Source organism: Nonomuraea sp. NPDC050790 (assembly GCF_044456745.1).
GTDB lineage: Bacteria > Actinomycetota > Actinomycetes > Streptosporangiales > Streptosporangiaceae > Nonomuraea.
This window is the reverse complement of record NZ_JBITGF010000016.1, coordinates 55,544-107,788: the sequence shown is the minus strand read 5'-3', so window position 1 is coordinate 107,788 and position 52,245 is coordinate 55,544. Positions and strand designations below refer to the sequence as shown.

The 52,245-nt window shown below is 68.5% G+C and carries 75 protein-coding genes (2 of these 75 only partly in view); 63 read left to right on the top strand and 12 right to left on the bottom strand.

Annotated features, from left to right (window positions below; translation table 11 throughout):
• Positions 1–190 carry the final stretch of an HAD family hydrolase gene (locus ACIBEJ_RS48930; RefSeq protein ID WP_397189893.1) on the top strand. The gene continues 452 nt to the left of window position 1, outside the view, so only the last 190 of its 642 coding nucleotides appear in the window; the start codon falls outside the window, past its left edge; its stop codon occupies positions 188–190.
• 21 nt (positions 191–211) lie between these two features.
• Here the strand turns inward: ACIBEJ_RS48930 and ACIBEJ_RS48925 are convergent, their stop codons facing one another.
• Positions 212–739: a DivIVA domain-containing protein gene (locus tag ACIBEJ_RS48925; RefSeq protein WP_397189892.1), complete on the bottom strand. Its 528-nt coding sequence runs from the start codon at positions 737–739 to the stop codon at positions 212–214.
• 112 nt (positions 740–851) lie between these two features.
• Here ACIBEJ_RS48925 and ACIBEJ_RS48920 point away from each other — a divergent pair, with 112 nt between their 5' ends.
• Both ACIBEJ_RS48920 and ACIBEJ_RS48915 read left to right on the top strand, forming a co-directional pair.
• Positions 852–2,039, top strand: coding sequence for an ATP-binding cassette domain-containing protein (locus ACIBEJ_RS48920; protein ID WP_397189891.1), 1,188 nt, complete (start codon positions 852–854; stop codon positions 2,037–2,039).
• 5 nt (positions 2,040–2,044) lie between these two features.
• Positions 2,045–2,707: a hypothetical protein gene (locus tag ACIBEJ_RS48915; RefSeq protein ID WP_397189890.1), complete on the top strand. Its 663-nt coding sequence runs from the start codon at positions 2,045–2,047 to the stop codon at positions 2,705–2,707.
• A 223-nt stretch (positions 2,708–2,930) separates the two neighbouring features.
• Here the strand turns inward: ACIBEJ_RS48915 and rlmN are convergent, their stop codons facing one another.
• Positions 2,931–4,031 (bottom strand): 23S rRNA (adenine(2503)-C(2))-methyltransferase RlmN, encoded by a 1,101-nt coding sequence (rlmN, locus tag ACIBEJ_RS48910; RefSeq protein WP_397189889.1) that lies wholly within the window; start codon positions 4,029–4,031, stop codon positions 2,931–2,933.
• A gap of 111 nt (positions 4,032–4,142) precedes the next feature.
• On the opposite strand from rlmN, the gene ACIBEJ_RS48905 reads away from it, so the two are divergent.
• Positions 4,143–5,174: a suppressor of fused domain protein gene (locus ACIBEJ_RS48905; protein ID WP_397189888.1), complete on the top strand. Its 1,032-nt coding sequence runs from the start codon at positions 4,143–4,145 to the stop codon at positions 5,172–5,174.
• Here the strand turns inward: ACIBEJ_RS48905 and ACIBEJ_RS48900 are convergent.
• The 6 genes from ACIBEJ_RS48900 to ACIBEJ_RS48875 form a co-directional block, all read right to left on the bottom strand.
• Positions 5,154–5,993 (bottom strand): phosphatidate cytidylyltransferase, encoded by an 840-nt coding sequence (locus tag ACIBEJ_RS48900; RefSeq protein ID WP_397189887.1) that lies wholly within the window; start codon positions 5,991–5,993, stop codon positions 5,154–5,156. The genes ACIBEJ_RS48905 and ACIBEJ_RS48900 overlap by 21 nt on opposite strands.
• 94 nt (positions 5,994–6,087) lie before the next feature.
• Entirely contained in the window at positions 6,088–6,645 is a 558-nt protein-coding gene (gene frr, locus ACIBEJ_RS48895; RefSeq protein WP_397189886.1) for a ribosome recycling factor, read from the bottom strand.
• Positions 6,646–6,784: 139 nt separating this feature from the next.
• On the bottom strand, positions 6,785–7,483 hold the full coding sequence (pyrH, locus tag ACIBEJ_RS48890) for a UMP kinase (RefSeq protein ID WP_379620386.1): 699 nt from the start codon (positions 7,481–7,483) through the stop codon (positions 6,785–6,787).
• Between the two features lie 108 nt (positions 7,484–7,591).
• Complete coding sequence (gene tsf, locus ACIBEJ_RS48885) at positions 7,592–8,425, bottom strand: translation elongation factor Ts (RefSeq protein WP_397189885.1); 834 nt, start codon at positions 8,423–8,425, stop codon at positions 7,592–7,594.
• 218 nt (positions 8,426–8,643) lie between these two features.
• Entirely contained in the window at positions 8,644–9,630 is a 987-nt protein-coding gene (rpsB, locus tag ACIBEJ_RS48880) for a 30S ribosomal protein S2 (RefSeq protein ID WP_397189884.1), read from the bottom strand.
• 206 nt (positions 9,631–9,836) lie between these two features.
• Entirely contained in the window at positions 9,837–10,445 is a 609-nt protein-coding gene (locus tag ACIBEJ_RS48875; protein WP_397189883.1) for an ArsR/SmtB family transcription factor, read from the bottom strand.
• Between the two features lie 106 nt (positions 10,446–10,551).
• Between ACIBEJ_RS48875 and ACIBEJ_RS48870 the strand changes: the two genes are divergently transcribed.
• From ACIBEJ_RS48870 to ACIBEJ_RS48850, 5 genes are all read left to right on the top strand, one after another.
• Positions 10,552–11,976 (top strand): MFS transporter, encoded by a 1,425-nt coding sequence (locus ACIBEJ_RS48870; RefSeq protein WP_397189882.1) that lies wholly within the window; start codon positions 10,552–10,554, stop codon positions 11,974–11,976.
• Between the two features lie 97 nt (positions 11,977–12,073).
• The gene (locus ACIBEJ_RS48865) at positions 12,074–12,541 is read left to right on the top strand and encodes a murein hydrolase activator EnvC family protein (protein WP_397189881.1); all 468 of its coding nucleotides are present in this window, start codon (positions 12,074–12,076) and stop codon (positions 12,539–12,541) included.
• Positions 12,542–12,574: 33 nt separating this feature from the next.
• Complete coding sequence (locus ACIBEJ_RS48860; RefSeq protein ID WP_397189880.1) at positions 12,575–13,498, top strand: tyrosine recombinase XerC; 924 nt, start codon at positions 12,575–12,577, stop codon at positions 13,496–13,498.
• An 82-nt stretch (positions 13,499–13,580) separates the two neighbouring features.
• Positions 13,581–13,934 carry a YraN family protein gene (locus ACIBEJ_RS48855; protein ID WP_397189879.1) on the top strand — a complete coding sequence of 118 codons (354 nt, stop codon included), beginning with the start codon at positions 13,581–13,583 and terminating at the stop codon, positions 13,932–13,934.
• Entirely contained in the window at positions 13,935–14,186 is a 252-nt protein-coding gene (locus tag ACIBEJ_RS48850; protein WP_397189878.1) for a magnesium chelatase domain-containing protein, read from the top strand.
• Here the strand turns inward: ACIBEJ_RS48850 and xerC are convergent.
• Together xerC and ACIBEJ_RS48840 are read right to left on the bottom strand one after the other, a co-directional pair.
• A complete protein-coding gene (gene xerC / locus ACIBEJ_RS48845) occupies positions 14,142–15,383 on the bottom strand; it encodes a tyrosine recombinase XerC (RefSeq protein WP_397189877.1) in 1,242 nt (413 codons plus the stop codon). The genes ACIBEJ_RS48850 and xerC overlap by 45 nt on opposite strands.
• Positions 15,384–15,436: 53 nt before the next feature.
• Positions 15,437–16,249 (bottom strand): hypothetical protein, encoded by an 813-nt coding sequence (locus tag ACIBEJ_RS48840; RefSeq protein ID WP_397189876.1) that lies wholly within the window; start codon positions 16,247–16,249, stop codon positions 15,437–15,439.
• Positions 16,250–17,038: 789 nt separating this feature from the next.
• Between ACIBEJ_RS48840 and ACIBEJ_RS48835 the strand changes: the two genes are divergently transcribed.
• From ACIBEJ_RS48835 to ACIBEJ_RS48755, 17 genes are all read left to right on the top strand, one after another.
• Entirely contained in the window at positions 17,039–17,329 is a 291-nt protein-coding gene (locus tag ACIBEJ_RS48835; protein ID WP_397189875.1) for a helix-turn-helix transcriptional regulator, read from the top strand.
• A 9-nt stretch (positions 17,330–17,338) separates the two neighbouring features.
• Complete coding sequence (locus ACIBEJ_RS48830; RefSeq protein WP_397189874.1) at positions 17,339–18,109, top strand: Bro-N domain-containing protein; 771 nt, start codon at positions 17,339–17,341, stop codon at positions 18,107–18,109.
• A gap of 82 nt (positions 18,110–18,191) precedes the next feature.
• On the top strand, positions 18,192–18,536 hold the full coding sequence (locus tag ACIBEJ_RS48825; protein ID WP_397189873.1) for a hypothetical protein: 345 nt from the start codon (positions 18,192–18,194) through the stop codon (positions 18,534–18,536).
• Positions 18,536–19,381: a hypothetical protein gene (locus ACIBEJ_RS48820; RefSeq protein ID WP_397189872.1), complete on the top strand. Its 846-nt coding sequence runs from the start codon at positions 18,536–18,538 to the stop codon at positions 19,379–19,381. The genes ACIBEJ_RS48825 and ACIBEJ_RS48820 overlap by 1 nt, the downstream gene beginning before the upstream one ends.
• Positions 19,378–19,932: an ATP-binding protein gene (locus ACIBEJ_RS48815; protein ID WP_397189871.1), complete on the top strand. Its 555-nt coding sequence runs from the start codon at positions 19,378–19,380 to the stop codon at positions 19,930–19,932. Before ACIBEJ_RS48820 ends, ACIBEJ_RS48815 begins: the two co-directional genes overlap by 4 nt.
• Positions 19,929–21,317: a replicative DNA helicase gene (locus ACIBEJ_RS48810; RefSeq protein WP_397189870.1), complete on the top strand. Its 1,389-nt coding sequence runs from the start codon at positions 19,929–19,931 to the stop codon at positions 21,315–21,317. Before ACIBEJ_RS48815 ends, ACIBEJ_RS48810 begins: the two co-directional genes overlap by 4 nt.
• A 17-nt stretch (positions 21,318–21,334) precedes the next feature.
• On the top strand, positions 21,335–21,676 hold the full coding sequence (locus ACIBEJ_RS48805) for a CHC2 zinc finger domain-containing protein (protein ID WP_397189869.1): 342 nt from the start codon (positions 21,335–21,337) through the stop codon (positions 21,674–21,676).
• Positions 21,673–21,894: a hypothetical protein gene (locus ACIBEJ_RS48800; RefSeq protein ID WP_397189868.1), complete on the top strand. Its 222-nt coding sequence runs from the start codon at positions 21,673–21,675 to the stop codon at positions 21,892–21,894. Before ACIBEJ_RS48805 ends, ACIBEJ_RS48800 begins: the two co-directional genes overlap by 4 nt.
• Entirely contained in the window at positions 21,891–22,304 is a 414-nt protein-coding gene (locus ACIBEJ_RS48795) for a hypothetical protein (RefSeq protein WP_397189867.1), read from the top strand. The genes ACIBEJ_RS48800 and ACIBEJ_RS48795 overlap by 4 nt, the downstream gene beginning before the upstream one ends.
• A gap of 317 nt (positions 22,305–22,621) precedes the next feature.
• Complete coding sequence (locus ACIBEJ_RS48790; protein WP_397189866.1) at positions 22,622–22,963, top strand: hypothetical protein; 342 nt, start codon at positions 22,622–22,624, stop codon at positions 22,961–22,963.
• A 21-nt stretch (positions 22,964–22,984) separates the two neighbouring features.
• Positions 22,985–23,386 (top strand): hypothetical protein, encoded by a 402-nt coding sequence (locus ACIBEJ_RS48785; protein ID WP_397189865.1) that lies wholly within the window; start codon positions 22,985–22,987, stop codon positions 23,384–23,386.
• Positions 23,383–23,796: a hypothetical protein gene (locus tag ACIBEJ_RS48780; protein ID WP_397189864.1), complete on the top strand. Its 414-nt coding sequence runs from the start codon at positions 23,383–23,385 to the stop codon at positions 23,794–23,796. The genes ACIBEJ_RS48785 and ACIBEJ_RS48780 overlap by 4 nt, the downstream gene beginning before the upstream one ends.
• A complete protein-coding gene (locus ACIBEJ_RS48775) occupies positions 23,793–24,203 on the top strand; it encodes a hypothetical protein (RefSeq protein ID WP_397189863.1) in 411 nt (136 codons plus the stop codon). Before ACIBEJ_RS48780 ends, ACIBEJ_RS48775 begins: the two co-directional genes overlap by 4 nt.
• 11 nt (positions 24,204–24,214) lie before the next feature.
• Positions 24,215–24,562 carry a hypothetical protein gene (locus ACIBEJ_RS48770; RefSeq protein ID WP_397189862.1) on the top strand — a complete coding sequence of 116 codons (348 nt, stop codon included), beginning with the start codon at positions 24,215–24,217 and terminating at the stop codon, positions 24,560–24,562.
• A 29-nt stretch (positions 24,563–24,591) separates the two neighbouring features.
• Complete coding sequence (locus ACIBEJ_RS48765; protein ID WP_397189861.1) at positions 24,592–24,741, top strand: hypothetical protein; 150 nt, start codon at positions 24,592–24,594, stop codon at positions 24,739–24,741.
• Between the two features lie 78 nt (positions 24,742–24,819).
• On the top strand, positions 24,820–25,500 hold the full coding sequence (locus tag ACIBEJ_RS48760) for a hypothetical protein (RefSeq protein ID WP_397189860.1): 681 nt from the start codon (positions 24,820–24,822) through the stop codon (positions 25,498–25,500).
• Positions 25,497–25,739 (top strand): helix-turn-helix domain-containing protein, encoded by a 243-nt coding sequence (locus ACIBEJ_RS48755; RefSeq protein ID WP_397189859.1) that lies wholly within the window; start codon positions 25,497–25,499, stop codon positions 25,737–25,739. Before ACIBEJ_RS48760 ends, ACIBEJ_RS48755 begins: the two co-directional genes overlap by 4 nt.
• Before the next feature lie 75 nt (positions 25,740–25,814).
• On the opposite strand, the gene ACIBEJ_RS48750 is transcribed toward ACIBEJ_RS48755, so the two are convergent.
• Positions 25,815–26,216, bottom strand: a complete 402-nt coding sequence (locus ACIBEJ_RS48750; RefSeq protein WP_397189858.1) for a hypothetical protein — start codon at positions 26,214–26,216, stop codon at positions 25,815–25,817.
• Between the two features lie 716 nt (positions 26,217–26,932).
• On the opposite strand from ACIBEJ_RS48750, the gene ACIBEJ_RS48745 reads away from it, so the two are divergent.
• The 33 genes from ACIBEJ_RS48745 (at position 26,933) to ACIBEJ_RS48585 (ending at position 49,453) form a co-directional block, all read left to right on the top strand.
• Entirely contained in the window at positions 26,933–27,343 is a 411-nt protein-coding gene (locus ACIBEJ_RS48745) for a hypothetical protein (protein WP_397189857.1), read from the top strand.
• Between the two features lie 129 nt (positions 27,344–27,472).
• Complete coding sequence (locus tag ACIBEJ_RS48740) at positions 27,473–28,981, top strand: hypothetical protein (protein WP_397189856.1); 1,509 nt, start codon at positions 27,473–27,475, stop codon at positions 28,979–28,981.
• Positions 28,982–28,993: 12 nt separating this feature from the next.
• Positions 28,994–30,415: a phage portal protein gene (locus ACIBEJ_RS48735; protein WP_397189855.1), complete on the top strand. Its 1,422-nt coding sequence runs from the start codon at positions 28,994–28,996 to the stop codon at positions 30,413–30,415.
• A complete protein-coding gene (locus tag ACIBEJ_RS48730) occupies positions 30,415–31,374 on the top strand; it encodes a hypothetical protein (RefSeq protein WP_397189854.1) in 960 nt (319 codons plus the stop codon). Before ACIBEJ_RS48735 ends, ACIBEJ_RS48730 begins: the two co-directional genes overlap by 1 nt.
• 51 nt (positions 31,375–31,425) lie before the next feature.
• Entirely contained in the window at positions 31,426–32,052 is a 627-nt protein-coding gene (locus ACIBEJ_RS48725; protein ID WP_397189853.1) for a hypothetical protein, read from the top strand.
• Positions 32,049–32,237 (top strand): ribosomal-processing cysteine protease Prp, encoded by a 189-nt coding sequence (locus tag ACIBEJ_RS48720; protein WP_350802527.1) that lies wholly within the window; start codon positions 32,049–32,051, stop codon positions 32,235–32,237. The genes ACIBEJ_RS48725 and ACIBEJ_RS48720 overlap by 4 nt, the downstream gene beginning before the upstream one ends.
• A 1-nt stretch (position 32,238) precedes the next feature.
• Positions 32,239–33,537, top strand: a complete 1,299-nt coding sequence (locus ACIBEJ_RS48715; protein ID WP_397189852.1) for a hypothetical protein — start codon at positions 32,239–32,241, stop codon at positions 33,535–33,537.
• An 8-nt stretch (positions 33,538–33,545) separates the two neighbouring features.
• Positions 33,546–33,833, top strand: a complete 288-nt coding sequence (locus tag ACIBEJ_RS48710) for a hypothetical protein (protein WP_397189851.1) — start codon at positions 33,546–33,548, stop codon at positions 33,831–33,833.
• Between the two features lie 12 nt (positions 33,834–33,845).
• The gene (locus ACIBEJ_RS48705) at positions 33,846–34,472 is read left to right on the top strand and encodes a hypothetical protein (protein WP_397189850.1); all 627 of its coding nucleotides are present in this window, start codon (positions 33,846–33,848) and stop codon (positions 34,470–34,472) included.
• The gene (locus tag ACIBEJ_RS48700) at positions 34,469–34,861 is read left to right on the top strand and encodes a DUF6093 family protein (protein WP_397189849.1); all 393 of its coding nucleotides are present in this window, start codon (positions 34,469–34,471) and stop codon (positions 34,859–34,861) included. Before ACIBEJ_RS48705 ends, ACIBEJ_RS48700 begins: the two co-directional genes overlap by 4 nt.
• Position 34,862: 1 nt before the next feature.
• Entirely contained in the window at positions 34,863–35,249 is a 387-nt protein-coding gene (locus tag ACIBEJ_RS48695; RefSeq protein ID WP_397189848.1) for a hypothetical protein, read from the top strand.
• Between the two features lie 29 nt (positions 35,250–35,278).
• Complete coding sequence (locus ACIBEJ_RS48690) at positions 35,279–35,665, top strand: hypothetical protein (protein ID WP_397189847.1); 387 nt, start codon at positions 35,279–35,281, stop codon at positions 35,663–35,665.
• 65 nt (positions 35,666–35,730) lie between these two features.
• On the top strand, positions 35,731–36,060 hold the full coding sequence (locus ACIBEJ_RS48685) for a hypothetical protein (RefSeq protein WP_397189846.1): 330 nt from the start codon (positions 35,731–35,733) through the stop codon (positions 36,058–36,060).
• On the top strand, positions 36,060–36,251 hold the full coding sequence (locus ACIBEJ_RS48680; RefSeq protein WP_397189845.1) for a hypothetical protein: 192 nt from the start codon (positions 36,060–36,062) through the stop codon (positions 36,249–36,251). The genes ACIBEJ_RS48685 and ACIBEJ_RS48680 overlap by 1 nt, the downstream gene beginning before the upstream one ends.
• 6 nt (positions 36,252–36,257) lie before the next feature.
• The gene (locus tag ACIBEJ_RS48675) at positions 36,258–36,743 is read left to right on the top strand and encodes a hypothetical protein (RefSeq protein ID WP_397189844.1); all 486 of its coding nucleotides are present in this window, start codon (positions 36,258–36,260) and stop codon (positions 36,741–36,743) included.
• Positions 36,740–37,276: a hypothetical protein gene (locus ACIBEJ_RS48670; RefSeq protein ID WP_397189843.1), complete on the top strand. Its 537-nt coding sequence runs from the start codon at positions 36,740–36,742 to the stop codon at positions 37,274–37,276. The genes ACIBEJ_RS48675 and ACIBEJ_RS48670 overlap by 4 nt, the downstream gene beginning before the upstream one ends.
• Positions 37,277–37,371: 95 nt before the next feature.
• The gene (locus ACIBEJ_RS48665; protein ID WP_397189842.1) at positions 37,372–37,650 is read left to right on the top strand and encodes a hypothetical protein; all 279 of its coding nucleotides are present in this window, start codon (positions 37,372–37,374) and stop codon (positions 37,648–37,650) included.
• Positions 37,650–40,574, top strand: coding sequence for a hypothetical protein (locus ACIBEJ_RS48660; RefSeq protein WP_397189841.1), 2,925 nt, complete (start codon positions 37,650–37,652; stop codon positions 40,572–40,574). Before ACIBEJ_RS48665 ends, ACIBEJ_RS48660 begins: the two co-directional genes overlap by 1 nt.
• A gap of 43 nt (positions 40,575–40,617) precedes the next feature.
• Positions 40,618–40,869, top strand: coding sequence for a hypothetical protein (locus tag ACIBEJ_RS48655; RefSeq protein ID WP_397189840.1), 252 nt, complete (start codon positions 40,618–40,620; stop codon positions 40,867–40,869).
• A gap of 15 nt (positions 40,870–40,884) precedes the next feature.
• Positions 40,885–41,358, top strand: coding sequence for a hypothetical protein (locus tag ACIBEJ_RS48650; RefSeq protein ID WP_397189839.1), 474 nt, complete (start codon positions 40,885–40,887; stop codon positions 41,356–41,358).
• A 70-nt stretch (positions 41,359–41,428) separates the two neighbouring features.
• Positions 41,429–41,887: a hypothetical protein gene (locus ACIBEJ_RS48645; RefSeq protein ID WP_397189838.1), complete on the top strand. Its 459-nt coding sequence runs from the start codon at positions 41,429–41,431 to the stop codon at positions 41,885–41,887.
• Entirely contained in the window at positions 41,887–42,576 is a 690-nt protein-coding gene (locus ACIBEJ_RS48640; RefSeq protein ID WP_397189837.1) for a hypothetical protein, read from the top strand. The genes ACIBEJ_RS48645 and ACIBEJ_RS48640 overlap by 1 nt, the downstream gene beginning before the upstream one ends.
• Before the next feature lie 20 nt (positions 42,577–42,596).
• Positions 42,597–43,667 carry a hypothetical protein gene (locus ACIBEJ_RS48635; protein WP_397189836.1) on the top strand — a complete coding sequence of 357 codons (1,071 nt, stop codon included), beginning with the start codon at positions 42,597–42,599 and terminating at the stop codon, positions 43,665–43,667.
• 24 nt (positions 43,668–43,691) lie between these two features.
• The gene (locus ACIBEJ_RS48630) at positions 43,692–45,509 is read left to right on the top strand and encodes a hypothetical protein (RefSeq protein WP_397189835.1); all 1,818 of its coding nucleotides are present in this window, start codon (positions 43,692–43,694) and stop codon (positions 45,507–45,509) included.
• Positions 45,506–45,925 carry a hypothetical protein gene (locus tag ACIBEJ_RS48625; protein WP_397189834.1) on the top strand — a complete coding sequence of 140 codons (420 nt, stop codon included), beginning with the start codon at positions 45,506–45,508 and terminating at the stop codon, positions 45,923–45,925. Before ACIBEJ_RS48630 ends, ACIBEJ_RS48625 begins: the two co-directional genes overlap by 4 nt.
• A gap of 375 nt (positions 45,926–46,300) precedes the next feature.
• A complete protein-coding gene (locus ACIBEJ_RS48620; RefSeq protein WP_397189833.1) occupies positions 46,301–46,597 on the top strand; it encodes a hypothetical protein in 297 nt (98 codons plus the stop codon).
• A gap of 11 nt (positions 46,598–46,608) precedes the next feature.
• Entirely contained in the window at positions 46,609–47,190 is a 582-nt protein-coding gene (locus tag ACIBEJ_RS48615) for a hypothetical protein (RefSeq protein WP_397189832.1), read from the top strand.
• A 1-nt stretch (position 47,191) separates the two neighbouring features.
• Positions 47,192–47,332, top strand: a complete 141-nt coding sequence (locus tag ACIBEJ_RS48610) for a hypothetical protein (RefSeq protein WP_397189831.1) — start codon at positions 47,192–47,194, stop codon at positions 47,330–47,332.
• The gene (locus ACIBEJ_RS48605) at positions 47,316–48,047 is read left to right on the top strand and encodes a CHAP domain-containing protein (RefSeq protein WP_397189830.1); all 732 of its coding nucleotides are present in this window, start codon (positions 47,316–47,318) and stop codon (positions 48,045–48,047) included. Before ACIBEJ_RS48610 ends, ACIBEJ_RS48605 begins: the two co-directional genes overlap by 17 nt.
• 17 nt (positions 48,048–48,064) lie before the next feature.
• Positions 48,065–48,406, top strand: a complete 342-nt coding sequence (locus tag ACIBEJ_RS48600; RefSeq protein WP_397189829.1) for a hypothetical protein — start codon at positions 48,065–48,067, stop codon at positions 48,404–48,406.
• A complete protein-coding gene (locus ACIBEJ_RS48595) occupies positions 48,403–48,552 on the top strand; it encodes a hypothetical protein (protein WP_397189828.1) in 150 nt (49 codons plus the stop codon). Before ACIBEJ_RS48600 ends, ACIBEJ_RS48595 begins: the two co-directional genes overlap by 4 nt.
• 116 nt (positions 48,553–48,668) lie before the next feature.
• Positions 48,669–49,037, top strand: a complete 369-nt coding sequence (locus tag ACIBEJ_RS48590) for a hypothetical protein (protein WP_397189827.1) — start codon at positions 48,669–48,671, stop codon at positions 49,035–49,037.
• A 161-nt stretch (positions 49,038–49,198) separates the two neighbouring features.
• Complete coding sequence (locus ACIBEJ_RS48585; RefSeq protein WP_397189826.1) at positions 49,199–49,453, top strand: hypothetical protein; 255 nt, start codon at positions 49,199–49,201, stop codon at positions 49,451–49,453.
• A gap of 57 nt (positions 49,454–49,510) precedes the next feature.
• Here ACIBEJ_RS48585 and ACIBEJ_RS48580 read toward each other — a convergent pair whose 3' ends face one another.
• Positions 49,511–50,077, bottom strand: coding sequence for a hypothetical protein (locus ACIBEJ_RS48580; protein WP_397189825.1), 567 nt, complete (start codon positions 50,075–50,077; stop codon positions 49,511–49,513).
• A gap of 203 nt (positions 50,078–50,280) precedes the next feature.
• On the opposite strand from ACIBEJ_RS48580, the gene ACIBEJ_RS48575 reads away from it, so the two are divergent.
• From ACIBEJ_RS48575 to ACIBEJ_RS48560, 4 genes are all read left to right on the top strand, one after another.
• Positions 50,281–50,643: a hypothetical protein gene (locus ACIBEJ_RS48575; protein ID WP_397189824.1), complete on the top strand. Its 363-nt coding sequence runs from the start codon at positions 50,281–50,283 to the stop codon at positions 50,641–50,643.
• Complete coding sequence (locus ACIBEJ_RS48570; RefSeq protein WP_397189823.1) at positions 50,630–51,154, top strand: DUF6879 family protein; 525 nt, start codon at positions 50,630–50,632, stop codon at positions 51,152–51,154. Before ACIBEJ_RS48575 ends, ACIBEJ_RS48570 begins: the two co-directional genes overlap by 14 nt.
• A gap of 3 nt (positions 51,155–51,157) precedes the next feature.
• Positions 51,158–51,997, top strand: coding sequence for a helix-turn-helix domain-containing protein (locus ACIBEJ_RS48565; protein ID WP_397189822.1), 840 nt, complete (start codon positions 51,158–51,160; stop codon positions 51,995–51,997).
• A gap of 215 nt (positions 51,998–52,212) precedes the next feature.
• On the top strand, positions 52,213–52,245 hold the beginning of the coding sequence (locus ACIBEJ_RS48560; protein WP_397189821.1) for a hypothetical protein. Its footprint extends 330 nt past the window's final position; the window shows 33 of its 363 coding nt (coding positions 1–33); it begins with the start codon at positions 52,213–52,215; its stop codon lies off the right edge, out of view.

The following is a 52,245-nucleotide window of genomic DNA, read 5'->3' as shown; positions in this document are numbered from 1 at the left end:
TTTCCGCTCCTCACACGAGCCGTCGGAGTGGATCCACGTCGCCCAGGGCTACGTCCACGACATGGTCCCCGCCCACGCGCTCGGCCTGCGCCGGATCTGGATCAACCGCCGCGGCGAGACGCCCGCCGACCCGTCGATCCTGCAGAAGGTCCAGCCCGACCTGCACGGGCTGGCGGCGGCGCTCCAGTAGCGCTAATCCAGGACCGGGGCTTCAGTAGCGCTGGTCCAGGACGTCGGCGATGCCGGCCAGGAACGAGTCGACGTCCGCGATCAGGTAGCCCGGCCGGACCAAAACGGTGGCGAACTTGGCGTCGCGCACGTCCTGACCGGTCAGCGGGTTGTCGGTGGTGCCGCGCAGCGTGGCCACGATGCGGTCGAGGAAGGCGTCGATCTCGTCCTCGTTGTACCCCGTGCCCATCCGGCCCGAGCGGAACGCCACCCGCTCCACCCGCGCCGCCTGCGTCTCGAACCACTCCTCGCGCAGCATCTCCCCGGTCGGCTCGGTCATGGCCAGCGCCACCGGCGTCTTCGCCCGCGTCTCCAGCGCGACGACGAACGCCTCCAGCGCGAAGTCCACCGCGGTCTCGTTGTAGCCGCCGCGCCTGGCGCGGAAGGTGGCCCTGCGAACCTCGTCTGCGGTCACCGGCGCCAGCTCACGCCCGCCCCGGCCGAGCGTGGCCTCGATGCGGCTGATCAGCGAGTCCACGTCGACGGGGTCGTAGCCTGAACGCATACCCATGACGCGTGGAAAGCGGTTCAAGCTCAATCCTCCTGAGACGGCTGAGGGGGTGCCTATATTGTGGGGCTCTTTATCCGGAGAATGCACCCCACTCCATTACCGTTGGATCACTATGGACCTGTCCAACGTCTCGTTCCGCTACCGGCGGCGCGCCCCCGACGTGATCAGGCACGCGGACGCGACCCTGAGCCCCGGCGACGTCATCGAGCTGACCGGCGCGAACGGCGCCGGCAAGTCCACCCTGCTCCGCCTGCTGGCCGGCCTGACCCGCCCCACCCGAGGCAAGCTCTCCGGCCGCCCCCGCACCGTCGGCTACGCCCCCGACCACCTCCCCACCGCCCAGCCGTTCACGGTGGCCGCGTACCTGGACCACATGGCCCGCATCCGCCGCGCCGCCACCTGGCGCCCGTGGGCCGACCGCCTCAACCTCACCCCTCTGGTACGGCTCCCGCTCCGCGAACTGTCCAAGGGCAGCGCCCACAAGGTCGCCCTGGTCCAGGCCCTGATGTGCGACCCGGGCCTGCTGCTGCTCGACGAACCCTTCGCCGGCCTGGACACCGCCACCCGCGAGGCGTTGCCGGGGATCGTGGCGGAACTGGCGGGCAGGGGGACGATCGTGGTGGCGGGAGACCACGAGGCCGGCCTGCACGACCTCCCGTCGCTGCGCCACTGGACCCTGACGGACGGCTTCCTGCGCGAGCCTTCTCCCGCTGCCCGCAACCTCTCCCCCTCCCCCACACCCCCACCCGCCATCCACCTCACCCCACCCAGCCAACCCACGTCACCCGCCGCGAACCCGCCTCCAGCACACCTAGCGGGCAGCCAGAACGCTGTTTCGCCCGCCCAAGTCGCGGCACCCGGAGGGGCAAGCTCTCTCGGGGACACCGGGTTGACCAGGGACGCGAGGCGGGCCCCGGAGACCGCGTTGGCCGGAGAGCCGAACTCGCTCGGGGACACCGGGTTGGCGAGGGGCGCGAGGCTGGCCCCGAACGCCGCGTTGGCCGGAGAGACGGGCTTGGCCGGAGACACGGCGCTGGCAGGGCAGCCGGAGGCCGGATCGGCTCGAGATGTGAGCTGGGCCAGTGACGTAAGGGTTGCCGGAGATGTGAGCTTGGCCAGTGACGTGACCGTTGCCGGAGATGTGAGCTTGGCCGGGGGCGTGGGGTTGGCTGGGGTGGGGCGGGTTGGTGGGGTTGAGGATGGAGTGGTGGTGGAGGTACGGGTGCCGGGGGGCGAGGTGGGGGCGTTTCTGGCGCGGATGCGGGCGGAGGGCTACCAGGCCACGGAGGCGGCACAGTGATCGCGTTGACGAGGTTCCGGATAGCGGCATATGTCCGGTCGCACCGGGTCTACCAGGCCCTGGTCCCGATCCTGGCCATGCTCGCGATCATCTACGCCAACCGCGCCCCACTCGGCTCAGAGGCACCCGCCCTGGCCGACTCCGCGGTGCTGATCATCCCGATGCTCGCCTGGGCCACCCGCTCCCTGCTCGACACCGAACCCGACGAGCAACGCGCCATCTCCGCCACCACAGCCGGATCCCGCACCCGCGAACTGACCGGCGGCCTCCTGGCGGCAGCGGCGGTCAACACGACGTTCGCCACGCTGGCACTGGTCTGCGGCCTGCTGATGGGCCTGGAGGCGACGCCGTCCCCGGACGTCCTGCTGGCGGCAACGGTCCTGCACGTGCTGGCGGTGCTCGCCGGACTCATGCTGGGCGCCCTGACCAGCCGCGTGATCCTGCCGTCGCCCGCGCTGTCCATCATGACGCTGCTCTTCGGCTACCTGGCGATGCTGCTGATCAGCATCACCCCGGCCTACTGGCTGACGGTCCCGGTCACGGCCTGGCTGAAGGCAGCGGGCGCAGGCACTCTCCCCACCGACCTCCCCGCCCTGACCGCCATCTCCCTGGCCTGGTGCGCAGCAGGACTGGCCGGATACACCTGGCTACGCCGCACCCGCCCATAAACCACAACCCCGGTTACCGCCTTGCTCTTAGCGTGTTGACGAGCCCGTTGCGGTGGGGACCACGTCCGACGTGAGAAGCGATCCCCCCGACCAACGCCCGCGCACGTCGGCGGGTGGCGTGGGGGTGGCGGAGCCGTAACGGATGGTGGTCGCGGAAGGGAACCACAACGGGCCCGCACGCACGAAAAGGCGGCCGAGCGGAAGCAGCAACCAGATGAAAGAGCTACTCGGCGGCGGCGAGTTGGCCGCAGGCGCCGTCGATCTCGCGGCCGCGGGTGTCGCGGACGGTGACCGGCACGCCGTGGTACTGCAGGCGCCGCACGAACGCCCGCTCGTCCTCCGGACGCGAGGCAGTCCACTTGGACCCCGGCGTCGGGTTGAGCGGGATCAGGTTGACGTGCACCAGCTTGTTCTTGACCAGCTTGCCCAGCAGGTCGGCGCGCCACTCGTGGTCGTTGATGTCCTTGATCAGCGCGTACTCGATCGACACCCGCCGCTTGGTCTTCGCCGCGTACGCCCACGCGGCCTCCAGCACCTCGGCGACCTTCCAGCGCGTGTTGATCGGCACCAGCGTGTCGCGCAACTCGTCGTCCGGCGCGTGCAGCGACAGCGCCAGCGTCACCGGCAGCCCCTCGTCGGCCAGTTTGCCGATCGCCGGGACGAGTCCGACGGTCGAGACCGTCACCCCGCGCGCGGAGATGCCGAGCCCGTCGGGCGCCGGCTCGACCATGCGACGGACCGCCCCGATCACCTGCTTGTAGTTGGCGAGGGGTTCGCCCATGCCCATGAAGACGACGTTGTTGATCCGGCCGGGTCCGCCGGGCACCTCGCCGGTGGCCAGGGTGCGGGCTCCGGCGACGACCTGTTCGACGATCTCGGCCGTGGACATGTTGCGGGTCAGACCGGCCTGGCCGGTGGCGCAGAAGGGGCAGTTCATGCCGCATCCGGCCTGCGACGACACACAGATCGTGGCGCGGTCCGGGTAGCGCATGAGCACCGACTCGACCAGCGCCCCGTCGAACAGCCGCCACAACGTCTTGCGCGTCGTCCCCTGGTCGGTGGTCTGCTCGCGGACCGGCGTCAGCAGCGACGGCAGCAACGCCGACAGCTTCTCCCTGGCCGGCGCGGGCAGGTCGGTCATCGCCTGGACGTCGGTGGTCAGGTGCGTGAAGTAGTGCCGCGAGAGCTGGTCGGCGCGGAACGGCTTCTCACCGAGCTCGGCCACGGCGGCGCGGCGCTCGGCCATCGTGAGGTCCGCCAGGTGCCGCGCGGGCTTGGCCCGGCGGGGCGCTACGAAGGTGAGCTGGCCTGGCTGCTGGGACACGTTCCTGCCTCATCTCGACGGTTACCGACCAGGGTAGTGAACGTCTCGCCCGCGTTTGTCATTCCTACGAGCTCTCGCCTGCGATCGGGCGGCGATCTACAGTCATCTTGTATGGCGATTTATCGGGCGAGCGAGCAGCCGGGTGAGCACACCCAGGCCGAGGTCGTCCTCGTGGCCGGCAACCCTTACGGGAGCCGCACGCTGGTGATCGAGCGGGACGAGGACGCCTCGGTCGCTTACCTGTGCGCGCCGGATGGCACGGTCCACGGCGCCGTCTGGCTGGCCAACCACCGCAGAGCGCCCGGCGCGGTCGACCTGAGCCGCATCAACGCCGGCCTGCCGCCCGTCATGCCGTATGCCAACACCGTCCACCCCGCGGGCCGCCGCCCCCTCGGCCAGCTCAGCGCCCTGTGGTTCGAGGAGGGGGACGGCGTCGCCGTCTACGAGAACGACGACCTGCTCGCCGTCATCCCCGGCTGGGCCGACATGTCCAGGGGCATGCCCGGGTACGCCCGCGACGCCATCGGCGAGACCCCGTTCGCCTGGTCCCTGCCCGAGGCGCTCGAAGGACTGCTCCCCCGCATCTCCAACGCCCACTCCTACTGGCGCTGGCGGCATCGCGAGGGGTCGTGGCCGGGGTTCCAGCAGTTCGTGATGGGCCACCTCGACCGCACGCTCGGCCCCGCCGGCCGCTACTGGGACGCCAGCGGCGAGCGCCTGCCCACGGTCGGCATCACCGAGCGGCCCCCGTTCGGCGAGCGCGAGTTCACCGTGCTGTCCACGGTCGGGATGAGCTGCCAGCGCATGCCGACGGTGGAGCAGTGGATCGACCGGCCGCGCGCGTACTCGCGGATCGAGCTGGCCGTCGCCACCCGCCAGGACCCCCGGGAGGTGGCGCTGGTGCTGGTATGGCTGGCGCAGTATCCGTGGCATTCGGTCACCTGGCTCGGCCACGGGCACACCGCGCAGTGGTACCACGACCCGTCCACGTTCCCGCTCGGGGCCGACTACTCGGGGGTGCTCATGCTGGCCGACCCGCCGGACTTCCCCGACATGACGGGATTCGCGTTCGGGGGCGAGGCCGTGCGGTGGCTCTGGCTCGTGCCCGTCACCACCGAGGCGTTAGAAGAACAGCGCCAGTAGCAGCCAGATCGGCACCAGCGTGGCGACCAGCGAGTCGAGCCGGTCCATGAGCCCGCCGTGGCCGGGCAGGATCGTGCCGAGGTCCTTGATGCCCAGGTCACGCTTGATCATCGACTCGACCAGGTCGCCGATCGTGGCCAGCGCCGCGGCCAGCACGCCGATCAGCGCGCCCTGCCAGAACTCGCCGTCCATGCGCCAGATGACCAGCCACGCCCCGACGCCCACGCAGGCCAGCACGGATCCGGCGAAGCCCTCCCAGGTCTTCTTCGGGCTGATGATCGACATCTTGTGCCGGCCGAACAGCACCCCGGCGATGTATCCGCCGATGTCGCTGGCCACGGTCACCGCGATGAAGATCAGCACCCGGTCCGCGCCGTCGTCCGGCGCCAGCAGCAGCCCCACGAACCCGGCCAGCAGCGCCGGATAGACCAGCGTGAACACCGAGGCGGTGGCGTCGCGCACGTATCCGTCGGCGCCCGCGCTGAACATCCGCCAGATCAGCATCACGAACACGAACACCGAGAACGTGCCCACGAGCGAGACCGCGCCGCCCCAGTAGGCCCCGGCCAGCATGCCCGCCGTCGCCACCAGCGCCGGCACGGCCGGCACCACGATCCCACGGGTGCCGAACGCCTTGACCAGCTCCATCACGCCAATGCCGACCGCCGCCGCCACCACCAGGAGAAAGATCTCCTTAACGGTGTAGATCGACACGATGACCGACGCGCCCAGCGCCGCGCCGACCGCGATCGCCGCGGGCAGGTTCCTTCCGGTACGGCTGCCGCCGCTCGGGCTGGTGCCAGCCGTACTTTCTTCCACAGACTCTCCCAAGCCGGGATTTCTAGCCGATCACCCTGGAATGCCCCCAGCCCCGCGCGGGGGATGGGGGCACCACGGCTTGCCGTACAGGCGCCTAGACCTCGAGCAGCTCGGCTTCCTTGTGCTTGAGCAACTCGTCGATCTTGGCGACGTGCTTCTGGGTGATGTCGTCGAGCTCCTTCTCCGCGCGGCGCACCTCGTCCTCGCCCGCGTCGCCGTCCTTGATCATCTTGTCAAGGGTCTCCTTGGCGGAGCGGCGGATGTTGCGCACCGACACCTTGGCGTGCTCACCCTTGTTGCGCGCGACCTTGATGTACTCCTTGCGGCGCTCCTCCGACAGCTCGGGGAAGTTCACGCGGATCACCTGACCGTCGTTGCTCGGGTTGACGCCCAGGTCGGAGTCGCGGATCGCCTTCTCGATCGCGGCCATCGAACCCTTGTCGAAGGGCTGGACGATGACCATGCGGGCCTCGGGAACGTGGAACGAGGCCAGTTGCTGGATCGGAGTCGGCGAACCGTAGTACTCGGCGTTGATCTTGTTGAACATCGACGGCGTGACTCGGCCCGTGCGGATGCTCGCGAAGTCCTCCTTCGCGACCGAGACAGCCTTGTCCATCTTTTCCTCGGCTTCGAGGAGAGTTTCGTCGATCACAGCGGCTCCCTGCTGTTTTGGTCGCCCGTCCGTCGGATGGGCTCCCTGCTGCCTTGGTCGCTCACCCTCCTCACTCGCTTCGCGGAGCGCCTCCTTCGTCGGCTCTCCACTCCGCTCGCTGCGTCGGGTTCGCTCCCGTCTACTTGCCTGCCGGACTCACCAGCGTGCCGATCTTCTCACCGCGGACCGCCCGCAGGATGTTGCCCTCACCCATGAGGTCGAAGACCACGATGGGCAGGTCGTTCTCCTTGCACAGGCTGATCGCGGTCTGGTCCATGACCGTCAGATCGCGTACCAGGACCTCTGCGTAGTCCAGGTGGTCGAACCGCACGGCGTCCGGGTTCTTCCGCGGGTCGGAGTCGTAGACCCCGTCCACCTGCGTGCCCTTCAGCAGCGCCTCCGCGCCGATCTCCAGCGCGCGCTGCGCCGCGCACGTGTCGGTGGAGAAGTACGGCGTGCCGAGCCCGGCGCCGAAGATGACCACGCGGCCCTTCTCCAGGTGCCGGATCGCGCGGCGCGGCAGGAACGGCTCGGCCACCTGCTGCATCGTGATCGCGGTCTGCACGCGGGTCTCGACGCCGCGCTTCTCCAGGAAGTCCTGCAGGGCGAGGCAGTTGATGACCGTGCCGAGCATGCCCATGTAGTCGGCGCGGGCACGGTCCATACCGCCCTGCGACAGGGTGGCGCCGCGGAACATGTTGCCGCCGCCGACCACGACGGCGACCTGCACGCCCTCGCGCACCGCCTCGGCGATCGAGTCGGCCAGGTGACCGACGACGACCGGATCGATGCCCATCTCCTCGCCGCCGGCGAACGCCTCGCCCGACAGCTTCAGCATGACCCGTCTGTACGAAGAAGCCGCCGACGTAGCTGGCTCCTGGTTCTCCTGCACGCGGCGGCCTCCTCGGTAGGTGGTACTGATGTGGGGCTGAGGGCTTGACTAAGCCTAAGCCTGGCCCACCTTGAAGCGAACGAAGCCGAGCACCTCGACGCCGTTCTCGTCGGCGTACTTGGCGATGGACTTCTTGTTGTCCTTCACGAACGCCTGCTGCAGCAGCGTGAAGTCCTTGTACCAGCCGTTGACCCGGCCCTCGACGATCTTGCCGATGGCGGCCTCGGGCTTGCCCTCGTCGCGGGTCATCTCCTCGAAGAGCGCGCGCTCCTTCTCGATGACGTCGGCGGGAACGTCCTCGGCCTTGAGGTACTTCGGCGCCATCGCCGCGGCGTGCTGCGCGATGTCCTTGGCGACCTCGGCGTTGGGCTTGTCGAGCTGGACGAGCACGCCGACCGCCGGCGGGAGCTGCGGGTCGGTCTTGTGCATGTACGCGCCGACGTAGCCGCCGTCGAGCACCGCGAAGCGGCGGATCTCGATCTTCTCGCCGAGCGCGACGTTGGCGTCGTCGAGGTGGTTCTGCACGCTCTTGCCGTTGTACTCGGAGCTGAGCAGCGCCGGCACGTCGGCCGGCCGGGTGGCCAGGATGTGCTCGACGACCTCGGCCGCGAGCTCCTGGAAGCGCTCGGCCTTGGCCACGAAGTCGGTCTCGCAGTTGAGCTCGAGCAGCGCGGCGGCGCTGTCGCTCTCCTGCTTGAGGGCGACCAGGCCGTTGGAGGCGGTGCGCGACTCGCGCTTGCCGACGTCCTTGGCGCCCTTGAGGCGCAGGATCTCAACGGCGCGGTCGAAGTCGCCCTCGGCCTCCTCGAGCGCCTTTTTGCAGTCCATCATGCCGGCGGCGGTGAGCTCGCGAAGCCGCTTGACGTCGGCCATGTTCACGGAAGCCATTGCTTTTTCCTCGTGGGATCTTCGTCGTGGATCGGGTGGGCGCCGGGATCCGGCCACCCACCCTTTCAAGCCTTCTGTGCCGGTACGGCTGGCGCCGCCGGCTGGTCGGCACGGCCTGCGGGAGCCGTACCAGGAGCCGTGGATCTTTCGTGCGCGGGGGCCGCTCGCGCGGCCCCCTGCCCGGAGCGTCAGGCGGCGGGGCCGCCCGTGCGGGACCGTCAGGCCTTGTCGGTCCCGGTCTCGGTCTCGTCCTCGACGCCGGCCTCGGCCTCGGCGGGAGCGGCCTCAGCCTCGGCGGCGACCTCGGCGTCGTCCTCGGCCACGGCCTCGGCGGCCACGTCGGCGTCCTCGACCGCGACCTCGTCGACCGGGGCGGCCTCGGCTGCGGCCTCGGCGGCGGCGGGCTCGGCGGCGGGGGCGGCCTCGGCGGCGGCGCCCTGCTCGATGAGCTCGCGCTCCCACTCGGCCAGCGGCTCGGCGGCGGCCGGCTTCTCGTCACCGCGGGCGGCGCCGGAGCGGGCCATCAGACCGGCGGCGACACCGTCGGCGACGACGCGGGTCAGCAGGCCGACGGCGCGGATGGCGTCGTCGTTGCCCGGGATCGGGTAGTCGACCTCGTCGGGGTCGCAGTTGGTGTCGAGGATCGCGACGACCGGGATGCCGAGCTTCTTGGCCTCGGAGATCGCGATGTGCTCCTTCTTGGTGTCGACGATCCACACCGCGCTGGGCACGCGGCCCATGTCACGGATACCGCCGAGCGTGCGCTCCAGCTTCTCCTTCTCACGACGGCGCATGAGGAGCTCCTTCTTGGTGAGCCCCGACGCGGCGACGTTGTCGAAGTCGAGCTCCTCGAGCTCCTTCAGACGCTGAAGCCTCTTGTGCACGGTGGAGAAGTTGGTGAGCATGCCACCCAGCCAGCGCTGGTTGACGTACGGCATGCCGACGCGGGCGGCCTGCTCGGCGATGGCCTCCTGGGCCTGCTTCTTGGTGCCGATGAACAGGATCGTGCCGCCGTGGGCGACGGTCTCCTTGACGAAGTCGTAGGCACGGTCGATGAACGACAGCGACTTCTGCAGGTCGATGATGTAGATGCCGTTGCGCTCGGTGAAGATGAAGCGCTTCATCTTCGGGTTCCAGCGGCGGGTCTGGTGACCGAAGTGAACGCCGCTTTCGAGCAGCTGTCGCATGGTGACGACGGGGGCCATGTGCTGGTCCTCCAGGTCGGCGCGCCCGGGGGCGCGATTCTCGGTTGTGTCGCGGCAGTCGGGTACTGCCGCCCTGATGCCCCTGAGCCGCTCCTGCCGGAACCTTGCGGGTCCGGACCGAGGGATCGGCTCGCGATGGGGCATGCGAAGTCGGCCCGTCTGTGACAGGCCACCGGAAAGTCTACCTCCCGCGCTGACCTCACGGGTCAGACGGCGTCGTGGTCCTCCGTGGGCAGACCGGGCACGGGACGCTCGGGGCGCAGGTAGACGGAGTACTGCGCGACCACGGTGCGCGCGTCGGGCGGCGCGTCCTTCCGCACCCCCGCCTGGTAGGGCAGCAGCAGCGCCTCCATCTGCTCGCCCAGGCGGCGCATCTCCTCCGGACCGACCTGGAGGAAGATCCGCCGCCATGCCGCTCCCGCCCGCCACTGCTCGGGCTCGCGGTCGACCCGGCCCATCGACCGCTTCAGGTCGGCGTGGGCCTCGTCGTACACGGTGTGGATCAGCAGTTCCTTGGCCGCGCGCAGCTCGGGTGCGTCGTCGGGTTCCGTGGCCACGCTCAGCCCCCGGCCGGTCGAACGCCACACGCGCTCCCTGCCGTCGGTACGCGGCGGCGCGTCCTCGACGAAGCCGTACTTGGCGAGCATGCGCAGGTGGTAGCTGGCGGCGCTCGGGGTGACGCCGGCGAACTCCGCGACTTCGGTGGCCGTGGACGGGCCCTCGACCTGCAGCCGGTTCAGCATCTCCAGGCGGGCGGGGTGGGCCAGCGCGCGCATCGCCTTGGGGTCGCTGAGCGGGGAGTGCCGGTGGCTCATGTGCAAACCGTACCCGGACGAGATCTGAAGTATTGCTTTCACAGTTATGAAGGATTATCTTCAGAGTTGTGAAGGGTTTCCTTCACAGCGTTGGTTGGAGGATTCCATGACCGTGCCCCTGCGCCGGCAGCCCGACTATCGGCTCCTCTGGGCCTCCAGGACGGTCGCGATCACCGGGAGCGAGGTGTCCAAGCTGGCGGTACCGCTCACCGGCGTCACGCTGCTGGCCGCGAGCCCTTCGCAGATGGGCCTGCTCACGGCCGCGGCCTTCGCGCCGGCGCTGCTGTTCGGGCTGCAGGCCGGCGCCGTGTCCGACCGGCTGCGCCGGCACCGGCCGCTGATGATCGGCTGTGAGCTGGTCGCCGGGGCGGCCGCGCTGGCCGTACCGGTCGCGTGGCTACTCGGGGTGCTGAGCGTGCCGCTGCTGGTGGCCGTCGCGTTCGTCATCGGGACCGCCGGGGTGGTCTTCCGCTCCGCTAGCTTTCCCTACCTGGCCTCCGTCGTCGACTCTGGGCAGCGCACCGAGGCCATGGCCGGGCTGCAGGCCTCCTACTCGGTCGCCTCGGTGGCCGGTCCCGGGCTGGGCGGTTTGCTGGTGCAGGTGTTGACGGCGCCGCTGGCCGTACTGGTGGAGGGGGTGGGGTTCCTGGCGTCCGCGCTGCTGATGGGCCGCATCCGCGCCCCCGAGACACCCGCGCCCGCGGCCTCGCGCGGCATGCTGCGCGACGTCGGCGAGGGGCTGCGCACGTGCCTGTCGAACCGGTCCCTGCGCGCCCTGCTGCTGGCCGGCGTGACCATCAACCTCTTCGCGATGGCCTATTTGGCCGTGCACATGCTGTACCTGGTGAACGTCCTGTCCATCCCCAAGGGCCTGATCGGCATGATGGTCGCCCTTTCCGGTGTGGGCGGGCTGCTGGGCGCCTGGCTGACCGCCCGCCTGAACCGGCACACCGGGACGAACCGGCTCCTCAAGTGGTCGGTGATCCTGTTCCCCCTCGACTTCCTCACCGTTGGGCTGATCGGCGGGCCGACGTGGTGGAAGGTCCTCGCCATGTCGCTCAGCGCGCTGGCGACGGGGATGCTGGTGGTGACGTTCGCGACCTGCATGGGCGCGGTGCAACTGCGCGAGGCGCCCGCCGAGCTGCGCGGACGGGTCAACGCCACGTTCACCTTCGCCGTGCAGGGGGTGCTGGCGGTGGGCGGCCTCCTGGGCGGGCTGCTGGCCGAGGCGGTGGGGCTGCGGGCGGTCATCCTCGTGTGCGCGGCGGGGGTCACGCTGAGCGCCGTGTGGATCTGGACCTCGCCGTTGCGGATCCCCGAGGTGGACCCGCCCGCCAGCCGCTCCAAGCCTTCCCGCTCTGGGCCTTCCCGCTCGGAGCCGGGTGGGGTGCCTGTGCGCGCGTCCATGTGGGCCGCGCGCCCGCGTTCCGGGTACGGCTACCGCCGCCACGCGCGGCCGGGGCGGGTGGACCAGACGATGGGACCGGCCATCTACGAGCTCACCCTGGTCAAGATGCGCTCCCTGCTGTGACAGCCGTCGTGTCCACAGGTCCGGCATCCCGCCGGTCTGTCCACAGAACGCCGTTCGCCAGCCCGGCCGCCTCGCCCGCTCCCGCATCCTGGCCGCCATGATCCTCGCCTCGATCGCCCTCGTCCTGGCCCTCGTCCCCGCCCCGGAACCGGTGACCTGGCAATGGCCGCTGACCGGCGCCCAGGGGGTGGTGCGCCGCTTCACCCCGCCCCCGGCCCCATGGCTGTCCGGCCACCGCGGCGTCGACCTACCGGCGGAACCGGGCACCGCCGTACACGCCGCAGGGCCGGGCACCGTCGGCTACGCGGACCAGCTGGCCGGCCGAGGGGTGGTCACCGTCCACCACCCCAACGGCCTGCGCACCACCTACCTGCCCGTCCTCCCGTCCGTACGCAAGGGCCAGCAGGTCACCACCGGCACCCCGATCGGCACACTGCAGGGCCTCGACCCGCCCCACTGCGTACGGCACTGCCTCCACTGGGGCCTCCTGCGCGAACGCCGCTACCTGGACCCGCTCCTGCTCACCGGCGCCGGCCTGGTCCGCCTTCTCCCGCACTGGTCATGAGCGAAGAGGCTCAGATCGGGGCAGAGTAAGACCATGCCGACCGGAGCACCCAGCCAGCCCGACGACGAGACCGCGGCGGTCGTCGCCGCCTTCGAACGCCATCTCCGGCTGGAGCGCGACCTGTCGCCCCACACCGTCCGCGCCTACGTCACGGACGCCGCCTCCCTCCTGCGGCACCTGCGTGAGGCGGGCGGCGTCTGGCCCGCCGGTCTCGACATCGACGCGCTGCGGCACTGGCTGGCGGCACAACACGCCGAAGGGCTGTCCAGGGCCACGCTGGCCCGCCGTACCGCGTGTGCGAGGACGTTCACCGCCTTCTGCCACCGCCAGGGCCTGCTGGCCACCGATCCGGGTCTCCTGTTGGGCAGCGCCAAGGCGCCTAGGACGCTGCCCGCCGTACTGGACCAGCCGCAGGCCCAGGCCGCCCTCGCCCCGGCGGAGGACACCTCGCCCAAGGCCCTGCGCGACCAGGCGATCCTCGAACTCCTCTACGCCACCGGCATCCGCGTGAGCGAGCTGTGCTCCCTGGACGTGGACGACGTCGACCGGACCCGCCACGTCATCCGCGTCGTCGGCAAGGGCCGTAAGGAACGCACCGTTCCCTTCGGCCTGCCCGCCCTGCGGGCCGTCGACCTGTGGTGCGTCAACGCCCGCCCGCTCTGGGCCACCCCGAAGTCCGCCGACGCCCTCTTCCTGGGCACCCGGGGCGGCCGCATCGACCCGGGCACCGTGCGCCGCGTCGTCCACACCCGCCTGCGCCAGGTGCCGGGCGCCCCCGACCTGAGCCCGCACGGCCTGCGCCACAGCGCCGCCACCCACCTCCTGGAGGGCGGCGCCGACCTGCGCAGCGTCCAGGAGCTCCTGGGCCACTCCTCCCTGAACACCACCCAGATCTACACCCACGTCTCGATCGACCGGCTGCGCGCCGCGTACCGCCAGGCCCACCCCCGCGCCTAGCCGTTATCCACACCCACCCCCCTCATCCCCAGAACCCCGCTCGGCCATTTTTCGCGCCCCCATTCGCGCGAAAGTCATCCGCATGACCACGAAACACGACCTCGGCAAGCAGGGCGAGCAGCTAGCCGTCGCCTACCTCCAGTCCGAGGGCATGGAGATCATCGAGCGCAACTGGCGCTGCCGTCACGGCGAGATCGACATCATCGCCAGGGACGGGCCGACCCTCGTGGTGGTCGAGGTCAAGACCCGCTCCACCCGCTCCCACGGCAGCGCCCTGGAGTCGGTGCGCCCCGTGAAGCTGGCCCGCCTGCGCATGCTGGCCGCGAAATGGCTCGCCGCCCAGCCGTCCCGCTTCGAGACGGTACGCGTGGACGTCATCGCCCTGGAGCGCTTCGCCGGAGACTTCTCGATGCGCCACATCAGGGGGGCGATCTGAATGGCCGTGGCCCGCACCAGAAGCGTCGCCCTGATCGGCGTGACAGGCCGCACCGTCGAGGTCGAAGCCGACGTGGGCAACGGCCTGGCCGGAATCTCCCTGATCGGCCTGCCCGACACCGCGCTCAGCGAGGCCCGCGAGCGGGTGCGCTCCGCCATGGTCAACAGCAACTACCCCATGCACCCCTGCCTTGAGCTGCGTAGACGCTCATTCGGGCCGCCCGTGGGCCGTCTGTGGGCCGTGGGCCGTTGAGTTGGGCCGCCGGAGAGCAGCATCGATGATCTTCCTCATCCGCTGTTCGGACTTCGGCATCACCGACGCGTAGACCCTCAGCAGAAGCGCGCCTCCGTCCGAGTGGCCCAGCCACTCCGCGACCGCTCGCACGCTCTCGCCCTCAGACAGGAGGGCGGAAGTGAAATATTTTCTCAGCATGTGCATGCCGTGCTCGCGGTAGGCGTGTCCTCGCTTCTGGCCGGACTTCAGCGGCGGCACGATGCCCACCTGCTCCAGCGCCCTGTGCCACAGCTTGTTGAACGTGGCCTGATGGAGCGGGCGGCCGTGGGTGTTGACGAAGAACAGCCGCGCCGTGTGCGGCGGCCCGTCCGCCTTGACCCACGGGAGGGTGACCTCGACCGGCTCGAATCGGCGCATATGCTCGGCTAAGGCGATCTTGACGCTCTCGGCCAGCGGCACGTCCCGCGGCTTGTCGCCCTTGGGTGGCGCAAAGACCAGGCGGTTCTTCAGGATCTTGATCTGTCGCTGCACGTGGACCTCACCCGGAAGCCACTCGACGTCGTCGGGGCTGAGCGCGAAGATCTCGCCCTGCCGCAGTCCAATGCCGCTCCCGACGTCGACCATGGCCTGGTAGCGCTCCGGGAGTGCGTCACCCATGCCGTACAACTGGTCAGGCGTCCACAGCACGAGCTTCTTGCGCGTCGAGGCCGGCAGGCTCACCGACTTCGCCAACATGGGGTTCTTGCCGATCAGCTCATCATCGACGGCGATCGCGAACACGAGCTGCACGTGCGCCATGATGGTGCGGATCGTGTTCGGCGCGAGGTACCCGGACAGGTTTGTCACGAGTCCTTGCAGGATGCTGGGGCGCTTGGCCAGCAGGCCGAGTTCGTGGCCGCCGATCGTGGGGTAGACGTGGCTGGTCAGCCGCTGGTGCATCTTCTCGCGGGTGCTCGGGTTGAGCGTGCGGTTGGCGATGACGTCGGCGGCGAACGCCTTGAAGATGACCTTGCCCGCGCTCGGGTCGATGTACGTGCCACGCTGCAGGTCGGCCTTGACCTCGGTCTCCCGGCGTTCCGCATCGACCTTCTTGCCGAAGCTCTCGTTCGTCTCCCGACCGTCAGGGCCGATGTAGCGCAGGCGGTACCGCTTGCCTTTGCCGTACCGGACTGGGTCCTTCTCCAGGACCGGCTTCCCCTTTCCGTCGAGCAGCACCTTGCCATCTGGGCCGCGCGCTTTCCGGAACCACCGATCTTCGATTTGCGCCATCACTCACCGCCGCTTCCGTCAGGGATTGTTCCTGATTGGGCGTTTTCTAGCCACCTAACTGCCTGCGTCATCTGCTCGGAAAGCGTACGGAATTTACTAGGCAACTCTCTTGCGGCAGCCTCAATATCCCAATTGTTTTCCTGAAGATTACGAACGAGCATTACCGCAGCGATCTGGACGAAATCGAGGCCGACCGCTTGCTCCATAACCTCCTGGGCAGTAACCGGCTCCGAGCCGTCCTCCTTGACCGTCAGGCGGATATGACGCAGACCGGGGCCGTTGATGGTCTTCCAGTCATGAACATGCCCGGCGCCGATGATCCGGCGCACCTCTTCAGGTAGCCGTTCATGAAGCTTCATAGCCTCTTGCGGCACTCGGGCGAGGTCCTTCAGCACTGTGCGAGTGATGGCTAGTTCCTGCTCAGCCGCCAAGGTCGCCGCCTCAGCTTGAGCCAGCCTCTGATGCACAATGTCCGCCTTCTGCTCTGCCAGGCTGCGCTGTTCCTCCGCGACCGCGAGCCGTCGTAGCAACGCGTCTACTTCCCGCTCGACCCCCGACGGAGCGATGCGTGAAGCAGTTGCGGCTTCCACCTCAGCAACGGCCTCCATCGCAGGAGCTCTGACTTTTCGGGCGCGCCCAACCAGGTTCCTCGCGCCGAGGTCAATGGTGGCCATGATCGACCGATCCAGCGAATTATCGGCATCAAGAAGGGGGAAGATGAGTTCCTTAAATCCCCGAATAGCTTCATCGAGGCTTCGCGGCCTGTCCTCGCGGCGCACTCTCCATGACGTGAAGTATTTGCGCGCGTACAAGCATGCTTCCTCTGCACGTTCCGTGCCTGATTCAACGTTCGCTTCGAGAAGAGTCACAAGTCGAGTCATCGCGAATCCAGGCCATACCTCCCTCCATTCCGCGTCTTTCGTGACCAACGACTCCGGCGAGCGCTCCCAATCCTCGGAAGGATGGCCGGGCCAGGACTGCATTGTCAGCCCAAGTGTCGCCGCGACGGCCTCAACTGTGGCCCACTCAGCGCGCGGCTTGCCACTACTGGGGTCATAACTATGGCCGTGTGATTCAAGGCTGATCAGGGTCCCGCGCGCTATGCCAGCCACTACGGCGACAGCCTTCTGCGTTAGCTTCAACTCCTCCCGGCGGACCCGCAGTCGGACCGGCGTATTCCAGGGGATCCCATAGGGCGCATCGGTTGACGGGCGAATCCAGTCAGGCAGTTCACGCTCCGCGCGCAGGATGTCGTCCTCGGTCCAACGTCTGGGCTCTCCGGACAGGCGCTTAGGCTTCCCTGGAGGCTCCGCTGCACTCATCATGTTCAACAGTGTCCAACGGCACCCGACTAGTGTCAACGAAGTCGCTGGAGACGCCCAGAACCTACAGGGCCCGCCCATCAAACTTCCCGAGTTGCACCTGCCGTTCCGTTAGCCCTAGCGTGTTCGTTACTGCTAGCGTTTCCTAGACGGTCACGAACAACTGTTCGCCCCAGAACGCGCGAAGGGCCCAGAGGGAGCTCTCACCTTCCCCCCGGGCCCGATGCACATGCTCCTGCCAGCTTCAGCTTCCAACGTCGACCAATCAGGAGAGTGCCCATGAAGGGTACCAGCGCGCCTTCGCGCACGAGCAAGTCCCGCGCCACTGCGGCGCAGGTGTCTCTGCAGGTCAACGCACCTCTGGCTGCGGACCGATCCAACGACAGGCTGCTCACCTTCCCCGAGGAGGTCTGCGAGCTGACTCGGATGGAGGCGGCGACCTGGCGCTACAAGCGCCACCGCGGCGAGGCCCCCTTCCTGTTCCGCATGGGCAGGCGCCTCTACGCGTGGCGCTCCGACGTGGTCGCCTGGATCGAGGCACAGCGTCTCGCCGACCAGGCCGACGCGTAGGCGCCCGCCATGAACAACCTTTCCCCTGAGGCCGGTCTGCAGCTTTTCGACGTGGCTGGCAGCGGCATCCGGTTCGGCGCTGCTGAGGACGGCCGCCCGTACGCGGTGGCCGCCGACTTCACCAAGGTCATGGGCTACCTGCAGTCCAGCGACGCCACCCGCCTCCTGGAGGACAACGAGAAGGGTCAGCAGATTGTGCTGACCCCTGGCGGCTCGCAGAAGATGAACGTCATCTACGAGGACGGCCTGTGGGAGCTGATCTTCCGCAGTACCCTTCCGGGCGCCAAGGCGATCAAGAAGCGCGTCAAGGAGATCCTTCGGCAGATCCGAGAGACCGGCCGGTACGTGGCCACTCCGGCTGCCGGAGCCCAACTCCACCTCGACCGCGAGATGAAGGACCTCCACCTCTCCAAGGGACGCGCCGAAGTCCTGGCCATCCTCCGGCAGGGCGGCGTCGTCGATGCCGGGTACCTGGACGCCTGCGGGCGCCGCCTGGCGGGTCGCGTCCTTGGCGAGACGCCCGAGTTCGACCCGGTGACGAAGCCGCTCACGGTCAGCATGTACCTGGACGGGAAAAACCTCACCACCGCGGAGATCAAGGCCATCGCGTCCGGCTTCGGCAAGGAGCTCAAGAAGCTCTACATCAGCCTGTACGACGAAGCCCCGCCCGTGATCGACGACCTGGTAGGCCGTCACCTTCGCCCTGTGGCGCAGTACCAGGAGCGACACCGCCCGCTGTTCGACCAGGTCTACAACTCGCTGGCCATCTCCTCCGCGTAACCCACTCGCACAAGCCCGGCGCCCGATCGGCCGCCGGGCGGTCCGCCCTACCCAGGAACCGAACCACGCGAGCGGGGGCTCCATGACCAACAAAGACGCCGAGCAGCCCGGCGACGACATCCTGCTGATCCCGGTCTTCACCATCGAGGTCCGCCCTGACCGGTGGGGATGGCTGCGCTACGCCCAGGCCGAGAAGGCCGCCGCCGGCCGCAGCGCCAGCCTCCGCGAGCCTGCCGCTCTGATGGTTCGCCGGGAGATCTCCGGCTGCGACCAGATGGCGGCCATGGTGCTCGCCTCTGTCCTGTGCAACGCCACGAGCGTCACGATCTACGGGCGCGGCCCCGGGATGGCCCAGCTCACCCGCAGTCTGCGGCAGGCGATCGCCCACGAGCGGGCTTGGCGCAACCCGTCAGGGGCCTCTCGTTGATGGGCATCAAGCTCATCGTCGAGGCGCTGGACCACGCTCCGGCAAGCCTCACACCGCGGGAGCGGTACGCCCTGATCGTCCTCGCCGAGGACGCCCGAGACGAGACCCGTCTGGTGGCGCTGGGCATCGAGGGCAACGAGAGGGTGGTCCGTCGTCTGCGGGCGGGCCGGAGCGAGCGGGCCGCGATCATCAAGGCTCTCGTCGACAAGGGCGCGATCAAGAGCGTCAAGCGCGGCCAGAAGCATCAGCACGCCGAGTACGAGATCTGCCGTCTGGCTCCGGCCACCCCGGAGGACTCCAGCATCCGGGAATCCCAGACGGATTCTCAGCCACCGGAGAACCCGGACGCTGAGAATCCGGGAAACCCGGACCCTGAGGACGACGGACTGTTCTCAGCATCCGGGTTTAGCTCTCCCAGCATCCGGAAAACCCGGACCCCTACCCCTCATACCCCTCACCCCCCTTCTCCTTCGGAGAAGGGGGGTGAGGGGGGAAACAGCAGCGGCTCCAAGTCCCGCCGCAAGCCCGAAACCCCCATCCCCGATGACTTCGCCGTCACCGAGGACATGCGGGCCTGGGCGAAGGAGAAGGGCTACCGGGTCGACCTGGACCACGAGACTGTCCAGTTCATCGAGCACGCCCTTATGCACGACCGTCGCTGCCGAGACTGGCTGGCCGCCTGGCGTAAGTGGATCGACAAGGCCCAGCGCATCCAGGACGAACGCGTGAACGGCGGCACCTTCGCCTCCGGCAGAAGAGCTTCGAGCGCCTCCGGCCACACCAACCTGCCGCCGCGCAACAGCGGTGCCTACAAGCAAGCCTTTAGACGAAAGACCGGATCATGAAAGTTGACCTCACCGACTGGTACGAGGAGCACCGCCGTAAGCGCGTGGCGGACTTCCGTGCCAAGCGGCCCGCCCTGCTTCGCCACGAGGGCAACCTGCACGACGACGTCGCCGGATGGGGCTCCCGCCTGTTCGACAAGACGGCGGGGAACCTCATCCTGATGGGCCCGACCGGCACCTCGAAAACCTGGCACACGTGGGAGGTGATGGAGCGGGCCCTCGCTTACGGCTACGCGGGCACGATCCTGATGCTGTCGCAGGCCGAATGGCAGGAGACCATCGGCCCACCCGCCGACCGGGACATGCTGCGCGCCATGCGCGAGGCGGACGTGCTCGCCCTCGACGACCTGGGCAGCCAGCGGCTGAACGACTGGACCCGAGAACTCCTGCTGCCCGTCATCGACGCCAGGTGGGCCAACGCCCAGCCCACCATGGTCACCTCCAACCTGGCCGACCTCGACGAGCAGTTGGGCGAGCGGATCTCGTCCCGGCTGGCACACCACTGCACCGTCGTGGACCTCGACGGCAAAGACCTGCGGGCCAGCGCGTGACCGACCTCGGCCTCTCCCCCGGCGGGTACGAGGCGTCCGACAAGGTCATCGCCGCCGAGATGGCAGTGGCGGGAGCCGTCGTCCAGTCCCGGCGCGCCCTGGACGAGGCCTCCGACCGGCTATCCGCGGACTCGTTCTACACGGCGGCGGGCGCCGTGTTCGCTGCTGCTGAGGCGCTTCGCGACAAGGGCGACCCGGTGGAGCCGCCCGCGGTGCTCGGCAAGCTTCAGGAGCGAGGCGACCTGGAGCGGGTCGGCGGCGCCCCCTACCTGTTCACGCTGATCGAGCACGCTGCCAGGGACGGCTCGGTCGGCTACTACGCGGGCGTCGTCGCCGACGACTACGACCGGCGCAACCTGTTCCTGGCGTGCACGCGGGCAGGCCAGATGGCGGGCAGCGCCACCTGGGATCCCGCGACCGACATCGACCACATCCGCAAGATGATCGACGCCGCGGCGGTCCGCAGGATCGGCGAGCGCCCCAAGGACGTCTCTCAGGCCATGGTGCGGCTCCTGGACCGGCTGGAGAACCCTCCCGCCCAACTGGATGTCGTTGTCCCGCCGTTCGAGGACCTCGCCCAACTGCTGGGTGGCGGCTTCCGCAGGGGCCAGCTCATCTGCGTCGCGGGACGCCCTGGGCTCGGCAAGAGCGTCCTGGCGACCGACTTCGCCCGCCAGGCCGCGATCGAAGACGGCCGGATGACGATCATGTTTTCGCTGGAGATGTCGGAGGACGAGGTCCTGGAGCGGATCACCGCAGCCGAATCGCAAGTGCCGCTGCACCACATCCGCAGCCTGACCCCGTCCCGGTTCCACCTCGAAGCGGCTTCGAAGGCGGGCGTACGGATCTCCAACGCTCCCCTGATCATCGACGAGACGTCCGGTTGCACGCTTGAACACATCCGCTCACAGCTTCGGTGGCTGTCCCGTGAGACTCCTGCCGAGTTGGTGGTCATCGACTACTTGCAGCTGATGAGGGCGCCCAAGCGCCCGCGCCGTGACCTCGAACTGGGGGCGATCACGAGCGAGCTCAAGGAGATGGCGGGCGAGTTCAAGGTCCCCATCGTGCTGCTCTCCCAGCTGAACAGGGAGTCGCAGAAGCGCAACGACAAGCGGCCTGCCATCGCCGATCTGCGCGACAGCGGCTCGATCGAGTCGGACAGCGACATCGTCATCCTCGTCCACCGCGAGGACGCCTACGAGCGGGAGACACCCCGCGCCGGCGAAGCCGACCTGATGGTGGTCAAGCACCGCGGAGGCCCTCTGGCCGACGTCACAGTGGCCGCCCAGCTCCACTACGGACGGTTCGCCGACATGGGATCGGCTGAGAAGCCGTTCCAGCAGCAGGGCCGCCCCAACCTGCACGTGGTCCCCGGCCACGGTTAACCCCAGAAAGGATCATCATGTCCAACCCAACCCGCGTCACCGACAGAGACATCGCCCTCGTTCGCGAGCGCACCGACCTCCTCACCATCGTCTGGGAGTCAGGCGTCGAACTGGCCGACGCTGGCAACGGCAACAGCAAGGGCCTATGCCCCTTCCACGACGAGAAGAGCCCATCCTTCAACGTCACCCCGGAACGCGGTATGTGGTTCTGCTTCGGCTGCGGAGAAGGCGGCGACGTCATCACTTTCGTGGAGAAGCGCCACAACCTGACATTCAAGGAGGCAATCGAGCGGCTGGCCAAGCACGCCAACATCAGCCTCTCGTACGAGCCGGTCCCGCTTCGGCCCACGAGCTCATGACCAAGACCACCGTATCCGCGCCCGACCGGGAGCACCGCTGCCGCTACCGGCGCCGCAACCAGGAGATGTGCCCGAACCCCGCGCTCGACCAGTCCGAAGATGCCCTGATCTACGTCTGCGTCCGGCACGCAACCCGGGTGCTCGCCCTCGTACGGGAACAGCAGGCGCGGGTGACCAAGACCCACCCAACTCCGACACCGAACAGGAGAACCCAATGACAGAGCGGGTGACCACCGCGAATCTCACCAACTGTGGGGGCGCCGACCATTACCACGTCGTCGCCGTCCAGGACTGGGGCGGCAGGCAGGAGTTCATGCGCGGCGAGCCCGCCCACCTCACTCACGAGGAGGCTGTCCAACTCGTGGTTGACATGGCCGAAGCCGACGCCGCCTACACCGGCCATCACCTGGCTGGCGTCGTCTCGCGGGAACAGTACGAGGCCGTTCAGGAGAAGTTCGGGGACCGCTTCAGTGAGCTGATTTCCACCAACATGTGCCCTGGCTGGAACGGCATCTGGATCATCCCCTGCGGCCAGGACTGCACGTTCGACGAGGTCTTCGCTCTGCCGCCAGAGGAGTGGCCCGGCAAGCCGTACTGGACCCCCAGCTCCGCAAGGGCGACGAGGTGAGCACCAACGCGCAACGGGAGTTGAACCGGCAGCTTCGCGAACTCCGCCGCGAGTGGAAGCGCTGGAAGACCGGGACAGCCCGGGACTGGTGGGGCATCCCTTGGTGCTCCGCAGGGGCGAAGGGACAGTGCGTGAACACCTCATGTGAGGGTTGCGTCACTGTCGCCTACTGTCGCGACCGCGCTGCAGAGATCGCCGCCATCGGAGCGTCGCTCCAGGCACAGCCGACCATGGCTGCCCCTGTTCAGACAGCACTCTTCCCATAGCCATCTAGGCCGGGCCCGCTCACATCGGGCCCGGCCAGTAAGGAGCATCGTATGACCGAGTCCTCTACCCGCCACCCCTGGGACGAGCTGATCGACGCCGGGTACGGCTGGACGGACCAACTGGTCTCCCAATGGGACGGCCAAACCGTATTCGTCACCCGCAACATCTCCAGCCCGGAAGAGCAGAACGAGCAGATGCGCATTGTCCTTCCGGATGGGTCCAAGCTCTACCTCGCCTGCTTCGGCAGTGACCCCGTGATCCGGGCCTTCGACGCCAAGCAAGTCGAGCACCCGTTCCAACTTCCTCCAACGGACGCCATGCGCATCTTCGGCCAATGGATCAAGTCCCTCTATGACCAGGCCACGCTCAAAGAGATCGACACCGACCTCTGATAACCCAGTCAGGAGCTGCATATGACCGACATCCAGCTCGCCGCCCTGGCCGAGCACTACGCCAAGACCGTCCACATCGACTTCACCGTCGGCAGCCGGGTCGACCACCCCTTCGGGCTCGGCGACGAACAGCCCACCATGACCGCAGCCGACATCCAGGACGGCTACATCGCGCTCACCGAGCAGATCCACGAGCACGACGGCAAGACCATCGAGGTGAACGGCTTCGTCGACATCATCCGCGAGGACGGCACCGAGACCATGATCCCCATCGACCGGATCGCGCTCGACGACATCGAATCCGCCCAGGTGTGCCTCGCCGCCCAGTTCCACGCCTTGTACGCCGAATCCCACGCCATCCTGACCACGTTCGCCGGCCTCGACCGGATGAAGAAGCACCTCACCGCACAGGCCGGCGCATGAGCGCCCCCACCGAGCTGACCCTGTTCAGCGGCGGAGCCGACGGCGAGTGCCACCGCTGCCGTGAGGTGTACGAGATCAAGGCGTTCGCGGCCTTTCACGACGACTGCTGGACCTGCCCCACCTGCGCGGGCGCCCTCTCGCCCGGCATGGACGAGATCATCCATGGCCTCGACCGGGTGTACGACGCCGTCACCCTCGACCTGCTCACGCGCAAGGTCCTCATCAAAGACCTCGGGTCAGTGACCTGGGCCCTCCGAAAGCTCGCCGACTTGATCGACGACATCGCAGCGGACCGGGCAGTTCTCCACCTGTCTGTGAAGGTCGTCGACGGCATCGCCCCCCACGAGGATGGCCAGCCCATCGGCATCTCCATCGACCGCGAGATCACACGGAAGGAGATCTCCGCATGACCGCTCTCCAGCCTGACCAGCACTACAGCCTCGACGACTTCCGCCACACCTGGCTCGCAGAAGAGGGCGACGGCTGGCGCGCAGCCATCCTCTGGCTCGCCACCTCACCCACCCGCCACGAAGTCTCCGAGGTCGCCCGCATCCACCGTGACCTCCACGACGGCGGGGTCACCGGATGCGACACCGCCCACTACGACGCCACCCGATACCCCACCTTCCTGGAGTTTCTCCGTGGCTCCCCGCACGAGCGGGAGATCACCGATGGCGGCGCCGAGATGGCAGACCTCAACGCCCGCCAGGGCACCTGGTACCCGGCCTGGCCGAAGGAGTGCTTCACCGTCTCCTTCGACGAGGCGTACCTGCTCGGGTTCGCTGCCGCCTGCAACACCGCGGTGAGGATGCGGTGAACCGGCCCAGGATGAACACTCCGCTGGAGGCGGACATCGTCCGCATGTGCATCGACCTGCTGCGCGCCCGGAACAACGAGGACGAGGTGGGCCAGCGCATCAACGGCATGCTCGCCACCTTCCACCCCACCATGCACGCCGCACTCCTCAAGGTCGTCCTCCGGGTCGTCATCGCACAGTTCCACGCCCCCACCGCCCGGCGGCTGGACCACGAGATCGGCTGGGAGTTCTGCCAAGCCGGCCTCGACCTCCAGGAGGCGTCCACCAACGGGACCTTGGAGGCCGACGGCGACGACTGGCCACACCTGGCCGTCGTACACGACCCGAACGTCCCGCTCTACGGGCCGGGGGAACCGTGACCATCGTCCCGTTCCCGACGCCGCAACCTGTGATCGAACCCTGTCGTCTGTGCAGGTCGCAGGGCCGCACGTTCGACGGCACTCTCCCGATCTTCAAACGGGCGCTACCCGGCGGCTTCCAGGGCTGCCTGATCTGCGACGGCAGCGGACGACCGGACTACATCCTGCTCGGGACCTGAGCCCGTCACCGGGACCTGGACGACCACAACGGTCGTCCAGGTCCACCTGCACAACCAGAACAACCCCCGGGGGACACGTTGAAGGCCAGCTACACCTACGACCACCTGTCCAGCCTCCGCGGCTACCTGCCCGAGCTGGACCGCGCCTTAATCCCGTCCGCCACCCGCCGCCGCTGGAACCAGCGCGACATGTCCCCCGAACAGCGCGCCAGCCTCGACGCCCAGGCCGTAGCCGAACGCGAGGCGAAAGAGCGCAACCTCACCCTCGGGCTGAAAGCCCTCGGCAACGCGCCGGCACCGATCAACCTCCACGCCCTCGACGTCCGCGACAGCATCGCCATCGGCATCGCCGAGCTCGAAGGGGCGGTCTGCGACGTCCTCGGGCTCACCCCGAACAGCCGCTCCACCACCGTCGAACGGATCCGCCGGCTCATCGACCTCCTCGACCGGATCGCCCACCACGACGACCTCGCCCAGCACGTCCACAACGAGACCGCCCGCCTCCGCCAAGCCGCACGCGTAGCCGTAGGAGACCAAGAACCCGTCGTCCGCCTCTCGGCCCGCTGCGTCATCTGCAACTCCGTCAGCCTCCGCGCCTTCCCAGAACGCGGCACCATCGCCTGCGCCAACCCCACCTGCCGGTGCGACGCCGAAGGCTGCCCCTGTTCCTGGGACGAACCCAAACGCCACATCTGGCCGTTCGAGCAGTGGCCCTGGCTCGCCGACGTCCTCGCCGAAGGGATCGGAGTCACCGCGTGAACCTGGACGACCTGTATACAGCGGAGGAAGCCGCCGCCGAAGTTGGTGTCGAACGCCAGACCATCTACGTCTGGGTGTCGCGAGGTGTACTCAAGCCCGTCCCCGGCGTGAAGCGCCGCCGTTCCAACCTGTTCCGCCTCGAAGATGTGTTCACTGCCGAAAAGAACCGCGACCACAAGCATCGCAGGAGGTCAACAGGTGCTAATCTCGGACTGAGAGATCAAACCGACAGCGGATGAGCTATGCCTAAGCCCGGTCACGCCGGGCTTTTCGCGTCTCTAAGCTCGCGCCAGGACGGACTCAGATCGGACGCGTTAGATCAAGATCAGCTTCCCAACGTGGAAGGTCTCACGCTGCTCGCGCAATCTCCAATCTCGCCAGCGAATCTCGACACTTGTGCGATCTGGGGCGCCGCCTGAGCTGGGATCCCACAGCAAGGGGAACGACTGTCCAGCGTGAATACGCGCGATTTGATCCCACTCCTGGGTCGGCTCAAGGGACGCGGCCTTTACCTTCCGCGCAGCGCCCGGCCCGTGATTGACGAGGATCACCCGCCATGAGTAGCCCTCGCGGGTTCCGTACAAGCACTCGTAGCGCACCTCGAAGTTTGCCTTTCGGCGCTGCAACAACGGCCGTAGCAGCGCCCACAGGCTCAATAAGAGGGCTACGCCAGCAACTATGTCGCCTACATCGAACTCGGCCTTGAAGTTCAGCATGGCCACAGGCATACAGCCACCTTCGCCTGGCTGTCGCAGAGTATGCCGAACCGACATCCCGGTGGCACCGCAACGGGTGAGGTCTCATGTCCCACAACAGACTGACCGTCTGCTCATGCACCGGATGCACAGGGTGTGGAAGGCGCTGCCCCACCATCACCAACGGCGGACGATGCGACGCCTGCGACCGCACAGCAGACCGAGCACGAGGCACAGCAGCCCAACGCGGGTACGGCTCACGCCACCGCCGACGCTTCAGGGACAAGGTCCTCGCTCGCGACCCCGTGTGCACCATCCCCGAGTGCACCTTGCCCAGCACCGACGCAGACCACTACCCCCTCGACCGAAGAGAACTCGAACGTCGAGGCCTCGACCCCAACGACCCACGCCATGGACGTGGTCTCTGCGGACATCACCACAAGGTCGAGACCAGCAAGCACCAGCCCGGTGGATGGGCAGCACGGTAATCCCCGCACGATCACGAAGCGAACGCAAGCCACTGCATTTCCGCAGCTCTCAGTGTTGCGCGTCTCCGCAGGCCAGAGGGGTGGGGAGATGTCCCCTAATGTCCGATTCTGGGAGACCGTGGTGGCGGCAGATTTTCGTGCGTACGGATCCCTCGGACTGTGAGTGACCTTCCGTGACCGCCCGCAAGGGGTGGTTGCCCCGCAACGGGATGAGGTTGAGCGATGCCCCCGACTCCGAAGCCGGCGCACATGCGCCAGCGCCGAAACAAGGCGGCCACGAGCGCGAAGCTGCAGGCCGACCCGAAGATGAAGGCCCCCGAGCTGCCCGAACGTGACTGGCACGTCATGACGCTCGCCTGGTGGGCGGATGTGTGGGCGTCGCCGATGGCGCCGGAGTTCGACGCTTCCGACCGGCACGGTCTGTTCGTGCTGGCTGTGCTCATCGACGAGTTCTGGGTGCGCCCGAGCAAGGACCTCGCTGGGGAGATCCGGCTGCAGCGCCAGTCATTCGGCTTGTCGCCGATTGACCGCCGGCGGTTGCAGTGGGAGATCGAGCGCGGGGACGAGGCGAACGAGCGGACCCGGAAGCGGCGCGCGAAGCCGGCTGCGAAGGAGCAGGAGACTTCTGCGGATCCGAGGTCGATTCTGCACGCGGTGTAGGCGATGGGGCTGCTGATTGTCCCGGGCCAGGATGAGGAGCCGTGGCCGACGCTCGGCCCTCAGGTGTGTGATCTGCTCGAAGAACGGGCCGTGCACGGGCCTGGGGACCTTCGCGGTAAGCCGTACCGGTTGGACGCGGAGAAGCGGGCTCTGATCTACCGCTGGTATGAGGTGTACCCGCAGAAGCATCCGCGTGCGGGGAAGCGCCGGTTCAAGCGGGTCGGTTTGTCGGTGCGGAAGGGCACCGCGAAGACCGAACTTGCGGCTGCGGTAGCGTTCGCGGAGTTGCACCCTGAGGGGCCGGTCCGCTGTGACGGGTTCGACGCCCGCGGTGAGCCGGTCGGGGTGCCGGTGATTGACCCGTACATCCCGATGGTGGCCTACACCGAGGAGCAGACCGAGGACCTCGCCTATGCCGCCCTGCTGGTGATGGTGCTTGAGGGTGAGGACGTCGATCTGTTCGACGCCGGCCTGGAGCGCATCATGCGTGCGGGCGGCGACGGCAAGGCGGTCGCGCTCGCCGCGGCGCCGGATTCGCGCGATGGCGCCCGGACGACGTTCCAGCACTTCGACGAGACGCACCGCTTCATCCTGCCGAGGCTGAAGCAGGCGCATCAGACGATGCTGGCCAACGTCCCCAAGCGCATGCTCGCGGACCCGTGGTCGTTGGAGACGACGACGACGTACACGCCGGGGGAGGGCTCGGTGGCCGAGGGCACGCACGAGTACGCCGAACTGGTCGACCGAGGCAAGGCCCAGGACCGGACGCTGTTCTTCTTCCATCGCGAGGCGACGCCGGTCCCGGATGAGGACCTGTCGGACCCGGAGACGATCCGGGCTGCGGTGGCCGAGGCGTCGGGGCCTTCGATCGCGGGCTGGCCTGACTTCGAGGGCCAGGTCGACGCGATCGTGTCGCTGTACAACCAGCCCGACACGGACAAGTCGTACTGGGAGCGGGTGTGGCTGAACCGGCGGGTCCAGTCGGGGCAGCAGGCGTTCGACGCGGCGCGCTGGGCCGAGCTGGCGCGACCGGAGACGGTGATCCCGGATGGCGAGCTGATCGTGGTGGGGTTCGACGGTGCGCAGTTTCACGACGCCACCGGGCTGGTCGCCACGGACGTGGTGACGGGCTTTCAGTGGCCGCTGGGGATCTGGGAGTGCCCGCCGGGGGCGAAGGACTGGGAATGCCCCGAGCACGAGGTCTCTGCCGTCTTGGACGAGGCCATGAAGCGCTGGCAGGTGTGGCGGGTGTACGCCGATCCGCCGTACTGGGACGGCACGATCAACGCCTGGCGCGGCAAGTACGGCGCCAAGGTCGTGATCGAGTGGTGGACGAACCGGCGGGTGCAGATCGCCTACGCGCTGCGCGCCTACTCCGGCGCGATGACGGCCGGCGAGGTCACCAACGACGGCGACCCGGTCATGGCTCAGCACCTCGGCAACGCGCGCAAGCACCACTTGAAGCAGATGGACGAGCTTGGTCAGCCGCTGTGGATGATCCGCAAGGAGCGGCCGGACTCGCCGAAGAAGATCGACGGCAGCATGGCGGGCTGCCTGTCCTGGGAAGCGCGCTGCGACGCGGTCGCGGCCGGCGCCCGGAAGCGGAACCGATCCTCCAAGGTGATCGTCATGAGATGAGGTGGCCTGCCCATGGATCGCACGGACCTGGAGTGGCTGAAGCACCTCATCGCCAGCCACGACAAGAAGCTGGACGACCTGCGCCGGTGGGACGCCTACTACGAGGGCGAGCAGCCGCTGTCGTACATGGCGCCGGAGCTGATTCAGGAGCTGGACGAGCGGGTCCGCCAGGTCGTCGTCGAGTGGCCGCGCCTGGTAGTGGACTCCGTGGAGGAGCGCCTCGATGTGGAGGGGTTCCGGTACGGCAGCCAGGCCGATGCCGACGACGAGCTGTGGCGCATCTGGCAGGCCAACGACATGGACGAGCAGTCCCAGCAAGGGCACGTGGATGCGCTGGTGATGCGGCGCGCGTACGCGATTGTCGGCTCCAATGAGGACGACGAGCGCACGCCGATCATCACCGTGGAGTCGCCTCTGGAGGTGTACGCGGAGCGTGACCCGCGCACTCGCAAGGTGCGGGCCGCAGTCAAGCGGTGGACTGAGGAAGGCGATCACGGCGAGAAGGCCGAGCACGCCACCCTCTACCTGCCCGAGGCGAACGTGTGGTGGGTGAAGGTTAAGGGCGAGTGGATCGAGGATCCTGAGGTTCCGCGCGATGACCACGAGCTGGGCGAGGTGCTGGTCGAGCCGATCGTCAACCGGCCTCGGACCAAACGGCCGGACGGGGTCAGCGAGCTGAAGCCTGTCGTCCCGGTCTCGGATGCGGCCTGCAAGCTAGCCACCGACATGATGATCAGCGCGGAGTTCCACGCCGTACCGAGGCGCTACGCGATCGGCGTGGACGAAACCGACTTCCAGGACGAGCAGGGGCGGCCGGTCTCTGCGTTGAAGCGGATCATCGGTCGTATCTGGGCCATCCCGAAGCACAAGAGCGAGGACGGGGTCGAGGTCGGCCAGTTCCCCGAGGCGAATCTGTCCAACTTCCACGAGACGCTGAAGCTGCTGGCAATGCTGGTCGCCTCGCTGGCCGGCCTGCCGTCACGGTTCCTGGGCCACGCCACCGACAACCCGGCGAGCGCGGATGCGATCCGGTCGGATGAGTCCAGGTTGGTGAAGCGGGCCGAACGCAAGCAGCGCTCGTTCGGCGGAAGCTGGGAGCGCGTCATGCGCCTGGTGCTCCTCGTGCGTGACGGCAGTGTCCCGGACAACGCGATGAGCTTGGAAACGCTGTGGCGCGATGCCTCCACGCCGACAGACGCGGAGAAGGCCGACGCCGCGGTGAAGCTGTTCACGGCGAAGATCGTGCCCCTCCACCAGACGCGCGAGGACCTGGGCTACACCCAGGTCCAGATTGAGCGCATGGAAGCCGAGGACGAGAAGGTCGCGTCGTCGGCGTTCGAGCGAGTGATGGCCGGCGACCTGGCCGCGCTCACCGGGCCCAAGCCGCCGCGCGACCCTGCCGAGCCCGAACCTGAGCCGGAGCCGGTGGGCTGATGTCGGTCGAGCAGGTCGCCCAGGCCCACTACACGGCTCAGCAGACGCTCTCCCGGGAGACCGTGGAGCAGGCGCAGACGCTGTGGGAGCAGGTGGAGCCGGCGGCGGTGCTCGCCTCCTGGCTGGCCGTCCTTGAGGCCGTAGTCGCCCTGTTGAGCGCGGGGAAGCTGGCCGCCGCCGCGCTCGCTCAGCCGTACCTGAACGCGGTCTCCTGGCAGCAGGGCGCCCCGCCGCGCTTCGACGGCACTGTCAACCCGCCCGGATTCGCCCAGACGGCGTCCAACGGGCGGAGTCTGCCGTCGCTGCTGATGATCCCCGCGCTACGCACGATGGGCCTCATGGCGCGCGGCGCCGATGACGTGATGGCGTTGCGGTCCGGACTGGCGTCGCTGACCCGGATCATCGACACCGAGATCGCCGACACGTCGCGTACGGCCGACCAGGTGGGCATCACCGCCAACCGGCACTGGGTCATGTGCGTCCGGCACGTGACGCTGCCGGCCTGCGGGCGGTGCATCATCCTCGCGGGCAGAACGTTCCCCTACTCGACGGGGTTTCGCCGGCATCCGCGCTGCGACTGCACGATGGTTCCGCACCGGGAGGGCGACGACCCGCCGCCGTCACCCTCGACGTTGTTCGAGCAGATGACCCCGGCCGAGCAGGAGCGCGCCTTCACCGTGGCCGGAGCCGAGGCGATCCGGCTGGGCTCCGACCCCGGCCAGGTCGTGTCCGCGCGGCGCGGCATGCAGACGGCCGCGGGCGGCAAGCGCATCACGACCGAGGGCACCACCGTGCGCGGTGTCGCCGGTCGGCGGATGGGCGACTTCGTCAAGACGCGCGGCGAGCGCTACCGCCGCTCAGCGAAGATCCGGCCCACGCCCGAGCAGATCCTGGCCGACTCCGCAGGCGATCGTGACATGGCGATCGACCTGCTGCGCCGGTACGGCTACCTCACCTGAACCTCCCCGCGCCGCAAGGGCGTGAGGCCCGACTCCTGCAACGGGAGACCCATGGAAACCCACCGATGGCTGTTCGACCTCGCCCGCCACGACGACCCGCCGGACGACCCGGTCAACCCGGATCCCGACGACGGGCCAGACGATGATGAGGGCGCCGACCAACTCGGCGACAAGGGCAAGCAGGCCCTGGAGCGGATGAAGGCCGACCGCGCCAAGGCCCGGCGTGAGGCCAACGACGCTAAGAAGCGCGCCGACGAGCTCGCGGCGAAGGTCGCCGAGGTCGAGAACCGCGACAAGTCCGAGACCGAGAGGGCCGCCCAGCGGGCGGAGAAGGCCGAGCAGCGTGCGCAGGCCGCCACCCAGCGGGCGGTCAAGTCCGAGGTGAAGGCCCTCGCCAGCGAGGCCTTCGCGGACCCGGAGGACGCGCACGCCTTCCTCGACCTCACCACCTACACGGGTGAGGACGGCGACATCGACGCCGACGCCATCAAGGCCGACCTGGCCGACCTGCTGGAGCGCAAGCCGCATCTGCGCAAGTCCACCGAGCCGGTGAAGAAGACTCCCCGCCCGGACCCGTCGCAGGGCTCCCGCAAGGAGCCGGGCCCGGTCGACTACCGCACCGCCGACAAGGCCGCCTTCGACGCGGAGATGGCCAAGCTGGGCGTGCGTCCCTGGTGATCCGCATCCGCGCCCATCTCGGGCCGGGACATACCTCGATCGAGGTGGACGGGCACGAGGGCCACGCCGAACAGGGCCGCGTGTGCGCCGCGGTGTCGGCCATCGCACAGACCGCGCTGCTCGGGCTACAGGAGATCGCCCGGCAGCATCCGGACCTCGTGTCCATTCAGATCACTGAGGAGTGACATGCTCACCTCGACCGCCCGTTGGGCGTTCCAGCTCGACCGCCACGACGTGCGGTCGACCGTCCCCGCCGCGATCCGCGCCATGCTGCAGAACGGCCTGCTCGACCGGGCGTTCCAGGAGGCGCTTCGGCCGGAGTTCCTGTTCCCCGCCATCGCCGACGCCTCCCCGTGGTCGGGCGGGCTGGGCGACACCAAGACCATGACCCGCAAGGGCCTGCTCGCACCCGTCACCACCGCGATCACCGGCTCCGACCCGTCCGCGGCGACGTACAGCATCGAGCAGTGGTCCGTCACGATGGACCAGTACGCCAACAGCGTCGACACCAACATGCTCGTCAGCGCGCACGCGCTGGCCAGCAAGTACGTCGCCGACGTGCAGACGCTCGGCATCAACGCCGGCCAGTCCATCAACCAGGTGTGCCGCAACAAGCTCTACTCGGCTTACGCGGGCGGCCGTACCTGGGCCACCGCCGCGGCCACCACCGACACTTCGATCGTCGTGCAGTCGGTGAACGGGTTCACGCACGTGCTGGTCAACGGCGTCCCCACGCCGGTCAGCCCGACCAACCCGCTGAACGTCACCATCGAGGGCGTCGCCAACACCGTCACCGGCGTCAACACCGGCACGAACACGCTGACGCTCGGCACGACCCGCGTGGACGTCGTCGGCGACTACGTGGTGGCCTCCCACGCCCCGGTCACCATCCGGCCGACCGGCGACACCGCCTACGACCTGTCCACGTCCAACGTGGTCACCTTCGCCCAGTTCCGGGCGGCGGTCACGCGGCTGCGCAAGATGAACGTGCCGACGGTCGGCGGCTACTACGTGGCCCACATCGACCCCGACACCGAGTCGCAGCTCTTCTCCGACAGCGACTTCAAGCAGGCCCTGCAGGGCCGCGTCGACTCGCCGATCTACCGGGACCTGTCGATCGGCCGGTTCGGCGGCATCGACTGGGTGCGAAACAACGAGACCCAGACCATCCTGGGCGGCTCGGCGGGGAACGTGGTCGTGCACCGGCCCATCGTCATGGGCGCCGGCGCGCTCATCGCCGCGCCGTTCTCCGAGATGGGCAGCCTGCTGAGCGAGACCGGCGTCGAGGACGTTCCGGAGATCTCGATGGTCAACGTCGCCCCCGGGGTGGATGTGGCGCTGATCGTGCGCCCGCCGTCCGACCGGCTGCAGCAGAACCTGTCCACCACCTGGTCGTGGGTGGGTGACTTCGGTGTCCCGTCGGACTCGCTGGCCAACTCCGACGCGGCGCTGTTCAAGCGGGCCGTCGTCATCGAACACGGCTAGGAGGCGTGATGCGCATCAGGGCACGCGAACCCCTCCAGGTGTACTGGAACTACCAGGTCCACCACCTGGCCGAGGACGAGGTGGTCAAGGGTGGCCTGGCCGAGCATCTGGCCGACGACCCGCGCGTGGAGGTCCTCGACGGCACCGAGGCGACTGGCGGGACGATCGCCGAGATCCTCGCCTGGGTCGGCGACGACACCGATCGGGCCGCCCAGGCGCGCGAGGCCGAAGCCGGCCGGGAAAAGTCACGCTCGACGCTGCTGGCCAAGCTCGACGAGATCATCAACGCCGATTGATGGGAGGCCGCCGTGTCCCTGCCCCCGCTCGCCACGGTGGCCGACCTCAACACCCACTTGCAAACCACGCTGCCCACCCCGCAGGCTGAGCTCGCCATCCGGCGCGCCTCGGCCCGGGTCCGCTCCTACACCCGGCAGGTGCTCACGTTCGTCGCCGGCGACACCATCGAGGTGCCGGGCGGGGACCGCGTCTTGAGGGTGCCGCAACGGCCCCTCGTCGTGGACGGCGACAACCCGCTGACCGTGGTCGAGCTGGGCGACTTTGGCGGCCTGGACCTGACGCTGACCGAGGATGTGGACTTCACCCGGCTCGGCGACGAACTCACCCGCGGCACCCCGTCCTGGTGGAACACCAGGCTGATGGGCTGGCCGTACAATCGGGTCCGCGGCGTGTGGGCCCCTCGCGTTCGGCTCACCTACAGCCACGGCTACACCGAGGTGCCCGACGACATCATGGACGTCGTCCTCGCGCTGGCCACGGTCAACGTCTCTAACCTGCTCGGCCTGCGCGCCGAGAGCATCGACGACTACTCGGTCACCTACGCCACCGAGACCGTCGGCAACGCCCACCTCACCAAGGACCAGAAGGACGAGCTGCGCAGCTACCGGCTGGGCGCCTTCTCGGTGGCGCAGTCGTGAGCGTCGATGGCGTGCTGGCCGCCGGGCGGGCGGCGGCCAGGCGGCTGATGCGCGACACCTGCGTCATCGAACGCAAGGACGGGCCGCCGGTCCTCAACGAGGAGACCGGAGAGCTTGAACAGCCGTGGGAGGCCGTCTACACCGGGGTGTGCCGGGTCAAGCCGCGCACCTCCCGTGAGGTGGAGTGGGGCGAGCGTGAGGTCGCGCTCGGCCAGTACGTCGCCGTGCTGCCGTGGGACATGGTCCCGGAGGTCCAGCGTGGGGACCGGCTGCGCGTGACCGCCTCGGATGACGCGTGGCTGGTCGGTCGCAACCTCGAAGTGCTCGCCACTGCGCTGTCCGGTACAGCAACTGCCCGACGGCTGCTGGTCGAAGACAAGGAGGGCTGAGATGGCTGACGCGATGCTGGACTACTCCAACCTCCTCCCGGTCGGCGAGGGCCTGGTGGAGGACGCCCAGCGGGTAGCCGAAGGCGCTTACCCGCTGGTCAAGGAGTACGCGCTCAAGGTCGAGAAGCAGTGGCGGCGCAACGCGCGCGAGTCGGCCGGCAGCCATGGCAAGCACTACCCCCGCAGCATCACCGCCGAGCAGATCCCGTCCTCGTCGGCCGCCGAGTGGGAGATCGGCCCCGATCGAGCCCGCAAGCAGGGCTCGATGGGTCGCGGCTTCGAGTTCGGCTCCGTGAACCAGCCGCCCCACCTCGACGGCGCACGCGCCACCGTCGCGATCGAGCCCGAGTTCAATGCCGCCGTGGAACGGCTGGTGGCATCCCTGTGACCGCGCCGCCGCTGCCGTCCCTTCCCTTGGTGAATGCCATCCTGGCCATGCTCGACGGCGCGCTCCCGGCCAATGTGGGCGTGTTCTGGGCGCAGGCCGTGCCCGATGCGGCCCGCCCGTACGCGGTGCTCTACCCGGACGTCGGCATGGAGTCGACCGTGGACCGGTCGCTGGCCGATGATGTGCCCAACGATCTCAGGTTCCAGGTGACGTGCGTGGGCGATGCCGCCCAGCAGGCCGCCTGGCTGGCCGACAAGGTCGCCGCCATCCTGCTCACCACCGTGCCCGCGGTGGCCGGGCGCAGGGTGCGGCCGATCCGCCAGGAGGGCGCCCAGCCGGTGAGGCGGGACGACGAGAGCACCGCACTGTTCATCGCGACGGCCCAGTACCTGGCCCGCTCGGACCGCACCACCTGACCACCCACCACGTCAGCCCGTCACCGGTCGGTGCGCGGGCCCTGAGGCATGCCCTGGAGGAGCCCATGCCCACCCGAGCACCCCAGGTCGCCACCGTCGCCGGTGGCGTTCTGACCCTGTCCAACGCCGCCGCCGACGACAAGGTGTCCGGCGTCACGAGCGAAACCGTCGTGATCGTCAACAACACGACCGCGGCGCCCGTCACGCTCGGCGTCACCCCGTCAGGCACCACCGGGTACGGCGTCGCCCTGCCGGAGAAGGAGTGGACGATCCCAGTCGGCTTCTACCGGCTGCGGCTGCTGCCCTCGATGCGTGACCCCGAGGACTCCTATCTCGTCGCGCTGCAGTGGTCGGCAACCCCTGGCAGCACGCTGACGTGGGCGGCGGTGCGCTGATGCCGAACCTGATCCCGGTCCGGTCCAAGCTCACCGGCGACGTCACCACGGTCAACGAGAAGGCGTTCGGGGCGTTCGCCGCTCACTACGACCGCCTCGACCAGCCCGCCGAGGCCGATCCGCCTGGCGAGGCGGAGCCCCCCAAGAAGCAGCGCAGCCGCGGCACGGCGGCTCCGGAAGCAAAGGAGTAGCCGCCCATGGCATTCGAAGACCTCCTCGGAGACGGCAACGTCAAGGTGACCGTCTGTCTCACCCTCTCCAGCATCTCTGCGCCGCCTGCGGCAGAGCTGAACGCCGGTATCGACATCCAGACGATCCTCACCAAGGACGGATTGGGGATCGAGCCGGACCAGGCCGCCGTCGACAACACCGCCCTGGCCTCCCGTAGCGAGACCGAGCGCGGCGGCACGTCGAAGCACCCCATCACGCTCACCTACAAGCGCAAGGTGCTGGAGGCCGATGACATCGCCTTCAACACCCTCGTGCCCGGCCAGGACATCTACCTGGCGGTGCGGCGCAACCTGGCCCACGAGACCGCATGGGCCACCGGTCAGGACGCCGAGATCTACCCCGTGGAGTGCGGCATCTACAAGCGGCAGCCGCCCGTGCTGAACGAGGCGCAGAAGATCATGCAGAGCATGTTCAACCACTCCGACGCCAACACCGAGGCCGTGGTCGCGTGACCGAGTACGTCGAAGACGTCGACGACTTCCTCGACGGCTACCAGCTCCCCGAGGACGAGGTCCCCATCTGCCGCCGCGGCGACCTGCAAGCCCGCTTCGAGGAGCTGGAGAGGGCGCTGGATGCGGCTCGGCGACGGCCTGAGGAGGACTCGCTCGCGGGTGGCGGCGGCGAGGTGCGGCGCCTGGCCCAGGAGCTGATGGAGCTCCGCGAGGAGATGCAGTCACATGTGCGCGTCTTCCGCCTGCGTGCGCTTCCCCGCCTCGCATGGAAGAACCTCCTCAAGGAGCACCCGCCCCGCCAGGCGGACCTGCCTGCCGATCACAACCGGGACAGCTTCCCGGTCGCCGCCCTGGCCGCCTGCGCGGTACGGCCACGCATGACCGGAGAGAAGGCCGGGCGCCTGGTCGACGCACTGACACAGGGCCAGTGGGGGGCGCTGTGGGAGACGATCCTGCAGTTGAACGGTGGTAGTGGCGAGGTCCCTTTCTCCGCGGCCGCCTCCGGGATTCTGTCGAACACCAGCAGGACGTAGCGCTCGCCCGCGCCTACCAGATCCCCAGGTCGAAACTCCTCGGACGTGAACCGAAGAAGGTCACGACCTTCGAGTACGACGACGACGGCAAGCTGGTGCGGGCGGTCACCGAGTCCGAGCCGGAATGGCTGGAAGAGGACCTGGACTGGGCGCTGGCGCAGTACCTGGAAGAACTGGGCCGGTGCCCAACCTGCGGGCTCCCACGAGACGAGACGGTCGGTCCTCACGCTGAGGGCCGCTGGGAGTCGCCTCCGCCCGCGCACTGCCACGCCTGCTCGGCCATCGCGGCCCGCAGGAAGGAATGGGACGACAGCGGGTGGGACCAGTCCGGGCTCTTGTTCTTCGCACGCAAGCGGGAGACCGGGGGTGAGTGATGGCAGACCGTACGGTCACCACCCGGCTCCGGCTGGACGTCGCAGGTTGGAAGGCTGGCTCGCGGGCGGTCGAGTCCGACCTCAAGTCGCTGAACCGGTCGTTCGTCGGCTCGGCCGGGTTCGCCAAGGGCTTCCGCCGGAGCCTGGAGGACGCCACCAAGCGGCTCCCGCCCATCGAGATCGACCTCAACTCCAGCCCGGCCGAGGTCAAATTGGCTGTCGTCCGCGGCGAGCTGGAGAAGCTCGCCCGCCGGGAGATCGGCGTCGACATCGACGCCGGCGCGGCCTTCACCGAGCTGGCCGCGCTGGAGCGCGAGCTGGCCAGCCTGGAAGACGAAGCGTCCTTCGAGGTCCGGGCCAGCATCCAGCAGGCCCTCGCTGACATCGCGACCGTGCAGACGGAAATCGCGCGCCTCGACGACCGGCGCATCCGCCTCAACGTCGACACCGGCCTGCTCGACAAGGCCACTGCCGCGCTGGGCCCACGGTTCGAGGCCGCGTTCGACGTGATCGGCAAGGCCGGACCAGCGAACACCGCAATCGCCGGGGCAGCCATCGCTGGCCTCCCGGTCGTAGCTGTCGCCGCGGCGGGCCTGATCGTGACCGCGCTCGGCGGGGCGCTGACAGCGGTCGGCATCACCGGAGCCGCTCAGGCGCCGGTCGTTCAGAAGGCGTGGACACGGGCTGGCGAGGAGATCAAGAAGACATTCGCCGAGGTCGCGGAACCCTTCGAGGGCAGCCTGATCTCTGCGGCCAGCGTGGCGCAGGAGACCTTCTCTCGGCTGGCGCCGACACTGCGCTCGACCTTTCGTGATCTTGTTCCGGACGTTGATCGTTTCATCAAGACATGGGGTGACGGGGTCGCGTCCCTCGCGCCTGGGGTTTCGACCTTGGGCCGCGGGTTCGGCTCGATCTTGGATGGCCTGTCCGACCGGGCACCGGCGATCTTCGGCAACCTCAACTCGGCGCTGGTGACGCTCGGCAGCGCCGCGGAGCGTCACGCAGACACCTTCGCGGGCATGATCGAGGGCCTGACCGTGGTCGTGGACAAGGGCGCGGACGCAGTGTCCACGATCGCTGATCTTGGTGCCGCCGCGGCCGAGTTCAAGGGCGCCGGCGACATCCTCGGCGTGGACATGACCGTTGGCGTTCTGAACCTCTTCGACTCGAAAGTCGACGAGACCGCTGCGGCGATCGGGACTATGGCCAGTTCCCTGCGGAGCGCCTCCGAGGAGGCGATCACCCTGCAGGGCGGCGTCCGCGGCCTCAACGCGGCGCTGGAGGAGTCGTTCGCACCGCAACAAACCCTTCTCGAAGCAACGAACGACTGGTCAAAGACGCTGGCCAAGGTGAACAAGGACCTCGACCAGGGCAACCTGTCGACGCTGACGCGGACGCTGCACCTGGAGGAGCTGCTCGACGAGCTGGCGAAGATGGCACAGGCGGAGATGACGGCCACGAACTCCACGGTCAACTCCACCCGTGCGTTCGAGGCGAACGTCGGCAGTCTGGTGAAGCTCGCCGGGTCATCTGCGACTGGCCGGGCTGCTCTCGACGGCCTGGCCGAGGGGCTCGGGTACACGATCGAGCGCAGCGGCAACGCCACCATCGTGGTCGACAAGTTCGGCAACGCGGTCAAGGTCCTCCCCAACGGCAAGGTGGTCAAGCTCTCCACCGAAGCGGCGATGGCGCTCGCCAAGCTGAAAGAGACCGAGAACGCGATCGCCCGAATAAGAGACAAGGTCGTCAACGTCAGCGTCATCACCACCTACTGGTCCAAGAGCGGCCAGGAGGCGCTCAACCGGAAGCAGTCGGCTCCGGCCGAGTCCGGGGCGATCTTCACCTACGGCGGCGGCCAGATCACGAAAGCTTTCGCCGCGGGCGGCATTGAGACCTACGCGTCCGGGGGCATGCGGCGGCCAGGCCCGCACATCGCCAACGAGCCCACCGTCCTGTACGGGGAAGGGCGAGGCCCCGAGGCGTTCATCCCCTATGAGCAGCGCTACCGGCAGCGCGCCGTCGACCTCCTTGGCCAGGTTGCCGAGGACTTCGGTCTGGAGGTGTACTCACGGCGCGCGGCGGACCGCATGTCGGACGCCGGGATGGTGATCGACGCGGCCGGGATGCAGATCAGCGCGGGTCTTGACGAGGCGATGGCGGTGGTGCTGCAGACGCTCGGCGGGACCGGCACCCTCACCTCGGAGATCATGCGGGTCGGCCAGGTGGGCGGCCAGATGACTGCGGGCTGGCAGCAGGGCGCGCAGGTGCTCGGCGAGTCCGTGACCGGCATGGGTGAGACGGTCGGATCCAGCGTGGCCGGCATGTCGGAGGAGATGACCACCAGCATCGACTTCCTGTCGGCGTCGGTGGATGTGCTGGGTGAGGTGGTCGCGAAGGCGGCCGAGGCGACCAAGGGCAAGACCTCGTCGACGAACTCCTCCAGCTACGGCAAGGGCGGCGGGGCGAGTCAGGGTCAGATCATCGGCCCGAACTTCTCCAGCAAGAAGAAGTCGGGCTCGTCGTCGTCCAGCTCGTCGAAGTCGAAGGGCAAGAAGGGCGGAGGCGCCTCCGAGGGGGCAATCATCGGCCCGAACTTTTCGGCCAAGCCGAAGCCGGAACCCGGCGGGCTGGTCGAGGGCAGCGGCCCGGCGGGCGGGTACTCGATGGCGTACGGCGGCTGGCAGATGCTGCCGGGCTCGGCGGTGAACACGGCGAAGGTGTCGGCTCCGCAGCAGATGCCGTATCAGCCGCGGCCGTCGTCGGGCGTGGCTGGTGGTGAAGCTGGGGGCGGGCCGGGTGGCGGGGTGAGCCCGCTGGCTCGTCCGGGTCCGCTGGTCAGCGTGGAGAACCTGCAGGTGCGTGAGCAGGCGGATGTGGATCTGGTGGCCGAGAAGCTGCATTTCAAGGCGACCTCGCGCGGCTGACCCCCCGGCCAACCAACCAAGGGAAAGAGGAGCGGGATCTGTCATGGCGTGGGATGCGAGGTCTGGTCAGACGTTCGGCCAGTACATGCGGGGCGGTGCGGCGCTTGGCCGGGGCCATACCGCTGACGTCGTTGTCGGGGAGCGCACGTTCCTTACCCGCGACGAGGTCGTGGAGGGCCGCCGCGAGGACGGTTCCCGGTTCAAGACGACGCGGGATCAGGCCGGGAACGACGTCACGCAGGAGACCACGGCGGGCGGCCGGGAGCGGCAACACGTCCGTATCAACCTCAGATGATGGGAGGCCGCCGCGGTGGCTCTGCAAGACGGGATCTTCTCCGACACGTGGATCAAGGCCTTGTCCAACGACATCGCCCTGGACATGGGCGATACGACGCCGGGGGTGTTCAAGGGCGCCCTCTACACCGGGGCGGTGGCCGGGGGGACGATCAACTTCGACCAGTCCAACCCGGCCTACAACTCCAGCCCGTTCGACGCCAACCAGTCGTCCGGGCCCGGCTACAGCGCGGGCGGCCTGGACATCACGGTCATCTCGCTGGCCACGCTGGCGGGCGACGCGCGGCGGATCGGCTGGAAGGTCGATCCGTTGTCGTGGACCGGGACGACGATCACCGCCGAGGGGCTGCTCATCTACATCCCGGGCCTGTCAAACCGGGCGCTCGGCTACCGCTGGTTCGGCCAGCCGTACCCGACATCTGATGGCGACTTCGACGTGAACTTCCACACCGACGGGGCGCTGCGGCAGATGCTGCGCGCCGCCGCCTGACCCTGGACGATCCTTCGACCCCTTTTGCCCGGCCGGGTGGAGGGGTTTTCGCATGTGAGGAGGGCCCATCGTGGGCACGTACGCGATCGACACCCAGGGCGATGTGGCGCTGGTGGCGGCGACCGCCAAGACCGTGTTGAACGTGGTCGCGGCCACCGGCAGCGGGCTGAAGGTGGTCGAGCTGTCGGTCACCTTCGATGGCACGTCGGTGACCGCGGAACCGGTCACGGTCGAGCTGACCCGCTCCACGCAGGCCACCGCCGGCACCTCGACCGCGACCACGCCGGCGCAGGTGTCGGGGGCCTCCCGCGCCGCGCTGGCGTCGGGGGCGCGCGCCTACACCGCCGAGCCGACCGTGGTGTCGGTGGTCAAGCGCTGGCTGGTGCACCCGCAGGCCGGACTGGTGTTGCAGTTCCCGCTGGGCCGTGAGCCGCAGCAGAACACCGCCGGGCAGGCGATGGGGCTGCGCTGCACCGCCCCGGCCGGGGTGAACTGCCAGGCGTATATGGAGTGGACGGAGGACGGCTGATGCCCATCGGCATCGGCACCTCCCCCGCGCTCGTCAAGAACGAGGGCAACGCCACGACGGCCCAGTTCTCCCCGCCCGCGAACTCGCTGCTGGTCGCATCCGTGACGGCGTTCTCGGACCTGGCCACGCCGAGCCTGTCGTCGGGCGGCGGGCTGACCTGGACCCGCCGTATCCAGCGGGCGACCGGCGACGACTACTACAACGAGATCTGGACGGCGCCCGCAGCCGGTGGCGCGACGAACATCACCGCCACCTACACGATCAACAGCTCCTTCCCGTTCGCGGCGATCAAGGTGGATGTGGTGTCCGGGGCGCTGCTGGCCGCCCCGGCCGGCCAGAGCGGGACCGGCGCCACGACGACGAACAACGCGACCGTCAACGGCTACACCTCCTCGATGGGCGGCAGCCGCGGCTTCATCTCGGCCCTCTGCCCGGGCACCACGGTCGCGCCCACCTCTACCGATGACGAGAGCGCGTGGCCGGACGACAACGGGGGCGCGGGCCTGATGGCCCGCAAGGCCGCCAACACCCCGTCCAGCGGCACGGTCGTCACGTTCAACCTGGACGCGGCGGGCACCGGCGCCGTCGACTGGCGGTGGGCGGCGCTGGAGATCCTGCCGTTCGACGAAGGCCGCGCCGTGTCCATCCTGCAGACGCTCACCGCGGTCCACCACGCCGCCACCTGGTAGCCGAGACGAGGGGGTGAGCCGTGCGTCTGGGCCGCTCGCAGCCGTTCCCGCCGATCCTGGCCCCGATCCATCGCAGCATCTCCCAGCAGGTCGAGCTGGCGCCGTTCGACGCCGACGTGGACTTCCCTCCGCTGTCGGTGGTCACGCCGGACGCCCGCGTCCTGCTCGGCCCGTTCGACGCCGACGTCGACTTTCCGCCGCTGACACTGTCGTACGGGCACAGCATCACGCTGGCGCCGTTCGACGCCGACGTGGACTTCCCTCCGCTGTCGGTGGTCACGCCGATCCAGCCGGGCGACGCGATCACCGCCGCCGGGCAGGTGGAATGGAACGGCACCGTGTGGGGGCCCGGGACCGCGCTCGTCGTGCAGCAGATCGACGGCTGGCACTCCCTGCCCGGGATCGACAACCTCAACGTCGAACGACCGAGCAGACACGGCGCCTGGTCGGGCCGCAAGATCGGCCAGCAACGCCTGGTCACCATCCGCATGCGGCTGTCGTCCGGGCCCGACCCGCACGCCGTCGACGACCTACTCGACCAACTCCTGTCCGCCACCGGCATCGGCGAGGACGACACCGAACTCCCCCTCGTCATCAAGGGCTACGGCGATCCGCGGCTGGCCTACGGGGCGGTCATCGACCGCGACATCCCGATGAACAGCGACTGGTCCATCGGCCGGCCCACCATCAGCCTGCTCATCGCCTGCTCCGACCCGCGCCGCTACAACGTGCTGCGCTCCGGCGCCGCCCTGACCGCCGGCGTCCCCACGCCGGTCGTCAACGCCGGCAACACCGGCACGCACCCGATCGTGCGCTTCGACGGTCCCGTCTCCAACCCGAAGCTCACCAACGCGACCCTGGCCAGGGATATGGAGTTCCTCATCGAGCTGGAGGCCGGGCAGCGTCTGGAGGTCAACACCGACCTCGGCACCGCCTCCGTCGGCGCCACCAACGTGATGGGCGCCCTCACCGGGTCCAGCGTCGCGCCGCCCGACTTCGTGCTCGGCCGCGGAACCAACGCCCTCACCTACACCGTCGGCTCCGGCGGCGCCATCCCCTGCTCGGTGCTCTACCGCGACGCCTGGCTGTGACCCCAACCCCCGGGGGAGGTGAAGGTGAGCGCCTTCCCGCGCGACTACAAGACCGGCTCTGGCACCGGCCCGTCCGTCACCGTCGCCCGCCCGACTCTCCAGCCGGGCGACGTGCTGTGGGCGCTGCAGGCCAGCACCGGCCCGCTGGACGCGATGCACATCACCGGCTGGAACGAGTACACCGCGCTGGCCGACAGCCTGTTCGGCGCGCTGCGGGTCAAGCTGTGGCGGCGCACCGTCACCTCCGCCGACACCGCCGTCTCCTCCTACGGCTTCGGCCAGCAGCCGTCCACGGCCGGCACCGTCATCATCGTCTCGGTCGCCTCCGCCGACCCGCTCCTGCCGGTCAAGCTCGCCACCCTGGCCAACGCCTCGGTCACCGGCGGCGTGACCAGCCCGTCGGTGCCGCCCGCCTCCGCCACCCACCTGGAGTTGCGCTTCACCGCCCTGCTGCCCGAGAGCGGCGGCGGGCAGATCACCGACGCGCCCGACGGCTATCAGTCCCGCGGCCTGGCCGCCGCGGGCACGCTCAGCTCGGCCGCCGCCTCCCGCCTCATCGCCTCCTCCACCCCGTCCGGCAGCAAGACCTTCCCCGCCACCGGCGGTGGCTACGGCATCGGTATCAGCCTGTCGATTCCGTCCGGCGCGGCCGAGCCCGAACAGCCGCCCGCACCGCCGTTCACGCCCGGCAAAGGCTCGGCGCTGTACCAGTACGTGTTCCGCCGGCTGCTCGGCGGCGACTACCTCGGCCACCTCGACCTGGCCGGCGTCACCTTCGACAAGCGCATCCTGCAGCCCGGCGCCTTCCAGGCGACGATCCCGATCCCCTCGCGGAAGGTCGGCGACCAGGTCGCCGAGATCATCCCCCGGGACGAGACGATCCTGGACCGCGGCCCCGGCGTGATCACCGTGGAGATCTACCGCGCCGGCGAATGCTGGGGCCAGTACTGGATCACCGGTGCCAAGCCCGGCCGCTCCCGCCGCGGCACTCCCGCCATCCGGCTACGCGGCTCCACCCTGGACGCCTACCTCAACCACGTCGAACTCCAAGCCGACCGCACCTACACCAGCCTCGACCAGATCGAGATCGGCCGCCGCCTGATCACCCACCTGCAAGCCCAGCCAAGCGCCAACATCGGCCTCATCCTCCAGACCGGCAGCTCTGGCGTCACCCGGGATCGTACCTACCTGGCCAGTGAAGGCGCCACCTACGGCAGGCGGCTCGTCGAACTGGCTGAAGTCGACGACGGTTTCGAGTGGACCATCAACATCGTGCCCGGCTCCTCCGGGCTGGAGCGCCGCTGGGTGTGGGGCTACCCGCTGCTCGGCCAGCAGTCCCCGCCGCTGCACGTGTTCGTCGACTCCCCCAACGGCGGGGACGTCCTGGAATGGGACGAAGACATCGACGCGCTGCGCGGCGGGACCCGGTGGCGGGCCCGCGGCGGCACCCCCGACACCGGCGACGCCTCCACCGTCGCCACCCCGCTCATCTCCTCCGTGCACACCGCTGCCGACCATCTGGCCGCCGGCTGGCCGCGCCTGGACCGCACCATCAACAAGACCTCGGTCGTGATGCAGCAGACGCTGGAGGACTGGGCCGCCTACTGGGCCGCCACCGCCCCCGGCGCGCTCCGCGTCGACAGCCTGACCATCGCCCTCGGCGCCAAACCGTCGTTCACCCCCAACAGCCTCGGCGACAGCGCACGGATCTTCTTCGACAACGAATGGCACCTCCGCCACTCTCGCGTCCGCAGGATCATCGGCGTCGGCATCACCCCCGTCTCCCGCGACTCCGGCAAGGAAGAAGCCCAGCTCATCTTGGAAGGGCGTGAGATCGAATGAGCGACAACAAGTACCCGGCCGACCCGATGCAGGACCTCAACGACCTCGGCAACACCGTCGACGCCAACGCCGCCGCGCAACGTCGCGAGTCGCTCACCAGCGCGTCCAAGGGCTGGCAGATCCCCAACCAGCCGCTGCCACCCGCCCCGGACGACGGCGGACATCTGACCGCCGTTGGCGATGAACCCTACTGGACGGAATCGTCAGGCTCGTTCTACAGCCTCAGACCGCAGATGTCGCAGGGCGTCTCCGTTTCCGACCCGCCGGACTTCACGTCAGGCACTGACGCGGGACCAACCTACGACAACGGCACCCGGAACATGATCAACGCCCTGAGGGCGGACGCGGCAGGAACGAAGATCGCCCTGGACAACCTGCTGTCGTCGCTACGCGGCGGTGGAGTGATCGACATGTGATGGCCGTCGCCCATCTGGCCTACTCCACGGTTTAGATGCCGCGGGCTACCGGACTCGAACCGGCTCAGCCCCGATCAGGGCGTTAGCGTCGACAAACGCTAGTAACGATCTTTCCCATTCGCCTTTGCCCGCGGCGACAAGCCCAAGTCTACGCCCGATCGGGCTTCCGACCCATGATCGTGACCGCCCGCGCATCGACGCTCCTTTCGAGGGTGCTGGTCGCGTCGGTAAAGGGAGCGCGGGCGGTCACCCCTCGATCGTGCCGCCCGCCGCTGCGGATGCTCCCGGCGGGCGGCACCCCCACCTCGAAGGAGTGGCGTGGCTGATGAACCTTCTCTGGGTGAACTTTCACGCCGTATCGACGGGGTGACCGCGATGGTGGCACAACTTGTCCAGCGCACCGAGTTCGCCGCGGAGCAGCGGATCGTGGACCGGCGGTTCGTGACGATCGAGAGCAACATCGCGGAGATCCAGCGCACGCTCCTCGAAGAGGTCAAAGGCTTCAAAACCGCGCTCGACACCGCCGTGACCCGGCTGGAGGCCGCCGACGAGAAGCGCGAGGACAAGCGGGTGTCCGGCGTCCGGCAGGCCGTGTACGCGGGCATCATCCCGGCGATCTTCCTGCTGCTGGGGTTCGCCGTGCAGATCTGGATCGCTCTGCGGGGGTCGTGATGGGCGAACACGTGCGCAGGGTGAAACGCAACTGGCTGCTCGTCGCCGGGCTGCTCGTCGTCGCGGGGCTCGGCCTGTGGGTATCGCTCCAGATTGGCGCTCTCGGTGAGCAGTTGCGGCAGTCGCGAGAGGACAGCGAGATCCTCGCCGACCAAGTGGAGCGCCTCGGCGGGGTGCCGCTGGTGTCGCCTTCGCCTGGACCTCCGGGTGAGCGCGGACCGCAAGGACTGCCCGGCCAGACCGTCGTGGGCCCGCGCGGTCCGGCAGGCCCGAGCGGCTCCCCAGGAGCCTCTGGCCGGGACGGCAAGGACGGCGCCAGCGGTATTCCCGGTACGGCCGGAAGCCCGGGACCACAAGGCGATCCAGGGGAGACCGTGACCGGCCCACCAGGAGCCAAGGGTGAGCCGGGCAAGGACGGCGCCGACGGCCAAGACGGCAAGGACGGCGAACCGGGACCGCGCGGAGAACCCGGACCGACCGGGCCAGCAGGACCTCCGCCGTCCGGGTGGACATTCACGCACCTCGGCATCACCTACCGGTGCGCGCCCGAAGATCCCGGCGCGACCACCTACACGTGCACACCAGGAGGCTGACGTGCCCGACGAACCGCTACCACCTCACCCGTACGGCGACGCCGCCCTCATGGAGGACGACGGCCCCCAGCTTGTCGTCCAGGACGCGGGCGTCATCTACGTCGACGACATCGTGGAGGACACCGATGACGTCGACGCGTGAGCAGATGGTCGCCGCCTGCCGTAAGCACCTCGGCTACCGGGAGCGGCCCGACGGCTGGACCCGGTACGGCCAGTGGTACGCCGACACGGTCGGCAACCAGGCGTTCGCCCGCGCACCCTGGTGCGCCATGTCACTGTCGTACGTCGCCGAGACGCTCGGCCTCGGCAAGGTCGTCGGCCGGTACGCGTACACCCCGTGGTGGGCGGACTGGTTCCGCGACCAAGGCCGCTGGCATCAGACCCCGCGCGCCGGCGACATCGTGTTCTTCGACTGGGCCGGAAGCAAGAACATCCCCGCGATCGATCACGTCGGCATCGTCGAGTCCGTCATGGCCGACGGCCGCGTGGTGACGATCGAGTTCAACACCTCCAACGCGTGCATGCGGCGGGTCCGCTCCCGTTCCACCATCGCCGGGTTCGGCCGGCCCGCCTACCCGGACGCGCCGAAGAAGCCTGCCAAGCCGAAGCCCGCCAACCCGACGGAGGCCGCCGTGAAGAAGCTCCCGACCCTGCGCCGTGGCGACAAGGGCTGGCACGTGAAGACGATGCACTACCTGCTCGCCGCCCGCGACTACGCGATCGAGCCTGGCATCGACGACACGGTGTTCACCGCCTACCACGAGCAGGGAATCAAGGGCGTGCAGGACGCCGCAGGCATCGAGGTGGACGGCATCGTCGGCCCGAAGACGTGGGCTGCCCTGCTGAGGGTGTCGTGAGCGCGGCTGGTGTGGGCATGCCTGCCCTGCTGCACCTCGACGCGTTCGCCCGCGAGGTCGAGCAGGCGTTCGGGCACACGCCTTACCTGGTCGGGTCGGCCGCGCGTGGCAAGGTCTGGCGGGACGTGGACGTCCGCCTCATGCTGCCCGACGACGAGTTTGACGCCCTGTTCCGTGAATTCAAGACACCGGGGCGGACGCATTCGCGGTGGTCGATGATGTGTGCGGCTTTCGCGGAACTGGGCCGGGTGCGGACCGGGCTGCCAATCGACTTCCAGTTTCAGCGCACCAGCGACGCAAACGAGCAGAATGACGGCGTCCGGCACGCTCTTGGCCTGATCTTCCACTGGACGGCGTGACCGTGACCGATCTCGGTTACCTGACGCTCGACGGCGTCTGGATGGGCCAGTGGCCGTATCAGAGCTTCCTCCCGCAGAACCCTGAGCGCGTGGAGGACGAGCCCGGAGACGGGCGTATCAACGGTCTCATCGACGAGACCAACTGAACGCCGTTCGGAACCTTAAGACTCGGCGCTGAAATATCACGCGGATGCCTTGACCTGCGGAATTAATCATATTCCCGCGAAGTACACACCCCCAACCAATCTGAGGAGCACCCTCGATGCGCATCTCCAAGAGCGCTGCGATCCTGTCCGCCGCTGTCATCGCCCTGGGCGTCACCGGCACCGTGTCCGCGTCCGCTGCGCCGACGAAGCCGAAGCAGTACGGCGCGTGCGTCAACGCCAAGTCGGGCGCGATGCGCCTGCTGGAGCCGCTGGCTCTGCGCCGCTCCCAGCACGGCAAGTGCAAGGCGGGCGAGCGGAAGGTGTACCTGCCGACGAAGCACGCCATCCCGGTCGTCCCGCCCGCCCCCGCGACTGTCGTGTTCAAGCGCGGCACCGCGGTCGAGACGTGCACGAAGACCACGGACGTGGCCCTGACCTACGACTGCAAGACCGCCCCGACCCCGTCGCCCACGCCCACCTCCTGACGGCGTGATCAAGGTGTTGAAAGACAGCTGATTTTATCGGCCATCGCTCAACGCCCTCATGTGTGATCTCGGCTAATAAGTCCAGCCATGATCACACACTGCTCCTCTGGCCAGCGGAAACGCGCTGGCTCTTATAGTTTTTCGACCTCTTTGGAGGGGCCATGCACGGAGAACCTGTCACGTTCAGCCGACCGGTCGAGGCCAAGGTCAAGTGGGCCGCGTTCGGGACGTTCATCGGCTCGGTCGCCGCGACCGCTGTCCTGCAGGCGATCGACGCCGACCACAGCCTGATCGCGTTCTGGCCGGACTGGCTGGAGGCGGTCACGCTCCCGCTGCTGCCCACGGCGATCTCATGGGTGTCCGGCTGGAGAGCCAAGCACACCGCGCGCCCCGACCTCCCGATGTCGAAGCGGTAGAACAACCGATCGCCCCCACTCCTCCCTCGGGAGGAGTGGGGGCTCTTCGTCGTGCGTTCAGCGCACACGCCACTCCAGCGCTGGCATCCCTTCGGGCGCGTAGGTGACGAGGTCGAGCTTGCTGTCCTTGGGGACCTCGAATGGCATCCAGCCGCGCACGCACCGGCCTACCTTCACCTGATGGCCGTTCGGATACAGCGGTTGGTTCCACCACTCATCGCTCCACGCGCCCATAGATTCGATCACCAGGTCGTCCTTGCTGGTCATCGTCCACACGGACCAGCCGACTTCAGCGGTGCCGCCGGCTTTGACACACATGCGAATGTCGGCGGCTGCGTACTCGAACCCGCTCCGCTCCGGTAAACCTGGGATGACGGCGGAGAAGGGCCGTCGCACGCGCTGCACGGTCACGGCCAACGTGCTCTCGGCGCCCTTGGTGGTCTGCGTCTTCCCCATCCGTGAAGGCCCCGATTCCGTCGGCGATGGCGAGGTGGAAACCTCGGCAGCGGGTGGCGTCTCGACGTTCACGGTCGGGGCCGCTGCGGGGGCGGCGGAGCAGCCGACAGCCGCCAGCAGGACTCCCGCTGCCAGCGTGGCGCCCCAGGGGCCGTTCAGTGTGGGCATGGCGTTCTCCTTCGGACGCGCAAGGGGTGAGCGTTGGGACGCTCCAGTTGCGCGTGTGGTTGCCGGGGTGTGCGGGACTGCTATGGCCAGATGTGGCCAACTCGCATGGCGATGCCGGAAGGGCTTTGGTGCCTTGACGAAACTCCCGGCTCGCCCCACGATCACATTGCTAGCAAACTCCGGCAATAGCGGTTGGAGCTTCGATGCAACTACGGTTCCTCGGCAAGGACAAGGCGTCAGCGGGCGGCGATTCGCCCACTCTCTACGCCACCGACCAGGACTCCCTGATCATTCAGGGATGGAAGGTACCTGGGCACGACACCCAGGTCGCGATCCCCTTCAACCTCTTCGAGCATTTCGACAAAGCCGACCTGCACGGAGTCACCCCGCACATCGGTGGCCCCTTCACCGTCAGCGACCACGAGAGGTGCATCGTCGAGGGCACACCTGTCACGGACGTGGAGGCGCTTGCCCAGATGCGCATCCCCGCCCACGAAAGCTGCGTCGAGATCCCCAAGGCGACCATCGCGGCCAGGCTCCGAAATGAGGCAGATGATCACGCCTGAACAGCGCGACGCTCTGTTCGACGACTTCACCCGCGACGCCTTCCACCTGGAGCTTCGCGATCAGTACGGCGTACCCAGCGAGACGGACCCGATCACGCGCTGGCAGCGCGGCGAGCCGGACGATCTCGCCTGGTTCGAGCCGTGGCTGGAGCGAATCCGCCGCGTCACGGCGGCCGGGCGAACGGTGCGGCGCGTGCGGGTGATATCCGAGCCCGTCACGGACTACATCCGCTGGGAGCACGACATAGCCACGGAACCGACCATGGCGGCCGGCGAAGACATCCGCTGGCTGCCGCGCCGCGCGCTGCCTGACGGCATCGTGTGGCCGCTCGACGGCCGGGACTGGTGGCTGTTCGACGATCATTTGCTCGCGGTCGGCACGTTCGACGATGATGGCCGCGTGCTTGGCTCAGAACTCGTCACCGTTCCTGAGGTCGTTGCGGCCTGCGTCGCCTTGCGTGATCGGCTCTGGCCTCTCGCCACACCTCACCGCGAGTTCAAGTTGATCTGACAGGTGTCGATCGAAGCCCAACGGGCCCGAGAGGCGCTCGGCGCCCGCCTTCGTGAGCTCCGCAAGGAAGCTGGACTCACAGGGCGGGCGCTCGCTGCCCTGGCCGACTGGCAGTTGTCCAAGGTCAGCAAGATCGAGCACGGCAAGCAGAACGCGACCATCGCCGACGTCCGGACCTGGTGCCTGCATACACGGTCCGAGCAACACGTCGCTGACCTCGTCGCGGCCGTGCAGAACATCGAGACGTTGTGGATGGAGTGGCGCCGCGCTCTTCAGGCTGGCACCCGTCTACGCCAACGCCGCTCTCTGGACATCTACGAGAAGACGCACGTCTTCCGCGTCTACAACCCGGACATGATCTGGGGCACGTTGCAAACAGCCGAGTATGCCGAGGTGATCCTCCGTCAGATCGTCCACTTCGTTGGCGGTGTCCCGGATGATGTGGACGCTGGCGTGGCGGCCCGGCTGGAGCGACAGCAGTATCTGTACCGCGGTGACCGCCGCTTCAACGTGATCCTCGGCGAGCAGGCGTTGTACACCAACATCGGCGGGGCGAGCGTGATGCGCGGCCAGCTCGACCGGCTCCTGGCCGTCATGTCGCTCCCTCGGCTCAGCCTCGGCATCATCCCGCGCGGCGCCGCGTACGGGATCTGGCCGGGCAACATGTTCCTGATGCTGGATGACCGCATGGTGATGTTGGAGACGTACTCGGCGGAATTGACGGTGACCGAGCCGCATGAGGTGACCATGTACGGCAAGGCGTTCGCCGTGCTCCAGCGGTCGGCGGTCTACGGCGAATCGGCACGCCAGTTGATCAGCGAGGCACTCGAACGCCTAGTTTGAAGCAAACCAAAGCAAACTCCTGGCCTGGGCCCTGACCTGGACGGCACCGTCGTAGTTATGGCCCTCCGCATTCCCAACTGTGAAGTCCAAGCCGTCGACGGCGTCATTCACCTCCAGCACAAGGCGTCTGGCGAGCAAGCGACCGCCAGCAGCCTGGAACAGGCCCACATCGAGGCGGCGGTCCTGCGTGTGGCCTACGTGTTGAGGCGGGCTGCATGACGGACGTCGAGGACATGTCGAGCTGGCCC

Excerpts from the sequence above, each read along its gene's own strand:
- ACIBEJ_RS48775 (WP_397189863.1), top strand. The coding sequence starts at position 23,793 with ATGACCGCTCTCCAGCCTGACCAGCACTACAGCCTCGACGACTTCCGC.
- ACIBEJ_RS48745 (WP_397189857.1), top strand. The coding sequence starts at position 26,933 with ATGCGCCAGCGCCGAAACAAGGCGGCCACGAGCGCGAAGCTGCAGGCC.
- ACIBEJ_RS48860 (WP_397189880.1), top strand. The coding sequence starts at position 12,575 with ATGCCGACCGGAGCACCCAGCCAGCCCGACGACGAGACCGCGGCGGTC.
- pyrH (WP_379620386.1), bottom strand. The coding sequence starts at position 7,483 with ATGCTGAAGCTGTCGGGCGAGGCGTTCGCCGGCGGCGAGGAGATGGGC.
- ACIBEJ_RS48790 (WP_397189866.1), top strand. The coding sequence starts at position 22,622 with ATGACCGAGTCCTCTACCCGCCACCCCTGGGACGAGCTGATCGACGCC.
- ACIBEJ_RS48795 (WP_397189867.1), top strand. The coding sequence starts at position 21,891 with ATGACAGAGCGGGTGACCACCGCGAATCTCACCAACTGTGGGGGCGCC.
- ACIBEJ_RS48590 (WP_397189827.1), top strand. The coding sequence starts at position 48,669 with ATGCGCATCTCCAAGAGCGCTGCGATCCTGTCCGCCGCTGTCATCGCC.
- ACIBEJ_RS48785 (WP_397189865.1), top strand. The coding sequence starts at position 22,985 with ATGACCGACATCCAGCTCGCCGCCCTGGCCGAGCACTACGCCAAGACC.
- ACIBEJ_RS48710 (WP_397189851.1), top strand. The coding sequence starts at position 33,546 with ATGCGCATCAGGGCACGCGAACCCCTCCAGGTGTACTGGAACTACCAG.
- ACIBEJ_RS48835 (WP_397189875.1), top strand. The coding sequence starts at position 17,039 with ATGAAGGGTACCAGCGCGCCTTCGCGCACGAGCAAGTCCCGCGCCACT.
- ACIBEJ_RS48640 (WP_397189837.1), top strand. The coding sequence starts at position 41,887 with ATGCCCATCGGCATCGGCACCTCCCCCGCGCTCGTCAAGAACGAGGGC.
- ACIBEJ_RS48780 (WP_397189864.1), top strand. The coding sequence starts at position 23,383 with ATGAGCGCCCCCACCGAGCTGACCCTGTTCAGCGGCGGAGCCGACGGC.
- ACIBEJ_RS48725 (WP_397189853.1), top strand. The coding sequence starts at position 31,426 with ATGGAAACCCACCGATGGCTGTTCGACCTCGCCCGCCACGACGACCCG.
- ACIBEJ_RS48730 (WP_397189854.1), top strand. The coding sequence starts at position 30,415 with ATGTCGGTCGAGCAGGTCGCCCAGGCCCACTACACGGCTCAGCAGACG.
- ACIBEJ_RS48675 (WP_397189844.1), top strand. The coding sequence starts at position 36,258 with ATGGCATTCGAAGACCTCCTCGGAGACGGCAACGTCAAGGTGACCGTC.
- ACIBEJ_RS48830 (WP_397189874.1), top strand. The coding sequence starts at position 17,339 with ATGAACAACCTTTCCCCTGAGGCCGGTCTGCAGCTTTTCGACGTGGCT.
- ACIBEJ_RS48805 (WP_397189869.1), top strand. The coding sequence starts at position 21,335 with ATGTCCAACCCAACCCGCGTCACCGACAGAGACATCGCCCTCGTTCGC.
- ACIBEJ_RS48850 (WP_397189878.1), top strand. The coding sequence starts at position 13,935 with ATGGCCGTGGCCCGCACCAGAAGCGTCGCCCTGATCGGCGTGACAGGC.
- ACIBEJ_RS48715 (WP_397189852.1), top strand. The coding sequence starts at position 32,239 with ATGCTCACCTCGACCGCCCGTTGGGCGTTCCAGCTCGACCGCCACGAC.
- ACIBEJ_RS48920 (WP_397189891.1), top strand. The coding sequence starts at position 852 with ATGGACCTGTCCAACGTCTCGTTCCGCTACCGGCGGCGCGCCCCCGAC.
- ACIBEJ_RS48680 (WP_397189845.1), top strand. The coding sequence starts at position 36,060 with ATGCCGAACCTGATCCCGGTCCGGTCCAAGCTCACCGGCGACGTCACC.
- ACIBEJ_RS48605 (WP_397189830.1), top strand. The coding sequence starts at position 47,316 with ATGACGTCGACGCGTGAGCAGATGGTCGCCGCCTGCCGTAAGCACCTC.
- ACIBEJ_RS48585 (WP_397189826.1), top strand. The coding sequence starts at position 49,199 with ATGCACGGAGAACCTGTCACGTTCAGCCGACCGGTCGAGGCCAAGGTC.
- ACIBEJ_RS48685 (WP_397189846.1), top strand. The coding sequence starts at position 35,731 with ATGCCCACCCGAGCACCCCAGGTCGCCACCGTCGCCGGTGGCGTTCTG.
- ACIBEJ_RS48620 (WP_397189833.1), top strand. The coding sequence starts at position 46,301 with ATGGTGGCACAACTTGTCCAGCGCACCGAGTTCGCCGCGGAGCAGCGG.
- ACIBEJ_RS48655 (WP_397189840.1), top strand. The coding sequence starts at position 40,618 with ATGGCGTGGGATGCGAGGTCTGGTCAGACGTTCGGCCAGTACATGCGG.
- ACIBEJ_RS48750 (WP_397189858.1), bottom strand. The coding sequence starts at position 26,216 with ATGCTGAACTTCAAGGCCGAGTTCGATGTAGGCGACATAGTTGCTGGC.
- ACIBEJ_RS48660 (WP_397189841.1), top strand. The coding sequence starts at position 37,650 with ATGGCAGACCGTACGGTCACCACCCGGCTCCGGCTGGACGTCGCAGGT.
- ACIBEJ_RS48905 (WP_397189888.1), top strand. The coding sequence starts at position 4,143 with ATGGCGATTTATCGGGCGAGCGAGCAGCCGGGTGAGCACACCCAGGCC.
- ACIBEJ_RS48695 (WP_397189848.1), top strand. The coding sequence starts at position 34,863 with ATGGCTGACGCGATGCTGGACTACTCCAACCTCCTCCCGGTCGGCGAG.
- ACIBEJ_RS48580 (WP_397189825.1), bottom strand. The coding sequence starts at position 50,077 with ATGCCCACACTGAACGGCCCCTGGGGCGCCACGCTGGCAGCGGGAGTC.
- ACIBEJ_RS48575 (WP_397189824.1), top strand. The coding sequence starts at position 50,281 with ATGCAACTACGGTTCCTCGGCAAGGACAAGGCGTCAGCGGGCGGCGAT.
- ACIBEJ_RS48570 (WP_397189823.1), top strand. The coding sequence starts at position 50,630 with ATGATCACGCCTGAACAGCGCGACGCTCTGTTCGACGACTTCACCCGC.
- ACIBEJ_RS48800 (WP_397189868.1), top strand. The coding sequence starts at position 21,673 with ATGACCAAGACCACCGTATCCGCGCCCGACCGGGAGCACCGCTGCCGC.
- ACIBEJ_RS48855 (WP_397189879.1), top strand. The coding sequence starts at position 13,581 with ATGACCACGAAACACGACCTCGGCAAGCAGGGCGAGCAGCTAGCCGTC.
- ACIBEJ_RS48870 (WP_397189882.1), top strand. The coding sequence starts at position 10,552 with ATGACCGTGCCCCTGCGCCGGCAGCCCGACTATCGGCTCCTCTGGGCC.
- ACIBEJ_RS48625 (WP_397189834.1), top strand. The coding sequence starts at position 45,506 with ATGAGCGACAACAAGTACCCGGCCGACCCGATGCAGGACCTCAACGAC.
- ACIBEJ_RS48600 (WP_397189829.1), top strand. The coding sequence starts at position 48,065 with ATGCCTGCCCTGCTGCACCTCGACGCGTTCGCCCGCGAGGTCGAGCAG.
- ACIBEJ_RS48875 (WP_397189883.1), bottom strand. The coding sequence starts at position 10,445 with ATGAGCCACCGGCACTCCCCGCTCAGCGACCCCAAGGCGATGCGCGCG.
- ACIBEJ_RS48770 (WP_397189862.1), top strand. The coding sequence starts at position 24,215 with ATGAACACTCCGCTGGAGGCGGACATCGTCCGCATGTGCATCGACCTG.
- tsf (WP_397189885.1), bottom strand. The coding sequence starts at position 8,425 with ATGGCTTCCGTGAACATGGCCGACGTCAAGCGGCTTCGCGAGCTCACC.
- ACIBEJ_RS48865 (WP_397189881.1), top strand. The coding sequence starts at position 12,074 with ATGATCCTCGCCTCGATCGCCCTCGTCCTGGCCCTCGTCCCCGCCCCG.
- ACIBEJ_RS48925 (WP_397189892.1), bottom strand. The coding sequence starts at position 739 with ATGGGTATGCGTTCAGGCTACGACCCCGTCGACGTGGACTCGCTGATC.
- rpsB (WP_397189884.1), bottom strand. The coding sequence starts at position 9,630 with ATGGCCCCCGTCGTCACCATGCGACAGCTGCTCGAAAGCGGCGTTCAC.
- ACIBEJ_RS48820 (WP_397189872.1), top strand. The coding sequence starts at position 18,536 with ATGGGCATCAAGCTCATCGTCGAGGCGCTGGACCACGCTCCGGCAAGC.
- ACIBEJ_RS48825 (WP_397189873.1), top strand. The coding sequence starts at position 18,192 with ATGACCAACAAAGACGCCGAGCAGCCCGGCGACGACATCCTGCTGATC.
- ACIBEJ_RS48735 (WP_397189855.1), top strand. The coding sequence starts at position 28,994 with ATGGATCGCACGGACCTGGAGTGGCTGAAGCACCTCATCGCCAGCCAC.
- ACIBEJ_RS48815 (WP_397189871.1), top strand. The coding sequence starts at position 19,378 with ATGAAAGTTGACCTCACCGACTGGTACGAGGAGCACCGCCGTAAGCGC.